The organism is Bacteroides clarus (assembly GCF_015555825.1).
Classification (GTDB): domain Bacteria; phylum Bacteroidota; class Bacteroidia; order Bacteroidales; family Bacteroidaceae; genus Bacteroides; species Bacteroides clarus.
The window spans coordinates 57,436-115,106 of the sequence record NZ_JADNLF010000012.1 but is presented as its reverse complement, the minus strand read 5'-3'; the positions used below and the strand labels follow the sequence as shown (position 1 = coordinate 115,106).

The 57,671-nt window shown below is 47.2% G+C and carries 44 protein-coding genes, 3 tRNA genes and 1 pseudogene (1 of these 48 running past the window's edge); 19 read left to right on the top strand and 29 right to left on the bottom strand.

Annotated elements, in window-relative coordinates; genetic code table 11:
• Positions 1 to 3 precede the first annotated feature (3 nt).
• Positions 4 to 708, bottom strand: a complete 705-nt coding sequence (locus tag I2F54_RS13410; protein WP_129618127.1) for a NigD1/NigD2 family lipoprotein — start codon at positions 706 to 708, stop codon at positions 4 to 6.
• Between the two features lie 175 nt (positions 709 to 883).
• Here I2F54_RS13410 and I2F54_RS13405 point away from each other — a divergent pair, with 175 nt between their 5' ends.
• Both I2F54_RS13405 and I2F54_RS13400 read left to right on the top strand, forming a co-directional pair.
• On the top strand, positions 884 to 1,432 hold the full coding sequence (locus I2F54_RS13405) for an RNA polymerase sigma factor (protein WP_009120788.1): 549 nt from the start codon (positions 884 to 886) through the stop codon (positions 1,430 to 1,432).
• Positions 1,433 to 2,758, top strand: a complete 1,326-nt coding sequence (locus I2F54_RS13400; RefSeq protein ID WP_195501441.1) for a porin family protein — start codon at positions 1,433 to 1,435, stop codon at positions 2,756 to 2,758.
• 128 nt (positions 2,759 to 2,886) lie between these two features.
• Here I2F54_RS13400 and pflA read toward each other — a convergent pair whose 3' ends face one another.
• Positions 2,887 to 3,612: a pyruvate formate-lyase-activating protein gene (gene pflA / locus I2F54_RS13395; protein ID WP_195501440.1), complete on the bottom strand. Its 726-nt coding sequence runs from the start codon at positions 3,610 to 3,612 to the stop codon at positions 2,887 to 2,889.
• A 126-nt stretch (positions 3,613 to 3,738) separates the two neighbouring features.
• On the bottom strand, positions 3,739 to 5,967 hold the full coding sequence (gene pflB / locus I2F54_RS13390) for a formate C-acetyltransferase (RefSeq protein ID WP_022219639.1): 2,229 nt from the start codon (positions 5,965 to 5,967) through the stop codon (positions 3,739 to 3,741).
• A 469-nt stretch (positions 5,968 to 6,436) separates the two neighbouring features.
• Here pflB and I2F54_RS13385 point away from each other — a divergent pair.
• Positions 6,437 to 6,521, top strand: a tRNA-Ser gene (locus tag I2F54_RS13385).
• A gap of 153 nt (positions 6,522 to 6,674) precedes the next feature.
• On the opposite strand, the gene I2F54_RS13380 is transcribed toward I2F54_RS13385, so the two are convergent.
• Positions 6,675 to 8,315: a B12-binding domain-containing radical SAM protein gene (locus tag I2F54_RS13380; RefSeq protein WP_195501439.1), complete on the bottom strand. Its 1,641-nt coding sequence runs from the start codon at positions 8,313 to 8,315 to the stop codon at positions 6,675 to 6,677.
• A 106-nt stretch (positions 8,316 to 8,421) separates the two neighbouring features.
• On the opposite strand from I2F54_RS13380, the gene I2F54_RS13375 reads away from it, so the two are divergent.
• Together I2F54_RS13375 and I2F54_RS13370 are read left to right on the top strand one after the other, a co-directional pair.
• The gene (locus tag I2F54_RS13375) at positions 8,422 to 10,140 is read left to right on the top strand and encodes a helix-turn-helix domain-containing protein (RefSeq protein WP_195501438.1); all 1,719 of its coding nucleotides are present in this window, start codon (positions 8,422 to 8,424) and stop codon (positions 10,138 to 10,140) included.
• 120 nt (positions 10,141 to 10,260) lie between these two features.
• Positions 10,261 to 10,597 (top strand): annotated as a pseudogene (locus I2F54_RS13370) (ATP-binding protein); the annotation flags it as partial.
• A gap of 267 nt (positions 10,598 to 10,864) precedes the next feature.
• Here the strand turns inward: I2F54_RS13370 and I2F54_RS13365 are convergent.
• The 5 genes from I2F54_RS13365 to rho all read right to left on the bottom strand — a co-directional run bounded on the left by I2F54_RS13365 (position 10,865) and on the right by rho (position 16,812).
• Positions 10,865 to 10,938, bottom strand: a tRNA-His gene (locus I2F54_RS13365).
• 90 nt (positions 10,939 to 11,028) lie between these two features.
• A complete protein-coding gene (locus I2F54_RS13360) occupies positions 11,029 to 12,171 on the bottom strand; it encodes a CapA family protein (RefSeq protein ID WP_195501463.1) in 1,143 nt (380 codons plus the stop codon).
• An 8-nt stretch (positions 12,172 to 12,179) separates the two neighbouring features.
• The gene (gene folD / locus I2F54_RS13355) at positions 12,180 to 13,061 is read right to left on the bottom strand and encodes a bifunctional methylenetetrahydrofolate dehydrogenase/methenyltetrahydrofolate cyclohydrolase FolD (protein WP_009121550.1); all 882 of its coding nucleotides are present in this window, start codon (positions 13,059 to 13,061) and stop codon (positions 12,180 to 12,182) included.
• Between the two features lie 136 nt (positions 13,062 to 13,197).
• Positions 13,198 to 14,520, bottom strand: coding sequence for a signal recognition particle protein (gene ffh, locus I2F54_RS13350; RefSeq protein WP_009121551.1), 1,323 nt, complete (start codon positions 14,518 to 14,520; stop codon positions 13,198 to 13,200).
• A gap of 306 nt (positions 14,521 to 14,826) precedes the next feature.
• Positions 14,827 to 16,812, bottom strand: a complete 1,986-nt coding sequence (gene rho, locus I2F54_RS13345) for a transcription termination factor Rho (RefSeq protein WP_195501437.1) — start codon at positions 16,810 to 16,812, stop codon at positions 14,827 to 14,829.
• 236 nt (positions 16,813 to 17,048) lie between these two features.
• Between rho and I2F54_RS13340 the strand changes: the two genes are divergently transcribed.
• Positions 17,049 to 17,882: a 4Fe-4S binding protein gene (locus tag I2F54_RS13340; RefSeq protein WP_118047666.1), complete on the top strand. Its 834-nt coding sequence runs from the start codon at positions 17,049 to 17,051 to the stop codon at positions 17,880 to 17,882.
• A gap of 38 nt (positions 17,883 to 17,920) precedes the next feature.
• Here I2F54_RS13340 and tilS read toward each other — a convergent pair whose 3' ends face one another.
• A complete protein-coding gene (gene tilS / locus I2F54_RS13335; RefSeq protein WP_195501436.1) occupies positions 17,921 to 19,192 on the bottom strand; it encodes a tRNA lysidine(34) synthetase TilS in 1,272 nt (423 codons plus the stop codon).
• A gap of 156 nt (positions 19,193 to 19,348) precedes the next feature.
• On the opposite strand from tilS, the gene feoB reads away from it, so the two are divergent.
• The 3 genes from feoB to I2F54_RS13325 all read left to right on the top strand — a co-directional run bounded on the left by feoB (position 19,349) and on the right by I2F54_RS13325 (position 22,155).
• Positions 19,349 to 21,820: a ferrous iron transport protein B gene (gene feoB / locus I2F54_RS13330; RefSeq protein WP_195501462.1), complete on the top strand. Its 2,472-nt coding sequence runs from the start codon at positions 19,349 to 19,351 to the stop codon at positions 21,818 to 21,820.
• Positions 21,817 to 22,032, top strand: a complete 216-nt coding sequence (locus I2F54_RS16225) for a hypothetical protein (protein ID WP_009121556.1) — start codon at positions 21,817 to 21,819, stop codon at positions 22,030 to 22,032. The genes feoB and I2F54_RS16225 overlap by 4 nt, the downstream gene beginning before the upstream one ends.
• Positions 22,033 to 22,083: 51 nt before the next feature.
• A tRNA-Cys gene (locus tag I2F54_RS13325) sits at positions 22,084 to 22,155 on the top strand.
• Positions 22,156 to 22,261: 106 nt separating this feature from the next.
• Here the strand turns inward: I2F54_RS13325 and I2F54_RS13320 are convergent.
• The 3 genes from I2F54_RS13320 to I2F54_RS13310 are packed head-to-tail and all read right to left on the bottom strand — an operon-like array spanning position 22,262 to position 25,878.
• The gene (locus I2F54_RS13320) at positions 22,262 to 23,446 is read right to left on the bottom strand and encodes a porin (protein WP_195501461.1); all 1,185 of its coding nucleotides are present in this window, start codon (positions 23,444 to 23,446) and stop codon (positions 22,262 to 22,264) included.
• Positions 23,447 to 23,461: 15 nt separating this feature from the next.
• Positions 23,462 to 24,523 carry an L-asparaginase 2 gene (gene ansB, locus I2F54_RS13315; protein ID WP_009121558.1) on the bottom strand — a complete coding sequence of 354 codons (1,062 nt, stop codon included), beginning with the start codon at positions 24,521 to 24,523 and terminating at the stop codon, positions 23,462 to 23,464.
• Between the two features lie 44 nt (positions 24,524 to 24,567).
• Entirely contained in the window at positions 24,568 to 25,878 is a 1,311-nt protein-coding gene (locus I2F54_RS13310) for an anaerobic C4-dicarboxylate transporter family protein (RefSeq protein WP_009121559.1), read from the bottom strand.
• A gap of 338 nt (positions 25,879 to 26,216) precedes the next feature.
• On the opposite strand from I2F54_RS13310, the gene aspA reads away from it, so the two are divergent.
• Complete coding sequence (gene aspA / locus I2F54_RS13305) at positions 26,217 to 27,650, top strand: aspartate ammonia-lyase (RefSeq protein WP_009121560.1); 1,434 nt, start codon at positions 26,217 to 26,219, stop codon at positions 27,648 to 27,650.
• A 144-nt stretch (positions 27,651 to 27,794) separates the two neighbouring features.
• Complete coding sequence (locus I2F54_RS13300) at positions 27,795 to 28,328, top strand: TlpA family protein disulfide reductase (protein ID WP_009121561.1); 534 nt, start codon at positions 27,795 to 27,797, stop codon at positions 28,326 to 28,328.
• Between the two features lie 20 nt (positions 28,329 to 28,348).
• Here I2F54_RS13300 and I2F54_RS13295 read toward each other — a convergent pair whose 3' ends face one another.
• From I2F54_RS13295 to I2F54_RS13225, 15 genes are all read right to left on the bottom strand, one after another.
• On the bottom strand, positions 28,349 to 30,220 hold the full coding sequence (locus I2F54_RS13295) for an outer membrane insertion protein (RefSeq protein WP_195501435.1): 1,872 nt from the start codon (positions 30,218 to 30,220) through the stop codon (positions 28,349 to 28,351).
• A gap of 23 nt (positions 30,221 to 30,243) precedes the next feature.
• The gene (locus tag I2F54_RS13290) at positions 30,244 to 32,487 is read right to left on the bottom strand and encodes a hypothetical protein (RefSeq protein ID WP_195501460.1); all 2,244 of its coding nucleotides are present in this window, start codon (positions 32,485 to 32,487) and stop codon (positions 30,244 to 30,246) included.
• Positions 32,488 to 32,562: 75 nt separating this feature from the next.
• On the bottom strand, positions 32,563 to 33,138 hold the full coding sequence (locus I2F54_RS13285) for a DUF3575 domain-containing protein (protein WP_022219651.1): 576 nt from the start codon (positions 33,136 to 33,138) through the stop codon (positions 32,563 to 32,565).
• A 44-nt stretch (positions 33,139 to 33,182) separates the two neighbouring features.
• Positions 33,183 to 34,199: a fimbrillin family protein gene (locus I2F54_RS13280; RefSeq protein ID WP_195501434.1), complete on the bottom strand. Its 1,017-nt coding sequence runs from the start codon at positions 34,197 to 34,199 to the stop codon at positions 33,183 to 33,185.
• A gap of 38 nt (positions 34,200 to 34,237) precedes the next feature.
• A complete protein-coding gene (locus I2F54_RS13275) occupies positions 34,238 to 35,629 on the bottom strand; it encodes a fimbrillin family protein (RefSeq protein ID WP_229097193.1) in 1,392 nt (463 codons plus the stop codon).
• A gap of 211 nt (positions 35,630 to 35,840) precedes the next feature.
• Positions 35,841 to 37,211, bottom strand: coding sequence for a fimbrillin family protein (locus I2F54_RS13270; protein ID WP_229097192.1), 1,371 nt, complete (start codon positions 37,209 to 37,211; stop codon positions 35,841 to 35,843).
• Between the two features lie 57 nt (positions 37,212 to 37,268).
• Positions 37,269 to 38,699 carry a hypothetical protein gene (locus I2F54_RS13265; RefSeq protein WP_229097191.1) on the bottom strand — a complete coding sequence of 477 codons (1,431 nt, stop codon included), beginning with the start codon at positions 38,697 to 38,699 and terminating at the stop codon, positions 37,269 to 37,271.
• 2 nt (positions 38,700 to 38,701) lie between these two features.
• The gene (locus I2F54_RS13260) at positions 38,702 to 39,943 is read right to left on the bottom strand and encodes a hypothetical protein (RefSeq protein WP_148360379.1); all 1,242 of its coding nucleotides are present in this window, start codon (positions 39,941 to 39,943) and stop codon (positions 38,702 to 38,704) included.
• Positions 39,940 to 41,271 carry a DUF3575 domain-containing protein gene (locus I2F54_RS13255; RefSeq protein ID WP_009121571.1) on the bottom strand — a complete coding sequence of 444 codons (1,332 nt, stop codon included), beginning with the start codon at positions 41,269 to 41,271 and terminating at the stop codon, positions 39,940 to 39,942. Before I2F54_RS13255 ends, I2F54_RS13260 begins: the two co-directional genes overlap by 4 nt.
• Positions 41,272 to 41,515: 244 nt before the next feature.
• Positions 41,516 to 41,704 carry a hypothetical protein gene (locus I2F54_RS13250; protein ID WP_009121572.1) on the bottom strand — a complete coding sequence of 63 codons (189 nt, stop codon included), beginning with the start codon at positions 41,702 to 41,704 and terminating at the stop codon, positions 41,516 to 41,518.
• Between the two features lie 48 nt (positions 41,705 to 41,752).
• Positions 41,753 to 42,130, bottom strand: a complete 378-nt coding sequence (locus tag I2F54_RS13245) for a VOC family protein (RefSeq protein WP_022219658.1) — start codon at positions 42,128 to 42,130, stop codon at positions 41,753 to 41,755.
• A 32-nt stretch (positions 42,131 to 42,162) separates the two neighbouring features.
• A complete protein-coding gene (locus I2F54_RS13240; protein ID WP_118047425.1) occupies positions 42,163 to 43,266 on the bottom strand; it encodes a DUF4468 domain-containing protein in 1,104 nt (367 codons plus the stop codon).
• Between the two features lie 11 nt (positions 43,267 to 43,277).
• Positions 43,278 to 44,009: an MBL fold metallo-hydrolase gene (locus I2F54_RS13235; RefSeq protein WP_129618138.1), complete on the bottom strand. Its 732-nt coding sequence runs from the start codon at positions 44,007 to 44,009 to the stop codon at positions 43,278 to 43,280.
• An 80-nt stretch (positions 44,010 to 44,089) separates the two neighbouring features.
• On the bottom strand, positions 44,090 to 44,794 hold the full coding sequence (locus tag I2F54_RS13230; RefSeq protein ID WP_195501431.1) for a pirin family protein: 705 nt from the start codon (positions 44,792 to 44,794) through the stop codon (positions 44,090 to 44,092).
• 91 nt (positions 44,795 to 44,885) lie between these two features.
• Positions 44,886 to 45,887, bottom strand: coding sequence for a 2-hydroxyacid dehydrogenase (locus tag I2F54_RS13225; RefSeq protein WP_195501430.1), 1,002 nt, complete (start codon positions 45,885 to 45,887; stop codon positions 44,886 to 44,888).
• Positions 45,888 to 46,079: 192 nt separating this feature from the next.
• On the opposite strand from I2F54_RS13225, the gene I2F54_RS13220 reads away from it, so the two are divergent.
• Positions 46,080 to 47,195: a PDDEXK nuclease domain-containing protein gene (locus I2F54_RS13220; RefSeq protein WP_195501429.1), complete on the top strand. Its 1,116-nt coding sequence runs from the start codon at positions 46,080 to 46,082 to the stop codon at positions 47,193 to 47,195.
• 416 nt (positions 47,196 to 47,611) lie between these two features.
• A complete protein-coding gene (locus I2F54_RS13215) occupies positions 47,612 to 48,946 on the top strand; it encodes an OmpP1/FadL family transporter (RefSeq protein ID WP_022219663.1) in 1,335 nt (444 codons plus the stop codon).
• Between the two features lie 100 nt (positions 48,947 to 49,046).
• On the opposite strand, the gene I2F54_RS13210 is transcribed toward I2F54_RS13215, so the two are convergent.
• On the bottom strand, positions 49,047 to 50,330 hold the full coding sequence (locus I2F54_RS13210; protein ID WP_009121580.1) for a DcaP family trimeric outer membrane transporter: 1,284 nt from the start codon (positions 50,328 to 50,330) through the stop codon (positions 49,047 to 49,049).
• A 176-nt stretch (positions 50,331 to 50,506) separates the two neighbouring features.
• Between I2F54_RS13210 and I2F54_RS13205 the strand changes: the two genes are divergently transcribed.
• From I2F54_RS13205 to I2F54_RS13180, 6 genes are all read left to right on the top strand, one after another.
• A complete protein-coding gene (locus I2F54_RS13205) occupies positions 50,507 to 51,187 on the top strand; it encodes a queuosine precursor transporter (protein WP_009121581.1) in 681 nt (226 codons plus the stop codon).
• A 90-nt stretch (positions 51,188 to 51,277) separates the two neighbouring features.
• Positions 51,278 to 51,934, top strand: a complete 657-nt coding sequence (gene queC, locus I2F54_RS13200) for a 7-cyano-7-deazaguanine synthase QueC (protein WP_022219665.1) — start codon at positions 51,278 to 51,280, stop codon at positions 51,932 to 51,934.
• A 104-nt stretch (positions 51,935 to 52,038) separates the two neighbouring features.
• Positions 52,039 to 52,494: a preQ(1) synthase gene (gene queF / locus I2F54_RS13195; RefSeq protein ID WP_009121583.1), complete on the top strand. Its 456-nt coding sequence runs from the start codon at positions 52,039 to 52,041 to the stop codon at positions 52,492 to 52,494.
• Between the two features lie 235 nt (positions 52,495 to 52,729).
• Positions 52,730 to 55,027: a TonB-dependent receptor gene (locus tag I2F54_RS13190; protein ID WP_229097198.1), complete on the top strand. Its 2,298-nt coding sequence runs from the start codon at positions 52,730 to 52,732 to the stop codon at positions 55,025 to 55,027.
• 52 nt (positions 55,028 to 55,079) lie between these two features.
• The gene (locus I2F54_RS13185; RefSeq protein WP_009121585.1) at positions 55,080 to 56,480 is read left to right on the top strand and encodes a DUF4374 domain-containing protein; all 1,401 of its coding nucleotides are present in this window, start codon (positions 55,080 to 55,082) and stop codon (positions 56,478 to 56,480) included.
• 5 nt (positions 56,481 to 56,485) lie between these two features.
• On the top strand, positions 56,486 to 57,671 hold the 5' portion of the coding sequence (locus tag I2F54_RS13180; protein WP_195501427.1) for a PepSY-associated TM helix domain-containing protein. The gene runs 32 nt beyond the window's last position; the window shows 1,186 of its 1,218 coding nt (coding positions 1-1,186); its start codon is at positions 56,486 to 56,488; its stop codon lies beyond the right edge, outside the window.

Sequence of the window (57,671 nt, the reverse complement as noted above, 5' to 3'; positions counted from 1 at the left end):
GGATTAGTTTTCGTCTTTCTTAAAGTCGACAGTCATATAACGTTCGCCGTCGTACAAACTTTTTACGCGGATATTAAGTCCGGTTTTTCCGGATATCCGGTCGGCTATCTTATCCAGTTTGAAAGAAACAAGTCCTTGTCCCGGCATGAGGGGTTCGTCATCATAGGCGTTTTGGCGGAATTCCAGCGTGACATAACCTTCTTTATCGTTTTTGCCGTCGGATGTTTCGTTGACTATCAGGTTCAGCATATGTTTTTTGTCGTTACTGTTGCTGTGATATAGCTGGTACTGAATATTCAGATAATTGCCCGTAATCCACATATTGGTTATGTTGATGCGGTCGTCACCGATGCTGTCGGCTTTTTCGGCGGGCATGAAGTAGATGTCTTTGGTGAGAATATTCTCTACATGATTGATTTTGGCATTGTAATCGTAGCCATCCACCTTTTCGTCCAGCAAGTTGAAATATACAAAAGCGCGTTGTCCTTCCACCAACGTATAGTTATTGACTTGGGCGGTATCGCCGGGAAACATTCTGGTTCCTTCATCGAGCGCGAAATAATAGTCTTTTCCGTCGATGATACGTACAGTGCCGATAGTGAGGGATGAACGCTCATCATCGTCCCAATCGTCCAGACAGGATTGCAATACGGGCATGGCAATGAGCAGTAGCAGAAATGCGGCTAATGTCGTTCTTAACTTTTTCATAAGTAGAGGTTTTGTTATTGGTTCTGTTTTAGATTTCGTATTCAGAAAATGCCGGGATTGTGCAAATACTGCTTATAAGATTGTTAAAGAAGATGAAGAATGAATTTCTTATCTGCCGGATGCAGTATTTTTGCGCCTGTTGCATTTATAAGGTAAACACGTGTTAAAAGAGAGAATGGAAGAACAGGTATTGGCAGAACGCTGCAGGCAAGGCGACAACCTTGCCCGCAAAGAACTGTATGAACAGTATGCAGGGCGGATGCTCGGCGTATGTTTGCGTTATGCCGGTGACCGGGAAACCGCACAGGACTTGATGCATGACGGTTTCTTGAAGCTGTTCGATTCTTTCGATAAGTTCACTTGGCGGGGAGAGGGTTCTTTGCGGGCTTGGATGGAGCGTGTAATGGTGAATACGGTGTTACAGTATTTGCGGAAGAATGATGTGATGAACCAGTCTGCTGCCTTGGATGATGTGCCGGAAACGTATGAAGAACCGGATGCCTCGGCTGTGGATACAATTCCTCAAAAAGTATTGATGCAGTTTATCAGCGAACTTCCTGCCGGCTATCGTACCGTATTCAACCTGTTTATTTTTGAAGATAAATCTCACAAGGAGATCGCCCGACTGCTGGGCATCAATGAAAAATCCTCGGCTTCGCAGTTGGTACGCGCCAAAGCAGCTTTGGCGGTTAAGGTGAAGGAGTGGATGAAAAAGAACGCATAAATGAAGAAACGTATGGAAGATGAATTGTGGATGCGAAAGATAAAGGAACGGTTGGAGGATTATTCCGAATCGTTACCCGTTTCCGGTTGGGAACGGCTTGAAAAGGATTTGTCCGCTCCGAAGCCGCCGGCAGCCGGAAAACGGAGGATTATTCCTTTCCGCCGCTGGGCTGTAGCTGCGGCTGCGTCATTGCTTATCGTGGTGTCGTCAGTCAGTGTGTGGTTGCTTCAGAGCCCTGTGGGAGAGGAAATGAGGGGTACGGCTGTGCCGGCATTGGCAATTGCTCCGGACAGACTGCCGGAGCAACAGACACCTTCGATACGGACAGAAATAACAGAACCTGACTATCGCGCGCAGAAACAGGTATCGTCAGCGGGTATAAATAGGCGTTCTTTGTTGGCGCAACAACTGGATACAGCAGGTGATGCGGAGCAGACAACGAAGATGCAGCCTTTGGATACGGAACCGGAAATTCAAGAGAGTGTACAGGAACAAACGGTTCCGGTAACGAAAAAAGAAGATGAGGTTGTTACAACCGGAAATAATAGTACGGAGAAACAGCAGGTTGAACGTCGTCGTCCGTCCGGTAGGGATAAACTGCAACTGCCGATTGGAAATACGAAAAAAGAAAAGTCACGCGGTTGGTCGGTCGGACTGGCTGTGGGAAATACGGGCGGACTGATTGCCGGAAACAGTATCGGTGAAAGCGGTTTTGTACAAAGCGATCCGGGGTTCGGCTATTCCGGCGGGAAGGTCGATTTGGCTACGGTGGCTAACGGTATAATGGATGTTCCGGAAGGACAGGAGCTTGTTTTCAAGAATGGTATGCCGTATCTGATGAAAAACTCGGAAGAGATAGTGGATATAGACCATAAGCAGCCCTTGTCTTTCGGTTTCTCAGTGCGTAAAGGACTTGCGAAAGGATTCTCCGTAGAGACTGGTTTGACATATACGTATCTTGCTTCGGATGTGAAGTTTGCCGGAAGCTCGAAGAAGGTCAGCCAGAAATTGCATTATTTAGGTATTCCTTTGCGTGCCAACTGGAATTTTGTAGATAAGAAGTCCTTTATCATGTATGTTTCCGCCGGAGGCGCCATGGAGAAATGTATTTATGGTAAAATAGGCAGTCGGAGCGAAACTGTAAAGCCGTTGCAATTCTCTGTGATGGGAGCTGTGGGTGCACAGTATAATATAAGTAAAAGGGTAGGTATTTATGTAGAACCGGGAGTGTCTTACTTCTTCGATGACGGCTCCGATATTCAGACGATAAGGAAGGAAAATCCCTGTAACTTTACGTTACAAGGGGGAATACGGTTGACTTACTGATTAAATTGAGAATTGAGAATTAAAAATTGAGAAATAGGCTGCGCTATAATAGTAAATAGCAAAATCGGGGTTTATACCGATAAAGAGTTTATAGCGCAGCCTATTTCTCAATTTTTAATTCTCAATTCTCAATTTACCACTACTGTGGGGAAATACTCTTTGAAGAGCTTTTCGGCCCGTTCCAGTTGTGCGGGGGTATTCTCTACTACCTCTTTTAACTGATAATCCCAGCCCATGGCCTCGTATTTATGTACTCCTAAGCGGTGATAGGGAAGTATTTCCACTCGTTGTATGCTTTGGTATTTGCCAAGCTGCTTGCCCATATTACGTATATCTTCCTCAAAATCACTATATCCCGGCACTAAGACATAGCGCAGCCAGAATGGATGTCCTTGTTGTTCCAGCCAGGCGGCAGTGCGCAAGGTTTGTTCGTTGCTGCGCCCGGTTAAAGCACGGTGACGTTCGGGGTTGAACTCTTTGATGTCAAGCAATACCAAATCTGTCAGACTTAACAATTCCTCTACTTTGTCATTCCAGATACCACCGTTGGTGTCAAGGCAGATGTGGATGCCGTTGGCTTTCAAATCTCTGAATAAAGGTATCAATGCCTCGGCCTGCAATGTGGGTTCGCCACCGGAGAAAGTGATTCCCCCTTTCTTTCCAAAGAATGCTTTTTGGCTGATAGCCATTTGTAGAATTTCATTGGCGGGGGTGGGAGTACCGCCTTTTGCGTCTATGGTGTCGGGATTGGCGCAATACAGGCAACGGAAAGGACAGCCTTGAAGGAAAACGACGAGCCGTAATCCCGGACCGTCAAAGGTACCCATTGATTCGTATGAATGAACATTAATCATAATCGTATATTATAAGTAAGAATGTATTAAGAAAAAAGCACGGATTACATGGAGCACCCGGATTGTTTACTTAATCCGTGAAATCCGCGTAATCCGTGCCTGAAGATTATACTCTTAAAGTATTACTTACATTCTTTCGTGGAAACTGCGGCTGATGACTTCCAACTGATGCTCGCGGCTCAACTTCACGAAGTTTACGGCATAACCGGAAACGCGGATGGTGAGTTGCGGATATTTTTCCGGATGTTCCATGGCATCTTCCAGCATTTCACGGTTCAATACGTTCACATTGAGGTGGTGCGCGCCTTTGGTGAAGTAACCGTCCATCATGGTAACCAGGTTGTCGACACGCTCTTCGTCAGTAGGACCTAATGACTTCGGAACGATAGAGAATGTGTTACTGATACCGTCTTGCGAGTCGCGATAACGCAGTTTGGCTACCGAACTCAAAGAAGCGATAGCACCGTTCTTGTCACGTCCGTGCATCGGGTTGGCTCCCGGAGCAAAAGCGACACCTTTGGCGCGTCCGTCAGGAGTAGCGCCGGTCTTCTTGCCATACATCACATTGGAAGTGATAGTCAGCAATGACAGGGTAGGACGGGCATTCTTGTATACGGGCAGCTTCTTCAGCTCTTCGCTGAAATAGTAAACCAAGTCTACGCCGAGATGGTCTACACGGTCGTCATTGTTACCGAAGCAGGGGAAAGAACCTTCGATGTCGAAGCCTTCCGTCAAACCGATGTCGTTACGGCGTGCCGTTACTTTGGCGTATTTGATGGCGGACAGTGAGTCGATAGCGATGGAAAGTCCGGCTACACCATAGGCAAGATTGATGCGCGGGTCGGTATCGACGAATGCCATTTGGGCTTTTTCGTAGTAATACTTGTCGTGCATGTAGTGTATGATGTTCATTGCTTCGTTGTAAACGCGGGCAATCTCCGTCAACACTTTCTTGTAGTTGGCCATTACTTCTTCAAAGTTCAGCGTGTCGTGGGTCAGTACGGGGATACCTTTTACCATTACGGTTCCGGTATTCTCGCAACGTCCGCCGTTGATGGCGAGCAACAATGCTTTGGCGAGGTTGGCACGTGCGCCGAAGAACTGGATTTGCTTACCGATGGCTTGGTAAGATACGCAACAAGCGATACCGTAGTCATCGCAGTTACGTACTTCGCGCATCAGATTATCGTTTTCGTATTGGATAGAGCTGGTATCCACAGATACTTTGGCGCAGAATTCCTTGAAACCTTCCGGTAATTCGGGACTCCACAGAACGGTCATGTTGGGTTCGGGAGACGGGCCGAGGTTGTACAGCGTTTGCAGGAAGCGGAAAGAAGTCTTTGTTACTTTCACGCGACCGTCATTGAAGCGTCCGCCGATAGCTTCGGTAACCCAAGTCGGGTCTCCGGCGAAGATGTCGTTGTAAGACTGCATACGCAAGTGGCGTACCATACGCAGTTTGATGATGAACTGGTCAATCAGCTCCTGAGCAAAAGTTTCGTCAATCTTACCGTGAGCCAAGTCGTATTCGATGAAAATGTCGAGGAATGAAGATACATTACCTAATGACATGGCTGCTCCGTCTTGTTCTTTTACGGCAGCGAGGTACGCCATATATACCCATTGTACAGCTTCCTGAGCAGATGTGGCAGGGTGGCTGAGGTCGAGACCATAGTATTCACCCATGATTTTGATGTCCTTCAAAGCCTTGATTTGTTCTGATACTTCTTCGCGCAGGCGGATACGTGCCTCGGTCATGGGGCCGGTCAGGTTGCGTAAATCTTCCTGCTTGGCCTCGATGAGGCGGTCGATACCGTACAATGCCAAACGACGGTAGTCACCGATGATGCGTCCGCGTGCATAGTTGTCGGGAAGTCCGGTAAGGAAACCCAGAGAGCGGAACGAACGGATTTCTTCGGTATATACGTCGAATACGCCGTCATTGTGAGTCTTACGATAATGTGTAAAGATGTCTTTTACTTTATCATCTACTTCTACGCCATTCTCGCGGCATGCTTTCGCCACGACATTGATGCCGCCAAAAGGTTTGATGGCGCGTCTCAACAGCTCATCTGTCTGCAAACCTACGATAAGTTCGTTTTCCTTATCGATATAGCCTGCCTTGTGTGAAGTGATAGTAGATACTGTAGTATGATCTAATGAGCGAACACCGTTATTGGCTCTTTCTTCTTCCAATGCTTCCAAACAGAGGTTCCAAATACGTTTGGTACGTTCCGTAGGTCCTTGCAGGAAAGATGCATCTCCGGTGTAGGGTGCGATGTTTTTACTAACGAAATCACTAACATTGATTTCTTTGCTCCAAAGCCCGTCAATAAAGGTTTTGTTTAATTCCATAATATTCTTTTTTTGAAAGTGATTAGATATGTTATCCTTTAGAGCGCGCAAAATTACGGAAATATTTCCGTAATTGCACAATAAAATGCATAGTTTTTATGCTGAAGAACATAAAATAATCATTAATAGGTAGAGAATGTCGCTGTGTATGCATTTATTTGTTGCTTGCTGTTAATTGGGGCTGAACTGTTTGCAGGCTATTGTTTTCTTGTGGAAAAACTATTCTTACCACGCCTGTTATCCTTTCATACTACTGCCGTTATCTTTTCTTACAACAGCTGTGGTATGAAAAGATAACGGATGTGGTAAGAATAAAATAGATTGTTGTATCGGTTATTAGTTTGTACTGTACCACCGTAGCAATTTAAGGGAGAGAGTGATATTTATGCCGAGTTTGTTTGCTGTTTAAAAAAGAAGTATTATCTTTGCAGCGCTTTAAGAGAAAAGCACTTCTTGAAAAGGAAGTTTTGGAGAGGTGGCAGAGTGGTCGATTGCGGCGGTCTTGAAAACCGTTGTGCTGCGAGGCACCCGGGGTTCGAATCCCTGTCTCTCCGCTGAAATAGAATATGAATTAAAGAAAAGTCCTGTAAATTAATAATTTACGGGACTTTTTATTTTTGGGTAAATGGCAAAAAACGTAAAGAGGTACACCTATTTTGCCGAATGATGCATTGTTTGTCGGTGCCGATGGCAATATCGGCAGATTGCTAACCGCTTGTTCTTGCTTTGAATACAGGAGTGGTTTTCTGTACTTCAGATTCAAATCCAAACCAATAACCGCATTTTGTATTTTCGTCTTGTGGAAGAAAGCAAAGCCTGAGGCTGTCTTTATAATCTCCATATATCACTTCCCACCTCTCCGGTGGAACTTGATGTTTGGTCTTTACCTTTTCTGCAGGAGCTTTCTTTAATGACATGCCGGCTTCTATCCAGGCAATGCTGGCCTGCATTTGATATTCAGGATAAGCCAACTTACAATATTCATAAAGTATAAGCCCGCGTTTTTCCAAGCTCATGGGTTGGTCTATAAGATTTATCTGTATCAGATGTTCAAGGAACCTCTGCAAGAAAGTTCTGTCATTTAAGATTAACTCCCGGGTTAGTGCCTGCCAGGCGGGAGTGTTGTAAAAACCGTCTAACAGGCGGGATAGCTGGCGGGCTGTCTGCAGTTCGCCTACGCTGATTTCGTTTGTTTCTAAAACTTCGTAGGGTGGGAAAGGGGAATAGCGTATTCCGAGTTCTTCTGCCCGGCGGCGCATTTCCGTACCGGGAAGCAGTTTGAGTGACTCTAATTGTATCTCTCCCGCATTGTACCGGGCCAGGGTATATACATCTTCGAATATCTCATTGAGATGATAGAGGGGAAGTCCGGCTATAAGATCGGCATGCGTTTCCATATTTGGAAGCGAGCAGAGAAATTTCAGCCCTGCCAAAGCATCGGATAATTTACCCATGCGGCGGCTTTGTTCAAGTACTGGTTCACGCAAGCTTTGAATCCCGGCTTCAAGGTGGAGCAGTCCTTGCGGTAACAGTTTTAACTCCTCTTTTAATTCCTCGGAGAGAAGCGCCGGATGTATCTCTAAATGAAAACGTATGTCGGGATATTCTAAAAACAGTTGGAGCAGTTCTTTTGCACGACGTGCATTGTAATTGAATGTACGGTCGAGTACGCGTACATTTTTAATACCATGCTCATGGATGATTAGGAGCCGTTGGCGGATGCTGTCAATAGAGAGAGTGCGAATCGGTTTCTCGCCGCCGCTGACGCAAAAGGCGCATGTGTTGAAACATCCGCGTGTAGTTTCAAGTTGTACAAACGGCTTGCTCCAATTGAAGAAACAGCTTTTTTCGGGTGGAATAAGTCCGGAGAAGTTTAAGACACGGGCTATTCCATTGTCTTTATATTGTTTATCGGCATCCAGATAACACAGACCGGGAATATCCTTCCACTGTTCCGGATGATTCCAGCAGGCCAACCACTGCGGAAACGCCTCTTCGCCTTCTCCTCTGAATACACAGTTTACAAAAGGGTTCTTACGCAGAAAGAATTCATTATCTCCAAGAAACTCCGGACCGCCTAATATAAGACAGGTTTCGGGCAGTAAAGCTTTCAGCCTTGATACGATATGCAGTAATTGTTCGTGGTTGAAAAGCCAGGTGGTTGCGGCAAGAATGTCGGGCTTGTGCCGATAAGCTTCGTCCACAACGGTCCCTGTGTTTTCATTAATTGTGGCGGAAACGATTGCCCATTCAATCGAGGAATCATCCGCTATTTGTGCATGCAGTGCGGGAAGCGCCAATGAGGAATGGGCGTAAGAACTATTTAAGTCTATCCAGAGAATTTTCATATTTGATTTAGTTTCATCCTTGCAAAGATAGGTGATTTTACTGTTAGGATAAATAAAAAAGTATATATTTGCGGACTATTAATGAATCCGGATAGGCTCAGAAACTATGAAAAATTTCCTTTATATCTGCTTTTTATTCTTGGTGGACAATGTTTTCCTGATGGCTCAGGAGAAAGAAAATAATGAGCAATCTTCACCTTATACAGAGCAGTATATCACGGATATATATATGACTGAACCCGACCGTGCATTGCAATTGCTGGATGAAGCCGAAGAAAAGCGGGCAATGCTGCCTGCCCGGATCAACGACCTGCGGAGCATGGTCTACCGTAATAAGTACCAGTGCAAATTGGCTTTTCGTTATGCAAGACGGGCTTATGTACAGGATTCCGTGGCGAATAATACCCCCGAACATCTACTAAAGATGACGATTGAGTTGGCGGACTTGGCAAGTCTGTTGAGCGAATATGAAGTAAGTAATCGGTATGTCGTTGAGGGCATTCGGTTGGCCAGGAATATGAATGATGAACAGGCGGAAGCTAAATTGCTATTCTGTATGGGAGAGAACAAACGCCGTTTGTCTTTTAAGAAAGAGGCGTATGAAACATTCGATGAGGCTATCCGGCTCTTGAGCGATGCTGACGATGCGTACGGTTTGCGTATGCTTTCTTACTTTTGCGGGGTTAAAATGAGCTTTCTGATAGATGATAATTTGATAGATGATGCCTTGGCGGTAGGCTTGTATCGTCAGGAGTTACTGGATAAAATGGAAAGGACGGAAGGCATGCAGGAAGCTTATCTGGATTTGCAGAAATCATATTTATATTCAAAGTTGGCTTATCTGTATTATCGTTCGGACGATAAGAAAAAGGCGGAGAAGTGCTTTGCAAAATATAAATCCACACAAGCCGCTTCAACTCCCGAAGGTAAATATAATGCTACTCCCTATCTGCTTGTCACAGGACAGTATCGGGAGATACTGGATAATTGTCGTGACTTGAAAGAGCTTTTCAGGGAACAGGATACCATCAATCATCAGTACCGTGGTATTTTGTCCAAAGAAATAATGGCTTATACCAGTTTGGGAGAGTACAAGCAGGCCGCTGAGTTAAGCGCCCTTTTTATTGCTGTGACTGACAGTATACATCAGCGTGAAAAGACGAATGCCGCATTGGAGCTTGACACCTTATACGATGTCGATGAGAAAGAAGCGCATATTGTGGAGCAGGCTTCCCAATTAAGAATAAGGACTGTCTCTTTGATTTTTATCTGTATCTTGGTGCTGCTGGCTTTGTTTTTCCTATGGAAAGTGTGGTTGCAGAATCGGAATATCAAGGATAAGAACAGGGCATTGATGAAGTATATCAATGAGGAACTTTCCGCGCAGAAGAAGAAACAGCAGTCATCGGGAGATACCGAGCCGCTTCTTCCACATCATGAACTGGATACGGAATCTTCCGATGCCGGCCAGGAGTATGAAATCAATAAACTGGTCTTTCAGAAATTGGATTCTCTGATAAGGAAAGATGAGCTTTATCTTTCCGCCGATTTGTCAAGAGAAGATTTGGTGAGAATGGCGCACATGAATAATACCCGTTTTGCCAAAATGATAAAAGAAAATACGGGAACCAATCTGAATGGCTATATCAATGAGCTGCGTTTAAATCATGCCATACAGTTGTTGAAAGAGCATCCCGAGTATACTCTACGTGCCATAGCAGAGGCTTCCGGCATTAACAGCATGCCGACTTTTCACAATCTGTTTAAGAGTAAAACGGGTATGACGCCTTCTGAATTTAAAAAGGTTCAAATGGAGATGGAATAATAAACCGTTGTTATACAGTATTGTAGGACTTTTCTTTATAAACTTTAGGACAATTTTTTATAGTAGGGGTTATTGAAGTAGGATACTTCATAGGGAAATGCTTTCCTTTGCGGTGCAAAACAAGTATTGGATAATCTTTTGTCTAATGCCATGAAATGTACAAGCAAAGGATATAATAGATATATCTTATGAGATAAATAAACAGGAGTTGAAATTGAGTGTAACTGACACAGGGTGTGGAATACCTAAAGATAAACTTTCTACGATCTTTGACCGATTTGAAAAGCTCGACTCTTTTGCACAGGGGACTGGTTTGGGGTTATCGATATGCAAGTCTATTGTAGAGAGTATGGGTGGAATCATAGGCGTTGATTCTGAAATCGGTGTAGGAAGCAAGTCTTGGGTACATCTGCCCTGTTGTCCGCAACTTATTGAGGGATGCCGAAAGGTGTCCTGAGTTCTGTTTATTCTGGGGTCCCGTAAGTCGTTGAGATTTGCGGGACTTTTTTTATTCTTTATAGTATGGAAGCAGAATAGCGAGAGGGATAAAAAATCATTGTGGTATTTGAGTAAATCCGTCCCGCAGGATGAAGAAAAACGTCTTGCGGGACGGATTAATTCATCTCGTGAGATGGGTTGGTTTGTCTTATGGGACGGATTAATTTGTTCCGTGAGAGAAAAAAGAAAATCCTTAATAATTTATGGATTATTAAGGATTTCTTTGGGTGACTGAAGGGACTCGAACCCTCGACATTCAGAACCACAATCTGACGCTCTAACCAACTGAACTACAGTCACCATGTTGTTGCATTTCTTAAATGCGGTGCAAAGATAGGGATAATCTTTGATATTACAAATATTTCGATGAATATTTTCAATAAAAAACAGCTATTTGTTATTCTCATAAATTCCTATATTGTGCCGGGACAGGAGCTTTCGGGAGTTTTTCATAAAGATATTCAAGCGGTTACGGGCTGATTTCGGTAAGCTGTCCACCGGTGCATGGGAGGGATATAAAATGTAATTTTTTTCTCCGGTGAGAGCAGGGCGGCCGGTCCACACTAAGGTGTATCCACACCGGACGACACGGGCGAACGGAAAAGAAAGGGCAAAAGGTTCGAGCGACGGTGAATAGCTTAAATTGTTTTGTAATGGATGGATGGGCGCGGGGAGAGGATATTTCTCAAGTTGCAGCGTAAAAATGAGGCCGCCGTCTGTATTGGCAGCGCTCATGTTGGAAATGAAGTTTCCTAAGGAATAGACGATGACATGTTGTTGATTGCCGTTCGTGCGTAATTCCATAGGCTGGATTACGTGCGGATGCGAACCGATGATATGGGTTACTCCCTGTTCCAGTAACCAGCCGGCAAGTTCGCGTTGCTCGCGGTTGGGGAGTGATTGATATTCTTCTCCCCAATGCATACAGGCTATAATGGCGTCCGGGCGTACGGCCCGGGCGCTATGGATGTCCTTTAGAATTGTTTCTTTGTCGATGTAATTGACGATGTTGGGTGCGGATGGCTTGATTCCATTGGTACCGTAAGTATAGTTGAGTATGGCTATACAGAAACCTTTTTTCCGGATGAAAAGAGGATAGCGTTGTTTACGTTCGGCGGCGTTCCGGTAAGTGCCTGCATAGGGTATGGAAAGGGATTCGATTTGTGTGATGGTTCGTTCCAATCCTGTCTTGCCGCGATCCAGACAATGATTGTTTGCTGTGAGAAGAACATCAAATCCGGCATCCTTGATAGCTTGCAGATATTCGTCGGGCGCACTGAAAGCGGGATAGCCTCGATAGGGTTTTCCACCGAGAGTTACTTCGAGATTGCCTATCGCAATATCGGCACGAGAGATTTCTTCCTTTACGAGAGAGAAATAAGAGGAGTAATCATATGTTCCGTCGGAAGTACGGGCGGCATCTATTTGCGCCCGGTGTTGCATTAAGTCTCCTACAAATAATAGCGTAATCCTTTCCTGTGAGGAAAGGGCTACGCTATATAGTAGAAAGATAAGGGTGATGAGTGTTTTCATCATCCTTATTATTGATAAATAGCTTTCTTGCCTGCCAGAAGTGTGTTCTTCATTAAAGAGACAATGGTCATCGGGCCTACGCCACCGGGTACGGGGGTGATGAATGAGCATTTTGGAGCGACTTCATCGAACTTGACGTCACCGGTCAGCTTGAAGCCGGATTTCTTGGTTGCGTCCGGTACGCGGGTGGTACCTACGTCGATAACGACTGCGCCTTCCTTTACCATTTCCGCTTTTACGAAGTTGGGTTGTCCCAAAGCTGCGATAATGATATCGGCTTCCTGGCACTCTTTTACCAGGTCTTTACTGCGGCTGTGGCAAACGGTCACCGTGGCGTCGCCCGGATAAGCTTTTTGCATCATAAGGGCAGCCATGGGCTTGCCTACGATGTTGCTGCGTCCCAGTACAACGCATTTCTTTCCGGAGGTTTCTATTTCGTATCTTTTCAGTAATTCGAGAATACCATTGGGAGTTGCGGAAACGTAGCAAGGCAGTCCTATGGACATGCGCCCTACATTGATGGGATGAAAGCCGTCCACATCTTTGCGGTAGTCGATGGTTTCAATCACTTTTTGTTCCGAGATATGTTTGGGCAAAGGCAGCTGGACGATAAAACCGTCTACATCCGCATCCTCATTCAGTTCGCGCACTTTCGCCAGTAACTCTTCTTCCGTTACGTCCGCCTCATAACGAATTAGCGAGGATTTGAATCCGCATACTTCACAAGCTTTTACTTTGGCTGCTACATAGGTTTCGCTGCCACCGTCGTGTCCCACAAGGATAGCTGCCAAGTGAGGGCGCTTTCCGCCGCGTGCCACTATATCAGCTACTTCTGCTGCAATTTCCTGCTTAACCTGTTCGGAAATTGCTTTTCCGTCAATTAGTGTCATATTCAATATATCGTATTAGTTATTATTTGCATGGCATTATTCGCAAAAGTAGAGCAAATAACCGAATAAAGCAAAAATCCCGCTGATTTCATTTAATATATGAAATCAGCGGGAGGTATATGCGGGGAGTTTCTTCTTATCTTTTCAGCTTCGGCATCATCTTACCCATTTTGCTGCCGGTCACCATTTTCATCATTTTACGGGTCTGGTCGAACTGTTTCAGCAGACGGTTTACTTCTTGAATGTTCGTTCCGCTACCTTTGGCGATGCGTTGGCGACGCGAACCGTTCAGAATGGCAGGATTACTGCGTTCTTCCGGAGTCATGGAGTAGATAATCGCTTCTATACTCTTAAAAGCATTGTCATCAATGTCGATATCCTTGATGGCCTTGCCGACTCCCGGTATCATGGAAGCAAGCTCTTTCAAGTTACCCATTTTCTTGATTTGCGCAATCTGACTCAGGAAGTCGTTGAAGTCGAACTGATTCTTCGCGATTTTCTTTTGCAGACGTTTGGCTTCTTCTTCGTCATATTGCTCTTGCGCACGCTCTACCAGTGACACGATGTCACCCATACCGAGAATACGGTCGGCCATACGGGCAGGGTGGAACTGATCGATAGCGTCCAGCTTTTCACCGGTTCCGACAAACTTGATAGGTTTGTTTACTACGGAACGGATGGAAAGGGCGGCACCGCCGCGGGTATCACCGTCCAGCTTGGTCAATACCACGCCGTTGAAGTCCAAACGTTCGTTGAATTCTTTGGCTGTGTTTACGGCATCCTGTCCGGTCATGGAGTCTACCACAAACAAGATTTCGTTCGGGTTAATGGCGGCTTTGATTGCAGCGATCTCGTTCATCATTTCCTCGTCTACGGCCAGACGACCGGCTGTATCGACGATTACGAGGTCATACCCTTTTGCTTTGGCTTCCTGTATGGCGTTTTGGGCTATGGCTACCGGGTCTTTGCTGTCCGGTTCGGAGTACATGGGTACTTCGATTTGTTCTGCCAGTACGCGCAACTGTTCGATAGCGGCGGGACGGTAAACGTCACAGGCTACCAATAAAGGTTTCCGGTTCTTTTTGGTTTTCAGCATGCGTGCCAACTTTCCGGAGAAAGTTGTCTTACCGGAACCTTGCAGACCGGACATCAAAATAACAGCCGGCTTGGAATCGATATTGATTTCCGCAGTTTCGCCACCCATGAGTTGCGTCAACTCATCGTGTACGATTTTTACCATTAACTGGCTGGGCTTTACGGCTGTCAGCACGTTTTGTCCTAAAGCTTTCTCCTTAACGGTATCGGTAAAACTCTTGGCAACTTTATAGTTTACGTCGGCATCCAAAAGTGCTTTACGCACGTCTTTCAGCGTTTCTGCCACATTTATCTCGGTGATTTTACCTTCACCCTTCAAAATTTTAAACGACCTCTCAAGTCTCTCGCTTAAATTATCGAACATATTATCTAATTACAATTACTAAATTACAAATTACTCTTATTGAGGCGCAAAAGTACAAAAAATACCTGTAACAGCCTTCTTTTAAGGGCAGAATATTATTACGGCTTGGCGGTAGATTGTTCTGAAGCGTAAAATATATCCGTTTCAAACAATAGGAAGATTAAAATAATGTTGATTCTTTATACTTTTACTTTTTTATTCTTTTCATTATAATAGCATTAAAAAAGAGCGGAATAGATTGTACTATTCCGCTCTTTTTTAGAGTTTGCTTTTATGTCTTATAGGTTTTCTCTTTCGTATAAGAGTTTAACCGTTCATACTCATCAGGAATTCGTCGTTGTCTTTGGTCTTTTCCAAACGGTCTTTTACGAAGTCCATTGCCTCTATCGGATTCATGTCGGCAAGATACTTGCGAAGAATCCACATGCGATCCAGCGTTTGCTTATCTTGCAGCAAGTCGTCGCGACGAGTGCTGGAAGCGACAATATTGACAGCCGGGAAGATACGCTTGTTGGAGAGGTTGCGGTCGAGTTGTAACTCCATATTACCCGTACCCTTGAACTCTTCAAAGATAACCTCATCCATTTTAGAGCCGGTATCAATCAGCGCCGTCGCAAGGATGGTCAGCGAACCGCCGCCTTCAATGTTACGGGCGGCACCGAAGAAACGTTTCGGTTTATGCAGTGCATTAGCGTCCACACCACCGGACAGCACTTTGCCCGAAGCCGGGGAGACAGTGTTGTAGGCACGTGCCAAACGTGTTATAGAGTCAAGGAAGATAACGACGTCATGTCCGCATTCTACCATTCTTTTGGCTTTCTCCAATACGATACCTGCGATTTTTACGTGGCGCTCTGCCGGTTCGTCGAAAGTAGAAGCGATAACTTCTGCGTTTACGGTACGGGCCATGTCGGTAACCTCTTCCGGGCGTTCGTCAATCAACAGCATAATCATGTACACTTCCGGATGATTGGCTGCAATAGCGTTGGCGATATCCTTCATTAAGATAGTCTTACCTGTTTTGGGCTGCGCTACGATTAATGCGCGCTGACCTTTACCGATAGGAGCGAAGAGATCTACTACGCGTGCCGACATGGAGTCGGAATACCCGCCTTTGCAAAGCTTGAATTTTTCGTCCGGGAAAAGCGGGGTAAGATGTTCGAACGGCACACGGTCGCGTACAAAAGCCGGGTCGCGTCCGTTAATCTTGGATACTTTTACCAGCGGGAAGTATTTCTCGCCTTCCTTAGGCGGACGGATAACACCTTCCACTACATCACCGGTCTTCAAGCCGAACAGCTTGATTTGTGATTGTGAAACGTAAATATCGTCAGGGGAAGAAAGGTAATTATAATCGGATGAACGCAGAAAACCATAGCCGTCCTGCATGATTTCCAATACACCGGTCCCTGTGAGTATATCGTCGAATTCGTATGCCTTTTCACGCTCTGCTGCCGGCTTACGCTCGGGGGCGACATAGTTTTCGGTATTGTTCTGTTGTTGTACAGGACGTTGCTGCTGTTGTGCAGGACGCTGGTTGTTATTATTGTTACGATTGTTGTTGTATGGTGTATTATTGTCGCGGAGACGAAGACGGGGGCGTTGTTGCGGTTGCTCTGCTGCAGGAACGGGAGTTTCCGCTTTGGTGGCTTCAAATTTGCCGATGAGCTCCGACGGTAATTCTATTTTTTCGGTTGGCAAATCCTCGATGGGAATGAAGTCGTCTTCCACTTCCGGTAAGATAGGGCTTTCATCCGGTGTAGGTTGGGGAGCTGCGACGGCTTTCTTGGGTTCTGCTTTTTTCGGTTCTGCAGTTTCTGCTTTTGTTTCTGCCGGAGCTACTTTTTTAGGTGCTTCCGCTACGGGAGCGGCCTCTTGTTTTACTTTGCGAGGGCGTCCCGGTTTGCGTTTGGGAGCTTCAGCCTCTGCTGCGGGAGCTGTGGCAACAGCCGGTTCTTTAGCTGCCTCTGCCGCTTGTACGGGAGTTTGTACGGCAGGTGTCTCTTCGGCTTTGCCTTTTGTAAGATCACCGTTTTTATTGGCTGTGAACACCTTGTCGGCTCCTTCTTTCTTGACCGTTACGCGAGAACGTTTTTGCTTGTCCCCTTTACGTTCTTCTTTTAATTTGTCGGCTGCTACTTTCTTGGTTGCTCCTGCAATAGCTTGTTCGTCAAGTATCTTGTAAACGAGTTCTTCTTTTTTGAGAGAGTCTGTTTTTTTGATACCCAACTCTTGGGCAATAGCTTGCAATTCCGACAAATTCTTGTCGTTTAATTGAATAATATTATACATACAGTATATGTGTGAATGGTTTTTACTTATTTGGTAAGTCTACCTTGTAAATTATGATTTAATAGGGATATTTATTATTGAACCGGAAATCTGACTAACAATCCTCACCTCAGTAAGGAGTTACAGAATGTTTCAACGGTGCAAAGGTAATAATTATTTTTGGTTTCATAAATAAATCGTCTTTTTTTTAATTTTAAAAGTTTATCTTTGCTTCATTATTATCAAGAAATAGATTTATGAATATATACGCAGTCCATTTGATTACTTTCTCACCTACCCATACCTCTAAACAAGTAGGCGAGGCAATTGTTCGCGGTACAAGCATTTCCGAAATCACAAAAACAGACTTGACGTTGCGTCCGGTGGGTAAGCTTGAAATTCCCGAAAACACCTTGACAGTGATTACAGTTCCTGTATATGGCGGAAAAGTGGCGCCTTTGGCATTGGAGCGGATGAAAGACATTCATACTTCCGGCGCTCCGGCGGTGCTGGTGGTCGTATATGGTAATCGTGCCTATGAAAAAGCATTGGCAGAACTGGACGCATTTGCATCGGAAAGGGGATTTAAAGTGATTGCCGGCGCTACGTTTGTAGGCGAACATTCGTATAGTACGGAGCAAAATCCCATAGCTGTGGGGCGGCCGGATGCGGATGATTTGCGGTTTGCGGAAACTTTCGGCGCTAAAATAAGGACTAAAATAGAAGCGGCTGCCGATATGGATAAGTTATACGCTGTCGATGTGAGCCGTATTCAACGTCCCCGTCAGGCGTTTTTCCCGTTATTCCGTTTTTTGCGGAAGGTGGTGAAGCTGCGTAAAAGCGGTGTGCCTATGCCTCGTATTCCGGCAGTCGATGCGGAGCTTTGCAATCACTGCGGGTATTGTGCGGCACATTGTCCGGCAGGTGCTATTGCGAAAGGTGATGAGTGCAATACTGATGCGGAAAAGTGTATTCGTTGCTGCGCTTGTGTAAAGGGCTGTCCGCAAAAAGCCCGTACTTTCGATACGCCGTTTGCAGCTTTGCTTGCCGACTGTTTTAAAAGACAGAAAGAAGACAGGATTATCTTGTAGCTTCAGGCGGATTGTATTTGTTTTCTTAAGCGTGCGGATTAAGCAGTCACTTTTATGATTAACGCTTTCCGGGTGTTTTCGTCTATCCGGAATCTGTTGTCTGTTCTTTCGCCTACCAGCCAGATAATGTCGTTGCCGCAACATAATACCCATTGCTGCTCTTTGCGGAGGAGGGAGAATTTGCGGTCGGTCATGTAGTCGCTTATTTTTTTTCTGCCTTTCATACCGAACGGGATAAAATAGTCTCCTTTCTGCCAAAGCCGCAGAGATAGGGGAAACATGAGTTTATCCGCATCGAAGCAGGCGACTGTTTTGTCTCGGGGAATGATGAAGTCCGGGGTAAGAATACGCTCTTCCATGGTTAAAGTGGGTTGTGTGGCTTGCTGACAGGTTTCAATCAGCAGATATTCACGGTCTTTCACTACACGCCAATGCCCTGAGGTAAAAACTTTTCCCGGTTGTCCTTCCAACGCCCGGCATATATCTTCAACTTGAGTTGCATTGAAGCCGAGCGGATATAAGATTTCAAACAATAATGTTTTTGGGGCGGGTTCATGCATCAGGGTACCGATGTGTATTCCCTTTGCTGTCCGTACCCGTTGTATTCCTTCTTCTATTCCTTTTTTATATATGGCGGACGCTTCGTTCAGATGTTCGGCGGTGTTGAGAATACTTTCTTTGACGGACGGATTGATTTCCTGCATCATCGGCAGCAGGTTTAGGCGTATTTTATTGCGGGTATATTCGTCTTGCAGATTGGTGCTGTCCGTTACGTAATCTTGTCCTATACGGTTCAGGTAGTTGATGATTTCGTTACGGTCCAGGCAGAGTAAGGGGCGTACGATGTGTCCGTTCTTGGAGCGTATTCCCCGTAGTCCGTTGATACCTGTGCCACGGATTAAATTCAGCAGAAGGGTTTCCACACTGTCGTCCTGATGGTGAGCTACGGCGATAACGTTGGCATTGCTTTTTGTCCGTATTTTCTCGAACCATTCGTAACGCAGCTCCCTTGCCGCCATTTCGATGGAGATGTGTCGTTCTTCGGCGGTACGTAAAGTATCGAAGTGGATGGTGTGTAGCGGAACTTGGCGCTTCGCGCATAATTGGCGGACAAATGTTTCATCTCTGTCGGATTCTTCACCGCGAAGGTGGAAATTGCAATGAGCAGCTTCGCATTCATAACCCAACGTTTGCAGTAAGCACAATAGAGCAACGGAGTCTGCACCGCCGCTTAGGGCGACGAGTATTTTGTCCGCAGGCATGAAAAGCTTTTTCTGGCTGATATATCGTGCTACTCTTTCCTTTTCCATAGGGGCAAATATACATGTTTCTTCTTGAATTTTATTATTTCTGTGCAGAAACGTTGTTTTCCTTTATGTCTCTTATTTAAAAACATTCTAAATTATTTGTGCTGTATGAACTTATCTTTTATCTTTGCGGCAAAAATAAAGAAAGGCAGAAAGACTATGCGTTTATCCGAATTAAAAACCGGTGAAAAAGGTGTAATCGTTAAAGTGCTGGGACACGGCGGTTTTCGTAAGCGAATTGTAGAAATGGGTTTTATCAAGGGAAAAACCGTAGAGGTGTTGCTGAATGCTCCTCTGAAAGATCCTATTAAGTATAAGGTAATGGGATACGAAATTTCCTTGCGGCGCCAGGAAGCCGAGATGATTGAAATCGTCGGTGAAAAGGAAATGTGCCGGGAAGCCGTGCAACTCGATTATCACAAAGGGCTGAGCGAAGATATGCGTTTGGGAGAAGAAGAACTGAAACGCATTGCTTTGGGAAAGCGTCGTACCATCAATGTGGCTTTGGTAGGAAATCCCAACTGCGGTAAAACATCTCTTTTCAATATAGCCTCGGGCTCGCATGAGCACGTGGGAAATTACAGCGGTGTCACCGTAGATGCCAAAGAAGGTTATTTCGATTTCCAGGGCTATCACTTCCGCATCGTGGACTTGCCGGGCACTTATTCGCTTTCTGCTTATTCTCCCGAAGAAATTTATGTCCGCCACCACATTATCAACGAAACTCCGGACATCATTATCAATGTAGTGGACTCTTCCAATTTGGAGCGTAACCTGTATCTCACTACCCAGCTGATTGACATGAATGTACGTATGGTTATTGCGCTCAATATGTACGATGAGCTGGAAGCGAGCGGAAATACGTTGGATTATGTAAAACTCGGCCAGCTGTTCGGAGTGCCGATGCTGCCTACTATCAGCCGTACCGGAAAAGGGATTGAACAACTGTTCCATGTTATCATCGATATTTATGAAGGAGGTGACTTCCTGGATAAGAAAGGCAAGGTGCGTGCCGAAATTTTGAATGACCTGCGTAACTGGCATAAAGAATATGTACCCGACCATGACTTTGGTACTCATAAAGAGGAAAAGGAGCATCCGGTGGGCTTTTATCGCCACATCCACATTAATCACGGACCGGAACTGGAGCGGAGTATTGAGGAGGTGAAACGGGTTATCAGTGTCAACGAGAACATACGCTATAAATACTCTACCCGTTTTCTGGCTATCAAACTGCTGGAAAATGATGATGACTTAGAGGATACGGTAGAGGAATTTCCTAATGGAAAAGAGATTCTTGAAGTCCGCAATCGTGAGGAGCAACGCCTGCGCAATGCGATAAACGAGGATAGCGAGCAAGCTATTACAGATGCCAAATATAGTTTTATCTCCGGTGCGCTGCGTGAAACTTATGTGGACAATCATGAGGATACGGCACGTACGACACGCGTGATAGACTCCATCGTGACACATCGTGTATGGGGATACCCTATCTTTTTCCTGTTCTTGTATCTGATGTTTGAAGGAACATTCATACTGGGAGATTATCCCATGCAAGGTATTGAATGGCTGGTTGGGGCATTGGGAGATTTGGTGCGTGATAATATGTCTGAAGGTCCGTTGAAAGATTTGTTGGTCGATGGTATTATCGGCGGTGTAGGCGGGGTGATTGTCTTCTTGCCTAATATCTTGATTCTATATTTCTTTATATCATTAATGGAGGATTCCGGATATATGGCGCGTGCGGCTTTCATTATGGATAAGATAATGCATAAAATGGGGCTGCATGGCAAATCTTTTATTCCTCTGATTATGGGATTCGGTTGTAATGTGCCGGCTATTATGGCCTCGCGTACCATCGAAAACCGAAAGAGCCGGTTGGTAACCATGCTCATTAATCCGCTGATGTCGTGCAGCGCACGCCTGCCTATTTATTTACTGTTGGTAGGGGCGTTTTTTCCGAACAATGCCAGTTTGGTGTTGTTAGCAATCTATGCCATCGGAATTTTGCTGGCGGTAGTTATGGCGCGGCTTTTCTGCCGTTTTCTGGTGAAAGGAGACGATACGCCGTTTGTAATGGAACTTCCTCCTTACCGTATACCGACATCCAAGTCCATTTTCCGTCATACATGGGAAAAAGGCGCGCAGTATCTGCGCAAAATGGGCGGTATTATTATGGTGGCTTCAGTTGTGATATGGGCATTGGGGTATTATCCTAATCATGATGCGTATCAGGATGTGGCGGAACAGCAGGAAAATTCTTATATCGGCAGGATAGGTAAGGCTGTGGAGCCTGTGATAGAGCCGTTGGGCTTTGACTGGAAGTTAGGTATCGGTATTCTTTCCGGAGTAGGAGCCAAGGAATTGGTGGTGAGTACGCTGGGAGTGCTATATGCAGATGATGCCGAAGCTGATGCCGTAAGCTTGGGCGAACGTATTCCGATTACGCCGTTGGTAGCCTTTGGCTATATGGTGTTTGTGTTGATATATTTTCCATGTATTGCTACGTTGGCGGCCATTAAGGGAGAGTCGGGCAGTTGGAAGTGGGCTTTGTTTACGGCAGTGTACACTACTGCACTCGCATGGGTAGTGTCCTTTGCCATTTATCAGATAGGAGGATTATTTGGATGAATAATTGGCAGAATTGGGCGGTAGCTCTCATCTTGTTGTTGTGCATTGTCCGTATAGGGCAGAGTGTTTATCTTTTTTTTCGTAAAGTGAAGGAAAAACGTAATCCTTGTGAGAATTGTGCAACTGGCTGTGAATTAAAGCGGTTGTACGAGAAGAAACGTTCCGAGTGCAGTGATGAGAGAAAAGAAATAAAGAAAAATTGTTGCGGATAGTTGGTAGTTCCAAAAAATGTACTACCTTTGCATCCGCAAACGAGAAAGATTGGTTCCTTGGATGAGTGGCTTAGTCAGCGGTCTGCAAAACCGTGTACGGCGGTTCGAATCCGCCAGGAACCTCAAAGAAGACTCCGAAATATCCGAATGTGATATTTCGGAGTTTTTCTTATAATATAAAATAGCCGGCATAAAGTTATGCCGGCTATTTTATATTATAAGAAGATATTTAGAACATCGGTAACTGATAGATGAATCCTACCGATACCCTGTTGGTGGAATAATTCTCTTGTCCAAGCGCTTTGGCGCGAGCTGTGAAATCATAGGAGCGTCCTACGTAAGTAAGGAAGAAGTGTAAGTTTGTATCCATGGGATAGAACTCCACACCGGCAAAGTAGCCCCATGCAGTACGGTATTTGCCTTTCTCTAAATCTCCTTGTTGCTTGGTAAGAGATGCTGTTTCGTACATTCCTTTTACAAAAGCATTCCATTTGGGCAGGAAGCGATAGTTCAACTTGGTTACCATTGAAAAATACCCGGCATCGGAAGCGTTGTGACCTTCCATGCTGCCTGTAATTCCCGTCATGATTCCTTTACGGTCAATACTTTCTCTTGAATACATGAAGTCGAGAAACATATTGAACTTATTCAAGTTTAATTCATTACCGAATGCGTAATAATACATATTCCTGTCTTTAGCCTCATTCATAACGGAAGCAGACCAGCGTGTTTTGAATACGTCATTGAAATTACCGTTCCAGTTCAGGGTATACACAAGCGGAAGTTTGCCCGATTCTATTGTAGGGAGCTCTCCATCTTCGGTTTCAACTCCGTATGTTTTGTTGAAAGAACCATTACGGCTGTCCAGGATTTGCAGGTTCAACTGCTGGTTGGAGTTAATGTCATATCCGATATTCAAACCGGTCATGAAGTTGCTCATGTTCTCAATCATATCGCTATACTCGTATATTTCGATAGGATTCAGGTCGAACTCGATACCGCCGTATGCGGCACATTGTTTACCGGCAAAGATAGAAAAACCTTTTCCGAGTTTCACGCCGATTCCGGCAATGTCGATGGAGGTAGGAAGATTGTCGATGTTTCCGCTGCTGTCATTCGAACGGTTCAGACGTTGTCTGTACCGATATGAAAGCCAGTTGTTGATGTTTCCTTTGGCTTCAATGCGAAGTTGCCTCATTTTGAAAGCTCCTTCTTCAAAGCCGTCGCGGAAGTTTGCATCGAAACTGCCTTGCATATTGAGGAATAAATTGAACTTATCCTGTTTTTTCTTTACGTTGGTAAGTTCTTCAAACAGGGTTTTATTCTCAAGGAACTTCTCACTCTTCTCCGTGTTCTGAGCGTACATGCCTTGTGCGCAACCCGCTATCAGGAGTATAAATGTTAGTTTCTTTATCATGTCCATCTGTTTTTAGTATTCGTTGAAGTATTCTTGAATCTGTTTCCAGTCGTTGGTCTTGGTCAATGCAAGCATTAGCAGAACACGTGATTTCTGAGGATTTAACTCCTGTGATGCGACAAACTGATACTGCGCATCGTTTACTTCCGCATCAAGAGAAGTGGGACCTGTCGGTACTCTTGATGAACGGACAACAAGAATACCCTTCTTGCGTGCATCCATTAATACGGGGAATATATTCTTATGGATGTTTCCATTGCCTACTCCTGCATGAATGATACCCTTATAGCCGTTGCTCAGCATCGGAGTAACCATATCGGCTTCGATATTCGAATAGCTATAAACGATTCCTACTTTGGGAAGTGAGTTCAAATCGGTAACATCAAATACGGAGTGGGTGGTATGCTTCTTTACGGACGACATATTATAGGTAACCTTACCGTTCAAAACATAACCGAGTGCACCTGCGTTGGGAGCTTGGAATGTTTGTACGTCAACGGTATTCATCTTCAATACGCTTGCGGCGCCAAGTACGCTTCCGTTCATTGCCACTAAAACGCCTTTACCTTTGGATTCTTTAGCTCCGGCCACAACGACGGCATTGTATAAATTGAGAGGTCCGTCGGCGCTGATGGCGGTGGATGGGCGCATTGCTCCGACTAAAACGACCGGTTTGTCGCTCTTGACCGTCAGATTGAGGAAATATGCCGTTTCTTCCATTGTATCGGTTCCGTGAGTAATGACGATACCGTCAATATCGGAGCGTTTCAAAAGCTGGTTAATCTTCTTTGCAAGAATCAGCCAAACATCATCGTTCATATCCTGTGAGCCTATCTTGACGATTTGCTCACCTGTTACGTTAGCTATATTCTTCAGTTCGGGTACGGCATCAAGCAAAGTGCCGATAGCCACCTGTCCGGCAGTATAGTTGGTGGCGGTTGCAGACGCTCCGGTTCCGGCGATGGTTCCACCGGTGGCAAGGATATGAATATTAGGCTTTTGTTGAGCGAAAGCCATTGCTGCAGAAAACAGTAGCATAACGGCTACCATACTAAGTCTTGCTAATTTTTTCATAACTTACATTGTTTAAATTAAAAAATAGGTTGAAGTATAATATCTCAGAATATTTGTATGAATAACAATCCCAGCGCTATGGCAACTACCGTAGAGACAATACCGGGCATCATAAAGGAGTGATTAAGTATATACTTGCCGATGCGTGTTGTTCCTGTGCGGTCAAAGTTGATAGCCGCGACTACGGTAGGATAGTTCGGTATGAAGAAATATCCGTTTACGGCAGGGAACATGGCTATCAGCATATACGGCGATATGCCCAAAGCGATGCCCAGCGGTACTAAAGCGCGTACCGTGGCTGCCTGGCTGTACAACAAGATGGACATAACGAATAAAGCGATACCGAACAACCAGGGCATCTGGCGCACGATTCCTTCAATAGAGGCGGTCAGTTGCGCCATATTGCCATTCAAGAAAGTATCGCCCATCCAGGCAATACCGAAAATAGCGATTACGGCCTGCATTCCGGCGGGAAAAACAGAACCCTGTGTCGCTTTTATTCCATCGGTTTTGGTAACCAACAGAATAAGGGCGGCTGCCGTAAGCATGATGATTTCGATAATGGCGGACATGCCTAAAGTGACTGTTTTTCCATCAATCAGGAAAGAAGGGCGCATACCCTCAAACGAACCGAAAAGAACAATGAATGCGGTAGCAAGGATGAATATAAGTACCGAAATCATGGCGTGGCGTTTGTTTTTTACGTCATCAATCTTCACCTTTCTGCCATCGAAGTATCCCTCTGCCATGCGTTTTTGATACTCAGGGTCGTCAATCAGTTCTTTTCCCACACGCATGGAGCACAATGCTCCGACCAGCACGCCGAGAATCGTCGCAGGAATCGTTATTTTGAGTATATCGAATAAAGTGATGTCGAATCCGGCGAGCAGGCCAAGCAGTGCCACCGTGGCTGCCGAAATAGGACTTGCCGTGATGGCTTGCTGTGAAGCGATAACCGCAATACCCAACGGACGCTCGGGTCTGATTTTGGTTTCTGTCGCAACTTCGGCTATGACGGGAAGGACAGAGTAAGCAACGTGTCCTGTTCCTGCTACGAAAGTAAATAAATAAGTTACGATGGGACTGAGGATAGTAACCTGTGACGGATTTTTGCGTAGCAGCTTTTCCGCCAATTTTACCATATAGTCAAGTCCGCCGGCCGCTTGCATACAGGAAGCCGCGGAAATAACGGCGGCAATCATCAACATTACGTCGATTGGTGGCGCGGTAGGTTGTAAGCCGAATACAAAAGTCAATATACCTAAGCCTACACCACCCATTACTCCAAGACCTATGCCACCTAAACGCGCACCTATGATAATAGCGGTCAGTACAAATAATAATTGTAAGATCATATACTTGTTATTTAAAAATTAAATAAAGGCTGTTCCATTACTTTAATATTGGCTAATTTCTGAAAATATCTTTTATATAACAAGAAAAGGGGGTAAATGTGTTGCCTGTATTACTTTATATTTTCTAAATAAAACATATATTAACTAAATATAGATAAACTTCTGATTTATTCTTATGGTTTACAATTTGTCATATTAAGTATAGAATTATGTGTAATATTTACTTGTGATTAAAGTTTGTTAACTTAATAATAAGGCATAGTGTTTACAAAACATTTTATGCTATCTTTGGTTATTCTTTGGTAACCGCTTATAGAAATGGTTAATAAATATATATTATGAAAGAAGAACTATCAAAAAAAACTCGCACAGAAAGTGATTTGATCGGCAGCCGTGAAATACCGGAAACTGCCATGTATGGAGTACAAACCCTCAGAGGTATCGAAAACTTTCGTATCAGTAAATTTCATCTGAATGAATACCCTTTGTTCATCAATGCTCTTGCTATCACTAAAATGGGAGCGGCTGTTGCCAACTTCGAGCTTGGCTTACTTACCGAACAACAGGCGGATGCTATTCTTGAAGCTTGTAAGGAAATACTTGAAGGCAAGCATCATGAACAGTTCCCGGTAGATATGATTCAGGGCGGAGCCGGAACCACTACCAACATGAACGCCAATGAGGTAATCGCCAATCGCGCTCTTGAAATCTTGGGACATAAACGCGGTGAATATCAATATTGTTCGCCGAACGACCACGTCAATCGCTCACAGTCTACCAATGACGCTTATCCTACCGCCATACATATAGGAATGTACTATACACATCTCAAGCTGGTGAAACACTTTGAGGAGTTAATCGATGCGTTCCAGCGCAAGGCGGAAGAGTTCAGGCATATCATTAAAATGGGACGTACGCAGTTGGAAGACGCTGTACCTATGACACTCGGACAAACATTCAATGGCTTTGCCAGTATCTTACGCGATGAGATAAAGAACCTGAACTTTGCGGCAGAAGAATTCCTCACTGTCAATATGGGAGCTACCGCCATCGGTACGGGCATTACGGCAGAGCCGGAATATGCGGAGCGGTGTGTAAAGGCTTTGCGGAAGATTACCGGATGGGAAGTTAAGCTATCCGCTGATTTGGTGGGGGCTACTTCGGATACTTCTTGTCTTGTAGGCTATTCTTCGGCGATGCGGAGAGTGGCGGTGAAGATGAACAAGATATGCAACGACCTTCGTCTGCTCGCATCCGGGCCGCGTTGCGGACTGGGAGAAATCAATCTTCCTGCCATGCAGCCGGGTTCCTCTATAATGCCGGGCAAGGTAAACCCCGTTATCCCCGAAGTGATGAATCAGATAGACTACAAAGTAATAGGCAATGACCTTTGTGTAGCCATGAGCGGTGAAGCCGCGCAGATGGAACTGAATGCGATGGAGCCTGTTATGGCGCAATGTTGCTTTGAGTCGGCCGATTTGCTGATGAACGGATTCGATACCTTGCGTACTCTCTGTATCGACGGAATCACCGCTAACGAGGAAGTATGCCGCAGCTATGTACACGATAGTATCGGTGTGGTGACCGCGCTGAATCCGGTTATCGGTTATAAGAACTCTACCAAGATAGCCAAAGAAGCCCTCGAAACGGGAAAAGGCGTTTATGAACTGGTTCTGGAGCACAACATACTTTCCAAAGAGGATTTGGATACCATCCTGAAGCCGGAAAACATGATTAAGCCTGTGAAGTTGGATATCAAACCTAATATTTAAAGGATGGCGCTCCGGAGCATAAGGTTCCGGAGCAGCCTGCGTTAAATATTCGCAAAGAGTTTATGCTCTATTTGTTTTCTTATGGCTAATTAGCTTCTTTTGCGGCAGGAAATTTGTTTATGAATACTTAAAAAAGCGAAGAAGATGAAGCAACTCAGATTATGGCTGCTCGGCCTGTTTGCATTATGCGGCATAGCGGCTGTGGCACAGGAAGCAAAAGCGGACAGTACCGGTTATATTGTGAAAGTGGGGCAGACGGCTCCCGATTTTACCGTAACGCTGACGGACGGCAAAACCGTTAAACTTTCCGATTTCCGTGGCAAGGTGGTGATGTTGCAATTCACTGCCAGTTGGTGCGGCGTATGCCGTAAAGAAATGCCTTTTATCGAAAAAGATATATGGCAGAAGCATAAGTCCGATCCGGACTTCATGTTAATGGGGATCGACCGTGACGAACCGTTGAATAAAGTCATCGCTTTTGGCAAGTCCACGGGTGTTACCTATCCCTTGGGACTGGATCCGGGCGCTGATATTTTTGCCAAATATGCGTTGCGTCAGGCTGGTATCACCCGTAATGTGCTGATTGATAAAGAAGGGCGCATCGTGATGCTTACCCGTCTTTACAATCCTGAGGAGTTCTCCTCTCTGGTCAGGAAGATTGATGAACTTCTGAAATAGCTTTCTTCCGGCTTCCGGTTTTAGAAAGAAAAGCTTGTGCCGGCATTTAGCGACATCATGATGTCGCTTCCCTGCACGTTATCCTGCATCAACAGTTCCTTTCCGTAAATGCGGATTTTGGGTTCGAGGAATACTTTGAAGCGGCGGCTCACTCGATAAGAGGTGTGCAGTCCCGCTTCTCCACCGATAAAGAAACGGCTTTCATGCTGCATCCGTACGGATGCCACTACTCCGGCAAATAGCTGTATGTCGTATTTGCGTTCAGGGTCGTATCCCGTCATCAGGTTGGTAAGATTCAGCATATAGTCAAGGCTTCCGCTTGCCATATCATATTTCACGGTTTTCCCTTTCAGGTCTGTGGAAAGAGGCGTGTAGTCCGCTCCTAAACGGAGCGACGATAGCGGAGTAAAGATGCGTCCCGCGTTTATCATGGCCTGATAGCCAAAGTAGCGTTTCAGTTCATACCGCTTCATCTGTATGGGGGTGGAGAAACCTATTGCGCCGCTCACGAAGAAGGAAGGTCGAAACAGTTCCCGGTTCAAAGAGCGTGCCATACGGTTCTCCTCGTCGGCACGCCGTATCTCGATACCTACATTGATGCTGTACAGATTGTCTGTGAACTTTTTGGCCACATATCTTCCTTCTTCTTTTTCGCTGGTCTTTAATGAATACGATGCCAGGCTGGTACGTGGTTCCACAAACAAAGAGACATCCCCAAAGAGCCTGTATTTAAGTTGCACCCCGCCCGTAAAGCCCGTATACCCGCCTTTCGCGGGGCGATAACCGTTCTCCTTCAAGATATATCCCAACTCACCGCCGGCCAGTACATTGACGGAAAACTTGGGATTCACCTGCCGGCCGTTAAAGAAATACGTGGCGTCCAGCATACCTTCCAGACGTCCCCCCGCATATGCGGACATCTCATAGAATTCTTCACCGGCGGAACTTGCCGAAGAAGCGGTTACTTTTTTGTGCCAGGTATCGGAGGATTTGAATGCCGATAGCCGCAAGCCGAATGCGGGTATCAGCCATTTGCCGGCGGACAGGCTGATGTGCGGCCCGACGGAGTTCACCAATCCTATTTCGCTTGTCAGGCGGGAAGCCTGTAACTGTCCGCCTGCGGCAACGCTGACAAAGGTATTGTCCAAAAAGCGGTTTCCTTCCAATATGCGTATTTTGCCGAAAGGCTTCCATGCTTTCAGGCGGTAGTTCATGCCCACTGTCGCGCCGTAGGTCATATCGTATTTATGCCAGTTCTTTTGAAAAGAGTGGTCTATGCCGTCACTCATAATGGTGAAGCGCGGTTCCAGATAAAAGTCCACATGCGCGGTAGGGTGCAGCTTCAACTGAAAACCTAAGTGCAGGTCGGCCACATGCTCCGTCCTGCCGGCCAGCGAGGACAGTTGATAACCGACTCCCGCTACGGTCAGGAACTCGAAGATACGTCCGGGATTATAGCCGTTGACGTAGGACGATACGTTTAACAGATAGTCCGCTTGCAACCCGAAGCGCATTAAGGTTTCGTTATCTATTTTGCGGGAAAAGTTGCCGGCGAGCAGTGAAGCCCGCAGGGCATGCGCGGGAGAGAACTGCCAGCTGGCGGCAATACCGCCCGCAGGGCCTGTATTGAAATCCGTGTTTCCGCGCGGAATCATTTTATCCATACCGCCGAATAAGGAGATATACACATTGTTCTTCCATAACGTATCGAAAGGAACGGCGTCCGGATGCTGGTAACGTTTTTGGAACATCTGCCGGGTAGCGTCGAATCCTGCGCTGACCGTATCTTTAGGATGCGCTGTTCGGGGAGAATTGTCGCTGCCTTGCTGCTGGGCAAAGGCGGCGGGTATCGTTATGCTCAATACAATCAATATTATCGGTAGCTTCTTCATGGTTTTCAGCTCTCTATATCCGTTTAATAAAGTTTCCAGTCACCCTGGTCGTAATATTCCATAAACTCTTTACTGATTTCGCCGTCATTAACGGCTATTTTGTAGTATTTCTCATCCAGTTTGACGATTTCTTCCAGTTTCTTGCAGGCTTCATCAAAATCCAGGGCGTTATCGTAGCTCCATTCATACAGTTTCTTTTCCCGGATGTAAATCACCAGCTTCATGTACTTTGTCATGGCCGTTTCGGGCAGCGCGTCCAATGCTTTCTCCGCTTCTTTATTGTAATTGTCCGTTTCCATGGCCATGCACATTACGATATTATTGAGCGGTGACGACTCTTTCACTGCTTTGAATACCTTTTTGCGTTCCTCACCCTCTTTCACGGTGGCTGCGCCCCGGTAGTCGTAGTAGCCGCCCAGACAGTTGGCAAACGCCTTTATCATCTGGAAACGCTCGGTGTCGGGAAGCTTGTCGGCAAGGATGCTGGCCTCTTCAAAGTTATAGGCGCGTATGTACATCGCGAGCTGGTTGGCGACGATTGTTTCGGGGTTTACTTCGGTCTTCGTTATGCTGATGCCGTCGTTGAACGAATCCACCATGTTCACTTTTCGTTTGAGGTCAATCAGGGGTTTCAGTATCTCTACATCGAAAGTGTCCCTGCGCAACAGCGCTATGGCAAGGTTGTTGGCCGCCAGAATCCACGGCTTTTCTTTCCCTTTCGCGTCGTATGCCATTGTCTCCCTGTAAGCGCGCCGATAGAGCTTTTCCGCTTCTTTCGGCTCTTTTATCATTTGGAACAAATGCCAGTACTCGTAGCGTGTGAATGACTTCTTGCCGTCGGCATATTGCGGGTCGTGCAAGTATTTGTCCAATATTTCGTCCGGGTTCAGCTCACGGAATATTTCATGTTTGTATTCGTACTGCACGGTACGTAGCTTGGGCAGCCGCTCTTTGATGACGGTGGAGTAATAGGGCAGGCGTGATACGGCGGCAAATTGCGCATCGGGGTTCTTGTATTTCCCGGTGATTTCCCTTATCTCCCGCGCTTCCGCGGTGAGGCTGTCCCGCTCCAGCAAGCAGGCTACCTCATTCCAGGTGGCGACACGCGTTTCCGTGGGATGCTTATACACCCGGCTCCATTTGGCGGCAGGTATTACCGAAGTGATTTTTTGGAGAGCGAAAGCCGTTCGTTGTTTGGCGAGCGCCAGATTGCCGGCATAGCGTCCTTCGGGAGACGATACGCCGGTAATCTTAAATTCTTTCAGCGTGGTGCCCTCGCCGTTGACGATGCCCATCAGGTCTTCCTGCAATTTATTCATCTGCACCACGTTGGCAGAGTCCGCCGGATCCAGTTCGGCCTTGCCTACGAGGAATGTCAGCGAGATATTGCCCGCCGTATTCCGGCGTTCGCGTCGGGGCGTTTCTTTGTATTTATCGGGGTCTAATTCGAAATCGGGGAATGAGAACTCCAGAAACTGCAAAGGGCGTTTTATTTTGCAGGTAGTCATTTTCCATTCCGCTTCGTAAGTGGAGTGGGTATAATCGGCTATAATAACTTTGGACAATACGCTGTAAATGCGTCTGGGGTCGGGCACGGGCACTGAGTCGTTGATGTCCAGATTGAAGCGCGTGGCATCCAGCTGGCGACGGGTATTGATGAAGGGCGCCAGTTTGTCGTTCTTTATGTCGTAGGCCATGCGGCGGTCTTGCGTCAGTCCGTATTCGGGGCCATCCATGACGGTGGGGTCCATGTAGCTCACCACCTCTTCGGTGGTACAGTCCATGATGTAAGGCTGCATGATGAGCCGGCGGTTGGGAGCGCCGTAATTGCTGGGAATGGCTACCGAGTTGTTTACAATCAGCTTGTTTCCCACTATTTTCCCGGCTACGGGGCGGGGCTGCGGATTCGGGTTCTCAGCCACGACTTCCACTTCCTCAAGGGCGATGCCGCCGTCGATGTTGGCATTAATCTCCTGCTTGTAGTTTACCTCGCGCAGTTCGTTTTTCATTTGTACGTTAAAGATAAGCGCGCCGTTTTCCGCCACGCGTATTTCGTAGTACCCGTCGGCGCCTGCCACGGCGTCGGCATCGAAGAGCAGTGTCCCGCCACCGCCGGTTTCGAGCGTTTTCAGAGCATCGCGTGCGGAGGCTACGGTGTTGAAAGCGAAGATACGCACGGTTTCGCCCATGGGGAAAGGCCTCGGTTTCTTTTCGCCTTCGGGCAGGTTCAGCACTTTGCCGGACACGATGGAGATTTGCTGCGCCATGATTGATGCGGAAAATGAAACCATAGCAAGACAAACGGCTGATGTTATGATGAAATGTTTCATGGCGGTTGTTCTTTATTTGAAGATATAGGACACAGAGACACCTATCTTGATAGGCAATAGTTTGTAACCGTTGGCGTTGGCTTGTGCCGTTCCGTCGGTGTAGTCTGCTATGTTGTCGTTTTTGTAGTATTGTTTTTGCTTGAAGTATACGGCGCCGAATCCGCCGTAAAACTCTACGTTGAGGCGTCTGCTCAGATTCAGCGCGTAGCCGAACGTGATTCCGGCGCCGGCGGCATCACCCTGATAGATACGCTCTCCCCATGTGATGTCGTAGGAAACGCCGAGGGCGGCTATTCCTACAAACTCCCGTGTCATGGGGCGTCCGTTGAACCAGTAACGGTATTCGGGCAGAAGTCCTATCATTTTGGCTTTGTTGCCGTAGATGTTGATTGCGCCGAAAGCCGAGATGTCGATACTGCTCCGTTCGCCTACAACGAATTCGCAGCCGATGTTGGGAGCCATGGCGGCAAGCATCAGTCCGTTGGTTTTTACCGCCAGTTGCTGGGCATGCAGGGCAGGAGCGCTGCACAGTATCAGCAGAAAGAAGATACTGCTTGGAAGAAGTGTATGGTGATGGGTTTTCGGCATATCGGTGTTTATCGTTTGGGTTATTGATGGTTGTAAGTTCCGTGTTATTGAAAGGTGTGTTCCGTACCCTTGTCCCAATCGTTTACGGAAGCTTTGGCGGCCATGCTTTGCGTATATATAATGTTGAGCGTAGTGGTTTTGCCTGCTTCCAGTACAATTGACGGGGGAGTGTTTGCATCGGCATCGGCTTCGTCGAACACAACGATGTCCTTCACGGTTCCGTCGGGTTCCTTTATGCTGAACGCCAACCGGCGGAGCGCTCCGGTAGAGCCGTGCTTGTATGGCAGCAACAGGTAATCCTTTTGAAGGACGGACGTTCCGGGTATAAGGGCGGGTGGGGTTGCTTCGTCCTGGTAATCGGAGATGACGGATGTCCCTGCGTCCGGACTGTCGGACGTGATATCGCCTGTCTGCAAATCCATGGTTCCCTTTTGTCCCTCACGGGTGATGAAGCCGATGCTTTGCAATACGGGATATGATTCGGCGGTATATTCGGGGCGATTGGTGGATATGTTGAGGCATAGCCGTGCCAGGGCATGTTTCAAGGAGACGGGAATGCCTGCCGCGGTTGCCGCCGCTTTCTTGCTGCCTTTTATTTCGCCGGTGTAAAGGTAGTCCGTCGCTTCATTCGCTTCCAGAGCAGCGGTGACGGGAATGGATACTTTGCCATGCCCGTCTGTGGCGGCTTCCGTGGTATAAGGATAGTAACCGTACAGGTAGAGCGTATCTTTCCGGGCGGGGTAGTACACTTTCGTTCCTTCCGGCTGCAAATTCAGTTGCCCGTCCTCTGCATACAGGTATGGAAGATTCTGTAAGTATGGGGTGCTGAAATTACTGTCTCTCATGAGGAACATGCCTATTTTATCTCCTGTATTCAGGGCGGTGCCTTCAATGACATTCCGGCTGACAGTAGCCTCTACGGTGCATACCGATGCTTTCAGCCGCACTTCCACAGCCCTCTCCTCGCCGGGAAGAGGGACTGTGGCAGTATCGGCGTCGCATCCTGCCAGTAGCAGGAGTGCGAGACTGAAGAGGTACGATATGTTTTTCTTTTTACTCATTACACAGTTTTTGTTTTTCGTGCGGGTACGTTCCGCTTTTACTCGATGGGTACGTCTACGGGATCACCGCCCGGTTTCCATGTGGCCAAAGTGGCGGTGGCGTTGATTTGCTGGGTGGCGTAGATGCCGATACGCACGTTGTAGTAATAGCCGGCATAGAATAATTTGTCGGTTTTATTCAAATCGGCAGAGGGAGTGGGGGCATTGACGGGGATGTCGTGCACAATCAGGTCTTGGGGCACTCCGCCGGCGTCAGGAGCCATGATGGTAACGTCCATCAGGAATTGTTCCATATCCGGTTTCACCATCAGATAGCCTTGCACCAACGGGGCTGGGCTTGATACGCCGCCAAGCGTGTATTGTCCGTTCTCGTATTTCTGGACGTAAATGTCTTTGGGAACTTCGGCTGTTCCGTCGGCATTCTCGTTTGTGAAAGCGATATTTCCGTTGCCGTCGTCGGTGGCTTCCCTCATCAGCAGGGAACCGTTGTCGGTAAAGGTCAGCTTGCCGGTCAGAATGTTGAGGGTGGCGGTTCTACCGTGGTATTTGATGGTGATGTTTTTCACTTTCATGTTTTGAACGGCGGTTCTGTCCGCTTCGGACTGGTCGCTTGCGGGAATCACGGAGAAACGCAGTTGTGCCAGCCGGTGCTCGAAGTTGATGTTGGGTATCCACGGGTAGTCCGACTTATCGTGGGGTGTTTTATTCAGCTCAAAGTGATACTTTAACTGGCGGATGTACCGGGCATTGTAGCCGGTCAGCTCGGTATCGTTTGTTACGCCGTCTTTCAGGTAGATGGAGCCGGGAGCTATCGGGGCGGCAGCGGCGTTTTTCCAGATGATGTCTTGCGAGCCGTCGAATTTGGTAAAACTTATTTCCGGTTTTGCGGCACTGATGGTTTGGTCGGCTTGATAGGGGGCGTAGCCGTAGAAAGTATAGTCGTATTTCTTCTGCATCGGATAGTAGTAGACACCGTTTGCGGCATTATCTTTATATAATGTAATCTTCTGCGCCTTGTCGTTTTCCAAGCCATCCGGCTTTTCGTCCGTACCGCCTTGTTGAGGCCAGGCGGTTACAGCTGCCTGTACGTTGTTCAACAGAATGCCGTAATTGTCCGTGTCGCCCCATGCGGCTGTTCGGTTGGCATCGGTAATGACGGTGTTGTTTGTAGCGTCATTGGTAGCAAGGGCGAAGATTCCTAATTGGGTGGTAGCTCCGTCGGTGTCATCGTACAGTTTGTCCAGCGGAGCGCGTGTTACGCCTACGCTGGCTCCTATGCGGGATTCTATTCCCCCTAATTGAATGATGAGGCGTCCGTCCGGCGACTCGAAGTCGCTGTCGGTAACAGGTTGCTCTATTACGATATCCTCGTTTTGCGAGCAGGCTGTCATGCAAAGGGCGGCCGCCAGAATCCATAAGTTCTTTTTCATGATTGTAGTGAGTAATTGGTTAAACATATCGTTCTTCTCTGATGTTCCCCGGATGGTATTTCTCGTACCATGCTTGGGTATTCGTTATACCAACGGGTGGTACTTCCCGTACCACGCTTTGGTATTGCAAGTACCAACGGTTGGTATTTAGTGTACCACCCGTTGGTAGTTGGATTGTGTCAAGGGATGTCTCCGTTAGAGGGGTAGGCTCTTATTTTCCGTCCTCAATGTCGGCATCAATGTCACCACCATTTTCCCATGCGGTCAGGACAGCGGTAACTTCAATCTTTTCGAAGCCGTAGATGGTAATGTATACGTTATAAGAAGCGCCGGGCTTGAATTCTTTTGTGTCGGCTGAAATTTTAGCTTCTTCAATGGTTAACTTGTTATCCGCTTTTTCAACTTCTTTGTATGAAATCGTATTACCGTTTGTTTCATCTTGAGTATCTTCTACATATTGCTTGAGGTCTATGGATAATTCAATATCTCCATTTGGGAAAAACATTACGGGTTCACCGACTTGAGTTCCTTTGGCATCAGGATCAGTTGATGCATCCGGAATATTTGAATCACCATAAGGATACTTAGGTACTACCGGAGTTATCAAACCTTTTGTGGGATCCAGCTTATTGTTATTGGCAGCATCTTTGCTGCATACTACAAAGTCAGCAGCACCGGCTCCGTTTCTTGTAGAAACAGGAGTGGTAAGATCCATATCAATAACATTCGCCATATCCTTTAGAGTGATTTTAGTAACTTGCATACCAAGAGTTTTAGCGGCAGCATCGTTACTTTTACGTTCTGTCCAGCCTCCTTGGTATTCATATCCTGCTGCACTTTGGCTACCAGCTCTTACAAAGAATTTCAGGCGTGCCAATTGGTGCTCGAATTTCAAGACAGGAACAATACCTTTACGGGCTGTACGAGCACCGAATTGGTAGTTCATTAGTTCAGACCATTCAGCGGTTAGCGTAGTGGCTATATCTTTATAGAAGCTTCCATCTGTTTGGGCGTCATTTGCAGTCATGTCTATGGTTTTAGCTGCCAATAAATCTTGAGTACCATTGATCGTAACACCTGTTACTTTCTTCTCTGTTGCTGTAATATTTGGAGTGGCATTTTCTGCATCATCAATATGGTAACCATAGAATGTATATTGACCGTTGGTAGGGTAATATTTATATTGAATTACACCGTTGTCTGTATCTTCTGTATAGCTTTTATAGATTCTGATGCTACCTTTATCTTGGGCATCAGCTTTGGGTGCTCTGAACTGAAGAACGTCATTGTCAAGAATCTTGGTTTTTGCTCCATCGGCTCCTTCTTCAGCTTCTAAACCTGTAGCTCTATCTACCATGTAGATGTACAGTTTTTGGCTGTTCCATGTGTTTTGGTCACCCGCTACATCGCCTACAGAACCTGTACCTCTGGTACTGACGGTAGCAGTGGGTACGTCTACGCCCAGTGCAATTACTGCCTTGTCATTGTTCTCTTCCGGATTACCATTACCCGGATCATTGTCCTTTGAACAGCTGCTCATTACTGCAAGAGCCATTGCTGCATAGAAAAATTGCTTTTTCATAATCATTTAAAATTTAATTAATAAAAGAAAATATATAAATCTCTGTTTGTCTCACTTTTATTCTTCTCCTATCTCTATATCCCCGCCGTTCACCCACGAGGCAGCCTGTACGTTCAGTTTTATATCCTGCGGCCCGTATATGTAGGCGCTGATGCTGTATTCGCGTCCGCCCATAAATCCACTGGAGAGGTAGGCGCCGTTCTCGTCTTTGTTGTACACCGCATCCTTTAAATCATAGCTGAAAGTCGTGGCGTAGGGTTCGCTTGCAGTGTCGTTGGGATAATACACCGTGCTGATTAGGAGTTTGGCATTGTTGCCCGGCGGTAGCAGGAATATGCCGCCGTCTGTCGCCGGGCGCTGGTTTACTTCCTTGTTTGCGTCTTCTTCTTTCACCTGCATAGGGTAGAGGGAGTTCCCGTCGGCGTCGGTCCAGGGAATTTCTTTCCCATCGGCGTCGCGTGCAGGTATTTTGCCCCGTTCTCCGTCTGCCGGGAAGTAGACGCCTATGTTTGCGGGGTCTGATGCCGCTACCGTGAAAACGCCCTTGTTGACGCATTCTATCCAGACACCCGTAATGTAAACGATGTCTTCCGTGCTTTTACTCGCGGGGTAGAATTTCAGCTTGACGTACGACAGTTGATGCTTCATGCGGATGATAGGCCAGATATTTCGGCGTGCCGTGTAGGTGCCGTAGTAACAACTGCGCATCAGTTGACGTTCGTCAGCGCCAAGCTGTTTCAGCCGGTCAGCCTGCTCGCTGTAATCGGCGGCGATTTTCCGGCCGTTCTCCACATCCTCTATCAGCGTTTTCAGGTCGGAAGCCGCGGCGCACATCAGGTCTTGCGAACCGTCTACCGTGACATCGAAGCAGATACGGTCTGCTTCACGCTTTACTTCGCCCGTTTTTGCATTGTCGTAGTAATAGGCGAAGAAGTTGAAAGCGTCGAATTCTTCCTGCAAGTTATAATAGGGAATGTAGCCGGAGCTTTTCCAATTGATGAACGAGCCGTTTCCGGCATAGGCTGCCCGTTTGCCGTGCAGCTTGCATTGTTCGGCGGTAAGTCCCAGCGTGGCGCACTCTTCGGCGGAGATTTCGTCCAGGCTGCCGTCGATAAGGCAATAACGGCGGTCGGCATCCTCCGCCCGCCGATGGGCATAGGTCATGCCGTTGGGGTTGTCGCGCCGGAAAGCGTATACAAAGAATGTTCCGTCGGATATGCGTTGGCCGAAATTCGTTTCGTCCGTGGGGTTCAGCACTCCCGAACCGCGCGTCAGTACATTATATATAGGGTCGCTGAAGGCTACCATGACGGGCAGTTGTGTCCGGTCGCCCTCGTTGTCCTGATGATTCGGGTCGTAAAGCGATTCGTCACCGGTGTACAGATTACCGCAACTGGCAACAAGCAGCAACATACACCATAGGGGCAGGACAAGCATATGCCGGCGTTTCCGCTTATGTATCTTATTACTATATGTCAGGCGTTTCATGGTTATATCTCTATTATTATGTCGTCATCCGGATTGGAAGGGTCGTGAGGCTGCCATCCCATACCGGTGTCGTTGGGTACTATCTTATCGGCCTTTATCACCAAAGGAGTTGTTATCTCGATGTTCACGTCTTCTTTGCTGTAACGCAGGTAGGTCTTGCCGTCGCGCACTTCGATAAGCTGTGCCGCGGTCAGCTCGTCATAAGGATTGATGGCGCCGTAGATGTAACGGCTGTTCTTGACGGGATTGCCGTCCGCATCCAGTACCGGTGCTCCGGCGGCGTCCAACTGGGGAGTGGACACCTGCAAGGCCACTTGTAAGATGCCCGGCCCGTTGAGATGCCCTTTGGCCGCGCTGGGGATGATGCCGAGGGTATGGAAATGGACTGCGCATCGGTAAGTGCCTTCGCCGGTTTGCGTAAATTCGTCCGGTTGCACCTGATGTACCGTCCGGTATAGGCGGGTGGTGTCCAAACAGGCGTCGGAGATGTTGAAGCGTCCGCAAGTTCCGGACAGTTCGATGATGGGCGCGGAGAGGTCTTCCTTTTTGATATTTCCCTCGGTGCGGATGTTGAAGATGATATTGATGCGCTGGCTGATACGTTGCATATCGAATTCCATAACGGTGGGTTGCCCGGTTTGGATGTTTATATTCTTTTGTACCGCATAGAAGATGGGGGACTTTACCTCCTTGAGGTACTCGTCGTCGGGATTGAAGTCGGGCAGGTCGTTGCCCTCTACGATACCGGGCTTCTCGTCGCCCATGCTGCTGATTTGCAGATACAGGTCTTTTACGCTTATCCGGTTGTCGTGGATGTAATTGTCCAGATTGTCTATGCTGATGATGGGAGTGGGCTTCGTTTCATCCGTTTGTACGGGGGTGTCTGCATACTGCTCGTTGATAACGAATATGTTGTACTCGCCGCCGCGCAGGTAAAAAGAGGAAGCGGCGGTTACGGCTGTTCCGCTGTCGGAAGAGCTTTGTTGCAGGGTGATATTATTGTCTGTTGCAGGGTCTGCGGATGTGTCTACGATGCCGTGGGTACGCCAGGTGTTTATGATGCGGCTTGCCACGATGTGCATCTCTGCCGGAATCTCATCTTTGCTGATGTCGCCCCAGTTGAGGCGTACCCGCATGTCGGTGATATGCGGGTGTTCCGCTTCCGGACAGAGGTCTACCGAGGTGCAGGCGGACATGCAGCACAGCAGGCTGAGGACAAGATATGTCAGTGTCTTGTTCTTCATCCTTCATCCTCCTTCCTTGCAGCTTCACCGGAGGCATCTCCTTTTTCCTCTTTGACGGCCGCGGCTTCCGGCTTTCCGTCCTTTTTCTTCTTTTTCCCGGAGTCTTTCTTGTTTTTCCTCTCTTTCTTCTCTTGGGCGGACTGCTTTGCCTCTCTGGCGGCGCGTTTGCCGAGCTTGGTGGAATCTTGCGTTTCGGCTTTCCGCTTCAATTGTTCTTCACGTACTTTCAGCGCCTTGCGCAGGGTCTTTTCCTGTTCGGAAGTAAGCGTGTCGCTCAGTTGTATGCCCAGGGAGTCGGCCACCTGTTTGCGCAGCTTGTCGGTGGCTTCTTTTGCGGCAAGTTCTTTGCGCTCTTGCTGCATCAGCTTCCATTGTTTCAGTTCTTCCTTACCGAGCAGGCTGTCCGGACGGCTGAAACCCTGTTTCCGTATCGCGTTGTTGATGGAGTCGATACGCTCGCGCATCTTATTTATCTTTTCATTGAGCGCCTGACGGGCGAAGTCGCGCAACTGTACACGGCGGTAGACCGATTCTTTGTACTTGCTGCCCGCCGACATGAACCGGTAGACGAAAGCTACGCGCAAATCCGTTATCAGGGGGAACGGTACGATGTGCCCGCCCTTGCATTTCTCCGCTATGCGAGGGTAGCAGCCGCTCTCCGCATCATGGGTGTAAACATCGTACGAGGTATAAAGCAGTCCGGCGGAACCGCCTAATTCCAGGTCGATGTAATTATTGCGGTAACCGTAGAGCGGAGCGGTATAGCCCACGCTGATGCCGGCTCCGTAAGCGTTACCCTGCCTGCCTTCCTTGCCGATTTTGAAGTTGTAGCTGGCGGCGTTGACGTATACGCCCCAGTAGTAAGCGCGTTCCTGGCGGGGATTCTTGCGTTGCGTGGTGAATACGGTTTCCTTGAGGCGTGTCATCAGATTGGCGTCTTTGGTGATGCCGCCTCTTTTACGGGTACGAAAATACTGCCGCCACTCTACCCGTGCGTCGAATACATTGAAAATAAGGGATGGGGTGTACTTTTGCGAGGTATTCCAATTCCACTTTATATTGGCGCCTATGGTGTGTTTGTTTCGGATAGTGTTGCCTAAGTCGAATTCCACGCCAATATTGGGGACGGTCAATAACCAGTCGACAGCATTCGTCTTGATACCCCAGCGGTCTTTGAAAGATATCAATTCTGCTTTCGCATCGTCTTTCTTGCCGCGTTGTACCTGAGCATGGGTGCTATTCAAAGTTATTGATATAAGAAAACACACTACAATCCTTCTGGATAAAAAAAAGTAGCGCTTTTTTTTATGCTCTTGTGATAAAATCACTTTCTTTTTAAAATGTTATTTGTTTGTTTGCGGCATCAAAAATATATACTAAGAACGTAAAAACAAAGTTTTTTGTTAACTTTCTTTCATTAACGGGGGCTTTTCCGGTGCGATATGCCTAAAAACCGTTTGGATTGCATAATTTTATAATGTTTTTCCGTGATGCGGGTGAGTATGATATAAAGAAAAGAAGGTGTAAATTCTGTTTGAGAGAACTTACACCTTCTTACCTGAAAAATTATTTTTACTTTCCTTTATGCCTGTTCGCGCGTTTCTTGCGAATTTCGGCTTTCATTTTCGCCGCACCGGAACCATGCAGTCCGGTGATATAGGTTTTCTTTTTGGCTTTGGTCTTGACCTTGTTGTCTTCTTTAGGCTTGTCTTTCTTGCCTTTGAAAACAATACCGCCCATCATTGCTTCTTCTATACTCACGTTGTTGATGTATTAAGTATTAATGTAAAATCGGGGTATATCGCATACTTACCTGGCCGGTAGTATCTCAATCCAGTAATCGTCAGGGTCATTGATGAAATATAACCCCATCGCGGTATTCTCGAAACACACCCAGCCGTTTTCTTTGTGGTATTGGCGGATCGCCTCGTAGTCTCCGGCTACGCGGAAACAAAGGTGGCTTTCATTCTCGCCCAGCTCGTAGGCTTGGGGATGTTCTTTCAGGCAGGTCAGTTCCAAAAGGAAGCCTGTGCTGCCGTCGGTGAGGTAAACCAGCGTGAAAGAGCCGTCCGACGACTCTTTCCGGTGATGTTCTTTCAGTCCCAACGCTTTTTCGTAGAAAGCGATACTGCGTTCCAGATTGGTGACGTTTATATTAAAATGGTCAAATTTGCTTTTTATTTCCACTGCTGTTACTTATTTAGGTTTACATTATCGGTTCATTTGATTTTCGCTTTCAGGATTTCGCCTATGTATGTGCGCGGCATGCCTTCTATCGGAGCTTGTGACGGAACTTTCTTGCATTCCAGAATAACGGAAGGCTCTGTCTGCCCGTTGGGGTAGAAGCGTACGGTATAGTTCCCGGCCGCTTCCATCTGTTCGTAAGGCTGTTCCGGTGACAGGATGGTGAAGATTACCGGCTTGTCGCCTGCTATCTTGCCTAACGAGCCGCCGGCATTGGCGGTCATCATGGTCATGTTGAAAGGTTCCTCGCCAATCACGATAACCAGTTTGCCGTTTCCGGTTTGGATGGCGTTGGCGGGTATGGCGTTCGGCGCAACTTCCTTATAGGCGTTCGGCGCAACCTGCGCATTCGTTTGAGGTGCGGTCACCGTAACCGGTACCGTAGCGGTTTGGGGAGTCTCTACCGTTACCTGCGTCTTGGGAGTAATCACCGTTGTGCCGGAGTTGACGAGTGCTTTTGTCTCTTTCTGTTTCTGTTCCTCTTTCTTTTCCTCTGCCGGAGCTTTGGCAACAGTGGCGCTTAGAGCCTCGGTCACGCCCACGCAAAGGTCATCTACAAAATCCACCGTCTTTCTGCGCCATTTGGCAAGGCCGCGCACCAGTTTGGTTTTGGACTTGTTCAGTGCGTACTTATCGGTAATCCACTCTTCGGCGGTATATTTTTCTTTCCCTTCGCGGTAGTTGAAACGTATCTTCTCCACCTCAAAGATGCATTTCTCCGGCTGGCAGGTAACGGTGAGCTGGTAAAGTATTTTGGTTCTGTCCAGTGACAATGCCGTGGAGCTGAACACAATCCATTCGTCGCCCATGCCCACAATCTGCCCTTTCTCCTTGTCGGAAAAAACCACGCGGCTGTTATTCTCATTCTTCGCCAAACGCGCGTCCATCCACTTCAGCAGACGGGAATAGATTGTATCTTGAGACATGCCGGGAATGCTGAAATCTTTGGTAAATACCACTTTGCCGTCCACTTCCGGAACGGCGCCGGCCAGATATTTGCTGTCGTCCCTTTGCGCGTGCAGCAAGGCGGGCATGCAAAGGCAGAACAGTGCAACAAGAACTTGTGTCAAATTTTTCATAATGCTATGTTTTATTTAGTAATGTCAAAACTCTCACCCCGGCGGGAGATTGTAAGGAAACGGCAACCTTCGCTTTCGGCAAAAGTACGGAATGCGTTGCCGCCCTGATAATCTTCACTGAAGTGCATAGGTGCAAATATAGTGGTTTTTATTCGTTCCACGAATTGTTCCGCACCGCGCATATAATCTTTTCCGATGCGGCTGTCCACCGGAAACATGGCTACATCTACCTGAGGAGCCTTTTGTCGCAGGTTTTTCACTTCTGCAAGAAAGTCACCTTCGGCTTTGCGTATTTCCTGGGGAGTGGATTCTTCACTCCAATGCCAGTTGTTCAAATCGCCGGCATGGAACAGGCGGACGCCCTGTAAGTCTATCAGGAAGGAGATGCCTACATCGGTGGAGCCGAAGGCTTCGATACGGATATGCCCGTCCTCGCAGACGTCGCCTTTATTGATATAGGTGGCGTCTTCCGCCGTTGCACGCCGGTGTTTCAGAATATCTTTGGAGAAGATATACCGGATATCGGGGCGTTCTTCCTTCCATGAAAGAACTTCGCGGTTGAAGTGGTCGGGGTGGAAATGCGAGGAGAGTACGTAGAGTATCCCCGGTTTCTTTAACAGACGGTCGTGTACGATTCCCCGGTTCGGCTCCTCTTCCGAGGAGTCTTTGTAGTAATCGATAATGACCGTCACTCCGTCCGCTTCAATCGCGAAGCCGCTATGGTAGATATAATCAAGTTTCATTGTACGGATTCAATTATAGCGCAATATTACAAAAAACGCTACACAAACTTCCGGTTTAGCTGTTATTTTATGCAAAAGTCTTACATGGGGACTTCAATCAGCAGGATATGCGAATCTTTCAGAGTTTCCAACTCAAAGCTGCCGGTTTCGTATACTCCCATACCGTCGCGACGGGACAGTATCGTGCCGTCTACCTTTATTTCGCCTTCTATGAGGAAGATGTACACTCCGGCGTGCGACTGGTGCAGGTGATAGCCCAGCTTCTTTCCGGCCTCGACTTCTCCGATGGAGAACCATGTCTGTTGCAGCAGCTTGGCGGGAGCATTCCCGTCGGGAGATACGATGAGCGCAAGCTCGTTCTTGTGCAGATAGGGGCGGATGTCATAATCTTGATAGGCGGGCGGGGTATTCAGTTTTTCGGGCATTACCCAGATTTGGAGAAATTCCACCGGTTCGGTATCGCTTCCGTTCATTTCGCTGTGGTAGATACCTGTACCGGCACTCATGGTCTGAATATCGCCTGTGGTGATGGTACGGCTGTTTTGCTTGCTGTCGCCATGTTTCAGCTTACCTTTCAGGGGGATGGAGATAATCTCCATATTCTTATGCGGGTGGGTGCCAAAGCCTTTGCCCGGAGCTATCCGGTCGTCGTTCAGTACACGCAGGGCGCCGAAGTTCATGCGACGGGGATTGTAATACTCGTCAAAACTGAATGTATGGTGGCTGTCGAGCCAGTCATATAAAGAATGTCCACGGCTTTCGGCTTTGTCTATTACTTTTTTCATAATCTTTCTTTTTAGTGATTTATCTGTATGTAACAAGCAATCGTGCCGGAAAGTTTGAGCCGTGGATGATTAATGTTCCATAAATGGCTTTTTACAGTTTTACTTCGTTCTCCAGTTTCTTGTGTTCCATGAAGTCCTTTATATTCATCAGGGTAGTGGATGCGATATTGGCAAGGGCTTCACGGGTGAAAAATGCCTGGTGGGAAGTTACGATTACATTATTGAATGACAGCAGGCGCGCCAGCGTATCGTCATCGATAATCTTGTCCGACTGGTCTTCGTAGAAATATTCGCTTTCTTCCTCGTACACGTCCAGTCCGGCAGAGCCGATTCTCTTGTTTTTCAGCCCTTCTATCAAGGCGTTGGTGTGGATAAGCTGTCCTCGGCCGGTATTGATAATCATTACGCCGTCTTTCATTTTACTGATAGAGTAGTCATTAATCAGGTATTTGGTCTGCTCTGTGAGCGGGCAGTGCAGGGAGATGATATCCGAATTGTGATACAATTCATCCAGTGTGGTATATACTACCTGATGCTCACGGGCGAAATTGTAGTCGGGATACAGGTCGTAGGCAAGGATATTCATGCCGAAACCGCGCAGGATGGTGATTAACTTTTTGGCGATCTTGCCTGTGCCGATGATGCCGGCCGTTTTGCCATACATATCGAATCCCAAAAGACCGTGCAGGGAGAAGTTGCCGTCACGCGTACGCCAGGTGGCACGGGGTATTTTCCGGTTAAGGGAGAGCATGAGGGCAACGGTGTATTCCGCCACCGCATAAGGGGAGTAGGCGGGAACACGTACGACGGTAATACCGTTTTCCGCCGCTGCTTTCAGGTCTACATTATTATATCCGGCGCAGCGCAGGGCAAGGAGCTTCACTCCGTTTGCCGCCATTTGCCGGATGACTTCCGCGTCGGCCGTATCGTTTACAAAGATACACACCGCGTCCACACTTTGTGTCAGTATCACGTTATTCAGGTTGAGATGCCCCTTATAATAACGGAGTTCAAAACCGTATTCACTGTTTTTTTCATTGAATGAAGCCTCATCGTAAGGCTTGCTGCCGAAGAATGCAATAGTATATGCCATGAGTTTTTAAGTTTTTAGAATATTTCGCTTATTACCGATATAAATAACACATATAAAGATAATAAGGTTCAGGACAGGTTCATCACAGTTCGATGAAAAGATAACCTATATAGAAATACATTCAAATAACCGTAAGGTTTTGATGTACAGTTAAATCAAAAGAGTAACTTTGCAAATAAACAAAAGAAGACTATGGCTGAAAATACAGAAATGAAAGGGAATGATAACTTGGCGGATAACTTTCGTGGTTATGCGGCATTGCTTCGCAAAATCAAGCAAAGGGTACTGATTGCACAGCAACGGGTGATTTATGCAGCCAATGAGGAAATGCTTCGGATGTATTGGGACGTTGGTGAAATGTTACAGCAAAGTCAAGATGATGAAGGTTGGGGTAAGAAAACTTTGCAGCGGTTGTCTGTGGATTTGAAGAACGATTATTCCGAAATAAAAGGATTTACTGTGCGCAATATGCAATATATGGTGCAGTTCTTCAACGAATATAATCAAGAACTTACGATGGTGAAAGGAACTGCTTCTCCAATTACGAAATCAGTGATTTCGCAATTAGACGAATATAATTTTACTCTTCCCATCAAGTATCTGGATTGGACGCATAATCTTGTTCTGATAAAGCAGGTCAAGGATATTCGCGCACGGTATTGGTATATGGTGCAAAGCATTACCAATCATTGGACGACACGCTATCTGCAAGAAGCCATCAGACTTGATGATTACGGCAAGCATGGAGCGTTGGCAAACAATTTCACTGAAACCCTGCCTGCACCGGAAGCGGACGATGTAAAATCCATGCTCAAAGACCCATATATATTCGATATGCTGACTTTCACCGACCACTACAATGAGCGTGATGTGGAAATCGGTTTGGTGAAGCATGTAGAGAAATTCCTCGTGGAAATGGGAGCCGGTTTTGCCTTTATGGGTCGGCAGTATCACATAGAGGTGTCGGGTGATGATTATTATATCGACATATTGATGTATAATGCGTTTCTGCACAGATATTTGGTGATTGAATTAAAAGATACCGAGTTCATACCGGAGTATATCGGCAAATTGAATTTCTACTGTTCCGCTGTGGATGATATTCTTTGCCGTGAGGGAGATAACCGGACTATCGGACTGCTGCTTTGCAAGAGCAAAGACCGTATCAAGGCTGAATATGCCTTGCGTGATATCCAAAAAACAATCGGAATTTCCGACTATGAGTTGGGACAAGCCTTGCCGAAAGACTTCCGAGGCAGCCTGCCTACGATTGAAGAAATCGAAAAAGAATTAGAAATAAACAGATAATGAATACGATGTGCTTACACATCATTGATTAATAATCGGTTGTAAACACTTCTTTTCCCTTTCGGGAGATTAATGATTTAGCATGCCTTACTTATATCGTTCCGGCATGGGGTAAGTTTTATTCCACCATGGAGAAAGTTTCGTTCCACCATGATGGAACGAAACTTACCCCGTGGTGGAATGATTTAAGATTAGCGGTCTTTTCCTTTCATTATGGAAACGCTGTTCGCTGAATTATGGCAGTGATAAATCAAGGAGTATCTCACCCTATATTGAGTATCTGCTTAAATGTTTCAATAGAAACTATTGATTTTTTCAATTAATTTCTTTACTTGTTATAAATTAAATGCACAAAACAGTTTTTCATGTGCAATATTATTGTACCTTTGCGCCCGAAAACAATAAAAAAGATTTAGATGAGAAAAATTTCATTGATTAGCATTGCGATGCTAATCGTTTCAATTCCAACTTTTGCGGGAGGTCTCCTGACAAATACAAATCAACACCCTGCTTTTCTTCGTATGTTATCCCGTGGTGCAAATACTACCGGTGTGGATGCGGCTTTGTCCAATCCTGCGGGTCTGGCCTTTTTGCCGAAAGACGGATTTTATACGTCCTTGAGTATTCAGAGTGCGTTCCAAACAAGAAATATCGATGCTTCATGCGAGGCTTTGGGCTTGGATAAGTATTACGAGGGTAAGGCGTCGGCGCCTGTTATCCCCAGCGTCTTTGCGGCTTATAAAAAAGGTGATTGGACTATCTCCGGTTTCTTCGGTATCACCGGTGGCGGTGGAAAAGCTTCGTTTGACGACGGTCTTTCCATGTTCGATGCCATGGTAATAGGCGGATTGGGTCAACAAGGCATTCCGGGTAATGCCTATTCGCTGAACAGCTATATGGACGGCAAGCAGTACATTTATTCCGTACAGCTGGGTTTGACTTATAAAATAACGGATTGGCTTTCCGCTTTTGCGGGCGGGCGCATGAACTACTTTACCGGTGGTTATAAGGGTGCGTTGAATGCCAGCGCCGCCGTCAATCTGCCTTTGCCTGCCGGGGGAGCGATACCCGTTGGTACCGAGCTTATCGGCATCGACCTGGATTGCAGCCAGACCGGTTGGGGATTTACTCCGGTTATCGGCTTGGACGCTAAGTTCGGCAAACTGACTATTGGCGCTAAATACGAGTTCAAAGCCAACCTGAACATCGAAAATAATACCAAACTGAACTCATTACGCATGGTAGGCGCTCCCGAAAGCGAGTTGGAAGCTTACAAACATGGTGTAAATACTCCGAACGATATTCCCGCCATGCTTTCGGTAGCCGCTGCTTATGAGTTCCTTCCCGTGCTGCGCGCATCGGTGGAGTACCACTTCTACGATGACAAGAACGCGGGTATGGCCGACGGCAAACAGAAATACCTGACAAAAGGCACGAACGAGTATCTGGCAGGTATAGAATGGGATGTAATCAAAAGACTGACCCTGAGCGGCGGTGTACAGTTCACCGATTACGGCTTGTCCGATAACTACCAGACCGATACCAGCTTCTCCTGCGATTCTTACTCTTTGGGTATAGGCGCAAAATTGCAGCTTTCGGAAAGAGCCGACTTGAATGTGGGCTATATGTGGACCAACTATGAAGATTATACAAAGACCACTCAAAACTACAACGGTTTAGGCTTGCCCGGTACCAACGTGTACAGCCGCACCAACAAAGTTTTCGGTCTGAGCATCGACTATCGCTTCTGATATTTCATAATCCAACCTTTATATATGGAAGAAGGGGATGTCCGTTACGGATACATCCCCTTCTTCGTTTTTATACAGATTAGAAAGAGTCTTGCGCCAATCAGAAAGAATATTGCACCAGCAGGTTCATACGGTTGGCATGATTGGTGGAATCATCGAAATTCGTACGCCATCCGCGCAGGTATTCCGCACCCACCTGCATATTGGGAGTGACATTCCAAAACAGGTTCGCTACGAAATATTGTCCATAGCGGTACGTAGACGGTTCGTTGGCGGGATATCCGTTTTCAGAATAAAGGCGTGACATGCTGTATGTGCTTGAGAGGAACACCTTCGGACTGATATTATATTGCAATCCCGCATACCAGCCCAGCATCGGCAACGCCTGCATCTTCCCCTCTTTGTCGGGATCGGGAACGATGTCCACGTTCAGGTTGCTGATATCATTCAGGTATTGTCCGATGCCTTTTCCGTAGGTGGCCTGTCCGAATACCTGCCATTGCCTGCCTACATTGAAAGTGGCGGATGCCTGTACGCCGAATCCGGTAACGGCATGCGCCTTGTCGCTCAGCGTGCTGGTGTACGTCATGCTGCGGATAAGTCCGCCCACACGCAAGTGGCTTTTGCTGTTCCAGCCGTACTGTGCGTAAGCGGTGAAATCCGGCATACGCTGTTGCGCGATGTCAAGCCCGCTGTCGGTCGTACCGTCTACGGAAGGTACTTCGACGGAAGCGTTGAAACGGAAGTTTTTCAGCCCCTTGTAGGTATATGCCACTTGGGTGGCACGGTAAAAGGTGGCTCCGTTGGGACCCTGGAAGTCGATAGTGGAAGGCAGTGCCCCCAAGTCCATGAAACCGCCATAGGTATAGCCTACCGTTACGTCACGAAAAGACACGTAGGCATTGCGCAGTTGGAAGCCTTTGTTGGAACCGTCCCGGAAGTTACCGGCGGTGTACACGATGAAGTCGCCGAGAATCTTGGTATGCCCCACCAGCTTCAGGAAGATGGTGGAAGTGCTGGCATCCATTTGAAACTGGTTCTTGATTTTGCTTCCACCAGGGATATAGGCGGGGATAAAGTCGATGTTGTCGACGATGCCGCCGAAATCATACTCCGCCGTAGCGCGTACATAGCCACCGATACCCAGGGCGAACTTGCCTTTTCTGTCCGTCAGCAGGAAGCGGGGAGCTTGCGGTTCATGGATGTAAGGCAGTTGCGACTCATTCATGATGCGGATTATCTCATCGCCCGCCTTGTCTATGGTGACCAGTACGACACCTTTGGGAGACTCGTCTTCGATAATCACTTTTTTTTGCGCGTGGGCTGCAACTGCCGACAGTCCTGCGCCGCACAGCAGAAACATTACTTTTAAGATTGTTTTCATTTAAGTTAGGTTTTGGTGAATGTGCTTTGAACAACTTAAATTTAAAATGGTTTTGCGGTCACCGAAAGAAAGCGTATCTTTGCGCCCGATTTAACAAGAGTGAAATCATAAACTGAAATGTATGATGCCGCGAATAGCGGTCGTGTATTCTAGAACACCACGTAAAAAACAGGAATATGAAGCAAAAAGTATCTGTACCCTTTATGCTGCTGGGCATTCTGTTCAATGTCTGTTTGATAGCGGCTAATCTCCTTGAAACAAAAGTCATTCAGGTTTTCGGCATAACCGTTACCGCCGGACTGTTAGTGTTTCCCGTCTCTTATATCATCAACGACTGCATTGCCGAGGTGTGGGGCTTTCGTAAGGCGCGCCTGATTATCTGGAGCGGCTTCGCCATGAACTTCTTTGTGGTGATGCTGGGGCTGATTGCCGTGGCCTTGCCTGCCGCTCCTTTTTGGGAAGGAGCGCCTCATTTCAACTTCGTTTTCGGCATGGCGCCGCGTATTGTCGTTGCAAGCTTGTCGGCATTTCTGGTAGGTTCGTTTCTCAACGCCTATGTGATGAGCCGCATGAAAGTGGCGAGCGGCGGGCGTCATTTTTCGGCACGCGCCATCTGGTCTACGGTGGTGGGCGAGACAGCCGATTCGCTGATATTCTTTCCGGTAGCCTTTGGCGGCATTATCGCATGGCAGGAATTGCTGGTGATGATGTGCATTCAGATAGTACTGAAATCCCTGTATGAGGTAATGATTCTTCCGGTGACAATCCGGGTGGTGAAAGCCATTAAAAGGATAGACGGAAGTGATGTCTATGATGAGGGAATCTCTTATAAAGTGTGGAAAATCACTGAAATCTGACATCAAGTGTGGAAGGGGTTGTGCCTGAAAAAATTATCAAGTGTATTTTGACGCAACTTCCGACTACTGTTCTTATAAATAATAGCAATCATGAATAAAGAAGCAGCATTAGTCGTATTCAGCGGTGGGCAGGATTCGACAACCTGCCTGTTCTGGGCAAAGCGTGAGTTTAAGAAAGTGTACGCGTTGAGCTTCCTGTATGGGCAGAAACACCGGAAGGAAGTGGAGCTGGCGCGGGAAATAGCGCGTAAAGCGGAAGTGGAGTTTGAAGTGATGGATGTTTCTTTCATTGGCCGGTTGGGGCATAATTCGTTGACAGACCCCGGTATGGTGATGGATAAGGAAAAGCCGGCAGACGGTGTTCCGAACACTTTTGTGCCGGGACGTAACTTGTTCTTCCTGAGCATTGCCGCTGTCTATGCACGCGAGAAAGGCATCGATCATATCGTGACGGGTGTGTCGCAAACGGATTTCAGCGGTTATCCCGATTGCCGGGACGCGTTTATCAAGTCGCTCAACGTAACGCTCAACCTTGCCATGGACGGGCAGTTTGTACTGCACACCCCGCTGATGTGGATAGATAAAGCCGAAACGTGGGCATTGGCGGATGAGTTGGGAGTACTCGACCTGATTCGTCACGAAACACTGACTTGCTACAATGGCATACCCGGTGACGGTTGCGGACACTGCCCGGCCTGCAAGCTGCGTAGAGAAGGATTGGAAAAGTATTTGGCGGGTAAGCGATAACCTCTTTTAATCTCTGGAAAATGAATTGAAATCAATTAAGTAAACAGATACGCTCTGAATGATAGATAGCCCTGATATAAACTAAATTTCAACTACTTGATAATATGACCGAATTAAAAGACCAGCTTTCCTTATTGGGAAGAAAAACGGAGTATAAGCAGGATTATGCCCCCGAAGTATTGGAAGCGTTTGACAATAAGCATCCCGGTAATGATTATTGGGTGCGTTTCAACTGTCCGGAGTTCACCAGCCTTTGCCCCATAACGGGACAGCCGGATTTCGCGGAAATCCGTATCAGCTACATCCCCGATGTGAAAATGGTGGAGAGCAAAAGCCTGAAACTCTATCTTTTCAGTTTCCGTAATCATGGCGCTTTCCACGAGGATTGCGTAAATATTATAATGAAAGACCTCATTCGTCTGATGAATCCCAAGTACATTGAGGTTACGGGAATCTTCACCCCGCGCGGCGGCATATCCATTTACCCGTACGCAAACTACGGACGTCCCGGAACGAAATACGAACGAATGGCTGAACACCGCTTGATGAACCGCGAATGAAATAATGGAATATACCTATCAATAGCGATTGCGGGTATGATACTTTCTTAGAATAGCGTTGATGTAATTACCTAAAACAAGTGATTGTGCGGTGTTCTTTTTCTGATGATCTTTGCATCGGTATTAGTAACAACTTAATAATCATTTCAAATTGAAAACAGTTATATCAAACCTACTCCTTTTCTTCCTGTCTGCGTGTGCATTTTCTGCATACGCGCAGAAGCCGGGTAAAACGATGATTTCCGGTAAAATCCTGTCTACGGAGAAAGAAGTCGTGGATTTTGCGACAGTCTACTTGAAAGGGACCGGTTACGGGGGGATAACCAATCACGAAGGTATTTATCATGTGAGTGCGCCTGCGGGTGACTATACGCTGGTAGTGTCGGCTGTCGGCTATAAAACCGTAGAGAAAGCGGTGACGCTGCTCAGAGGGCAAAGGGTGAAACAGAATATCACAATCACTCCCGAAACCCAGCAACTGGATGAAGTAACGGTAGTGTCAACGGGCGTAAGCCGCATCAAGCGGTCGGCATTCAATGCTGTGGCGGTGGATACGAAAGAGCTGCAGAACACCACGAAGAACCTGAGTGACGCACTGACCAAAGCGCCGGGCATGAAATTGCGCGAGTCGGGCGGGGTAGGTTCGGACATGCAGCTCATGCTGGACGGCTTCAGCGGGAAACACGTAAAGGTGTTTATCGACGGTGTTCCGCAGGAAGGTGTCGGAAGCTCGTTCGGGCTGAACAATATCCCGGTGAATTTTGCCGACCGTATCGAAGTGTATAAAGGCGTAGTGCCTGTGGGCTTCGGAACGGATGCTATCGGCGGAGTTATCAATATCGTTACGAACAAGAAACGCCGCCGCTGGTTTCTGGATGCGTCCTACTCTTACGGTTCGTTCAATACGCATAAATCCAACGTAAACTTCGGGCAGACCTTTAAGAACGGTTTTACGTACGAAATCAATGCGTTCCAGAATTATTCGGACAATGACTATCACATCGACGCTCCGGTGGAAGACTTTGAAACGGGCCGGATAGACCGTGACAAGAAAGTACGCGTAAAGCGTTTCAACGATACCTACCATAATGAGGCGATTATCGGCAAGGTGGGCGTTATCGACAAGAAGTGGGCCGACCGTCTGATGTTCGGTTTCACCTATTCCAATATGTACCAGGATATACAGACCGGTGTGCGTCAGGACATAGTGTACGGACAGAAGCACCGCAAGGGACACTCGCTGATGCCCTCGCTGGAGTATAACAAGCGCAACCTGTTTGCGAAAGGGCTGGATGTGGTGCTGACCGTGAACTATAACAAGAACCTGACGACAAACGTGGACACTGCTTCCTATAAGTACAACTGGTACGGAGACAGGAAACCGCTGAACTCTCCCGGCGAGCAGTCTTACCAGCACTCGCGTGCCGATAACAACAACTGGAATGGTACGTTTACGGCCAACTACCGTCTCGGGAAGATGCACATGCTGACGTTCAATCACGTGTTGAATGCTTTCAGCCGTTCCAATACTTCGTTGCTCGCCAAAGAAGAGCAGTCGGATGCCATCGCCAAGGAAACCCGCAAGAACATCTCCGGTCTTTCTTACCGCCTGATGCCGTCCGAAACCTGGAACTTATCCGTATTCGGTAAGTATTACAATCAATTTGTTGCCGGACCGGTGGCTACCAATACCAACCAGGACGACTATGTGCGTACCACCCGCAGCGTAAGTTCCATAGGGTATGGAGCGGCGGGCACTTACTTCATCCTGCCGGGGCTGCAAGCCAAACTGTCCTACGAAAAAGCCTACCGTCTGCCTACTATCGAAGAAATGTTCGGTAACGAAGACTTGGAAATGGGAGACATCGGCATCCGTCCGGAGAACAGCGATAACATCAATCTGAACCTGAGCTATAATAAGACTTTCGGCAAGCATTCCGTATATGTGGAAGGCGGATTGGTGTACCGTAACACCAAAGACTATATCCAGCGCAACATCACCGACCTGAGCGGCGGTAAATCCGCGGCCACTTATATAAACTACGGAAAGGTGCTGACGAAAGGATATAACATCTCCGCCCGTTACGGCTTTGGCAAATGGGTGAGCGTGGGCGGTAACTTTACGCAGATGAACGTACGCGATAATATGAAAACGTCCATATCCGGCAGCGCGGAAAATATAGCCTATAAGGAACGCATGCCCAACCTGCCGTATATCTTTGCCGATTCCGACGTGACATTCTACTGGCGCGACCTCGGGAAAAAGGGAAATGCGCTGACCGTATCCTACGACAATCAGTACTTGCATAGCTTTACCTATTATTCTTCCAAAATCGGTTCGAATAAAGGCGACTATGTGGTTCCCAACCAGTTCTCACACAACCTGAGCCTTTCTTACAGTCTCCACGGCGGACGCTACAACCTGTCGTTCGAGTGCCGGAACTTCACGGATGAGAAACTGTACGATAACTTCAGTCTGCAGAAAGCCGGACGGGCATTTTATGGGAAGGTACGCGTATACTTCGGTAATTAAGCTGATAAATAAATCAATAACGATTAGTATAATATAATAAGGTAAAAACATCATGAAAAAGAATTTCTTTTTAGCCGGACTTTTCGCAACCGCGATGACAGGACTGGCATTGACATCTTGTACGGATACGGAAGTGCCGGGCGGCGGAAACAATAATGAGACCAAAGGCGATTTTGTGGTCGCTGCCTCTGTCACGGCCTCTGGTAATACGACTAACGTCTTGCTGACTTCCAAGACTTTGGACGAAGGCTCTGTTTCTACCGTCAACAACGGACTTGTCAACGACGGCGCTTCCCAATGGGTGTTCTATAAGGATCAGTATCTCTATGGACTGACTTATAATCAGGGTAATGCCGGAACTACCCGTTCTTATATCATGAACTCCGCCAACGAAGTGCAGGCGCGCTCGGGAGAGTTCGCCGTCAAGAGATTCACCACTTACGGCATCTACGACAAGTATATCATCACCGCCTCTACCGGCGATGGCCCTACGGAGTATGCCGATGACAAGCAGTATCTGCCTAAAATGTTCTTACTCTCTTATCTGGATGTAGCGGCCGAAACGTTCAAAACCAATGATACGAAAGTAAAAGCCTATATGTCCGAGAACTTCCTGGGCAACGGTGAGTTCGTGACATTGGCGGGCATTCTGGAACATAACAAAAAGATATACAGCGCAGCCGTTCCCATGGGGTTGAGCCAGTATGGCGCTGCCGTAGACGGCGGTAAGTATATATTGCCGGGTAACGAGACGTTGGTAAAGACCGAAGACGGCGGTTCCAACAGCAGTGCTTACAAGAAAGGTGAGTTGCAGTGGACGCAGTACCCCAACGAGTGTTGGGTGGCAATTTTTGATGATGCCGCCATGACGACAAAGAAGCTCATCAAGACAGACAAAATCAGTTATGCCTGCGGCCGCTTCAAATCCCAGTATTACCAGACTATCTGGGAAGCTGACAACGGTGATATTTACGTATTCTCTCCAAGTTATGCCAAGACCATGAGCGATGTCCGCCAGCGGACAACCTTGCCGGCGGGTGTGGTACGCATCCCTGACGGCCAGGAAGACTTCGACAGCTATTACTGTGACTTGGAGGAGCAAAGCGGCGGAAAATCCTTCCTGCGTTGCTGGCATATTGCGGACGACTATTTCCTGCTGCTGATGTACGACCGTCCTCTGACGGAAACAGGCTTTGAGGCCAAAGAGCTGGCTGTCTTTAAAGCTGGAAGCAAGAAACTTACGTATGTCACCGGCCTTCCGTCGGCAGACTTGATTTCCGGTTTCGGCAACACCCCGTATACGGAAAACGGCTATGCCTATATGGCTGTGACAACTACCGACGGGCATCCGGCTGTTTATAAGATAGACCCGTCCAGCGCTACTGCCACGAAAGGTGTCACGGTAGAGGCTACGCAGATTACAGGTATCGGTAAGCTGAGCCCTCTTAATTAACTGCCATGAAGAAAGCATTTCGTAAAATACATCTGTGGCTGTCTGTCCCTTTCGGGCTGATTATTACGGTTATCTGCCTTTCGGGCGCTGCACTGGTATTTGAAGATGAAGTAACGGAATTGTGCAGGCGCGACCTCTATTATGTGGAAAAGGTAAGCGGCGCTCCGCTTCCTGTGGAATACCTGATAGAGAAAGTCGCCGGGACATTGCCGGACAGTGTTGCCGTTACAGGTGTCTCCATTTCTTCCGATGCGGAACGTGCTTATCAGGTCAATCTGTCGAAACCGCGACGGGCGTCCGTTTATGTAGACCAGTATACCGGTGAGGTAAAGGGCAGGCACGAGCGTGCGCCGTTCTTCCTCACCATGTTTAAGCTGCATCGTTGGCTGCTGGACGGAATGAAACCGGACGGCGGAATATTTTGGGGCAAGATGATTGTAGGGGTCAGTACGCTGATGTTCGTATTCGTGCTCATATCGGGCATTGTCATCTGGTGGCCTCGCACAAAGAAAGCGCTGAAGAACAGCCTGAAGATTGCCGTCGGTAAAGGCCGGCGCCGCTTTTGGTACGATTTGCACGTGGCGGGCGGTATGTATGCGCTTGTATTGCTTTTGGCAATGGCTCTGACCGGACTGACATGGTCTTTCTCGTGGTATCGCGCGGGCTTTTATAAGGTGTTCGGAGTAGAGATGAAACAAAGGGCGGGGCATGGTGCGCTGCAAACGGCTCACGGCACACCGCAAACGGTTCATGGTGCGCTGCAAACGGTTCACGGCACACCGCAAACGGTTCATGGTACACTGCAAACGGCTCACGGTGGCAAGTCCGGGCGTAACTCTTCCGAAGAAGGTCGTAGAAATCGAGAGCATACCTCGCCATATGCTTGCTGGCAGCAAGTGTACGAGGAACTGAAAGCGCGTAATGCCGGCTATAAGCAGATTACAGTTTCCAACGGCTCTGCCAGCGTCTCTTTTGAGCGTTTCGGCAATCAGCGGGCTGCCGACCGTTATGCCTTTAATCCGCAGGACGGCGAAATCACCGAAGTTACCTTATATAAGGATACCGACGCTTCGGGCAAGATGCGGGGTTGGATATATTCCGTACATGTGGGTAGTTGGGGCGGCATTTTCACCCGGATACTGACGTTCATTGCCGCACTATTGGGCGGCACACTTCCGCTGACGGGTTATT

Excerpts from the sequence above, each read along its gene's own strand:
- pflA (WP_195501440.1), bottom strand. The coding sequence starts at position 3,612 with ATGATTAATGTTCATTCATACGAATCAATGGGTACCTTTGACGGTCCG.
- I2F54_RS13225 (WP_195501430.1), bottom strand. The coding sequence starts at position 45,887 with ATGGCATATACTATTGCATTCTTCGGCAGCAAGCCTTACGATGAGGCT.
- I2F54_RS13285 (WP_022219651.1), bottom strand. The coding sequence starts at position 33,138 with ATGCCGAAAACCCATCACCATACACTTCTTCCAAGCAGTATCTTCTTT.
- I2F54_RS13360 (WP_195501463.1), bottom strand. The coding sequence starts at position 12,171 with ATGAAAACACTCATCACCCTTATCTTTCTACTATATAGCGTAGCCCTT.
- I2F54_RS13410 (WP_129618127.1), bottom strand. The coding sequence starts at position 708 with ATGAAAAAGTTAAGAACGACATTAGCCGCATTTCTGCTACTGCTCATT.
- folD (WP_009121550.1), bottom strand. The coding sequence starts at position 13,061 with ATGACACTAATTGACGGAAAAGCAATTTCCGAACAGGTTAAGCAGGAA.
- pflB (WP_022219639.1), bottom strand. The coding sequence starts at position 5,967 with ATGGAATTAAACAAAACCTTTATTGACGGGCTTTGGAGCAAAGAAATC.
- I2F54_RS13310 (WP_009121559.1), bottom strand. The coding sequence starts at position 25,878 with ATGATCTTACAATTATTATTTGTACTGACCGCTATTATCATAGGTGCG.
- queF (WP_009121583.1), top strand. The coding sequence starts at position 52,039 with ATGACCGAATTAAAAGACCAGCTTTCCTTATTGGGAAGAAAAACGGAG.
- I2F54_RS13185 (WP_009121585.1), top strand. The coding sequence starts at position 55,080 with ATGAAAAAGAATTTCTTTTTAGCCGGACTTTTCGCAACCGCGATGACA.
- I2F54_RS13190 (WP_229097198.1), top strand. The coding sequence starts at position 52,730 with ATGATTTCCGGTAAAATCCTGTCTACGGAGAAAGAAGTCGTGGATTTT.
- rho (WP_195501437.1), bottom strand. The coding sequence starts at position 16,812 with ATGTATAATATTATTCAATTAAACGACAAGAATTTGTCGGAATTGCAA.
- I2F54_RS13230 (WP_195501431.1), bottom strand. The coding sequence starts at position 44,794 with ATGAAAAAAGTAATAGACAAAGCCGAAAGCCGTGGACATTCTTTATAT.
- aspA (WP_009121560.1), top strand. The coding sequence starts at position 26,217 with ATGAAAGAAGAACTATCAAAAAAAACTCGCACAGAAAGTGATTTGATC.
- ansB (WP_009121558.1), bottom strand. The coding sequence starts at position 24,523 with ATGAAAAAATTAGCAAGACTTAGTATGGTAGCCGTTATGCTACTGTTT.
- I2F54_RS13290 (WP_195501460.1), bottom strand. The coding sequence starts at position 32,487 with ATGGCGCAGCAAATCTCCATCGTGTCCGGCAAAGTGCTGAACCTGCCC.
- I2F54_RS13340 (WP_118047666.1), top strand. The coding sequence starts at position 17,049 with ATGAATATATACGCAGTCCATTTGATTACTTTCTCACCTACCCATACC.
- ffh (WP_009121551.1), bottom strand. The coding sequence starts at position 14,520 with ATGTTCGATAATTTAAGCGAGAGACTTGAGAGGTCGTTTAAAATTTTG.
- I2F54_RS13235 (WP_129618138.1), bottom strand. The coding sequence starts at position 44,009 with ATGAAACTTGATTATATCTACCATAGCGGCTTCGCGATTGAAGCGGAC.
- I2F54_RS13215 (WP_022219663.1), top strand. The coding sequence starts at position 47,612 with ATGAGAAAAATTTCATTGATTAGCATTGCGATGCTAATCGTTTCAATT.
- I2F54_RS13210 (WP_009121580.1), bottom strand. The coding sequence starts at position 50,330 with ATGAAAACAATCTTAAAAGTAATGTTTCTGCTGTGCGGCGCAGGACTG.
- I2F54_RS13405 (WP_009120788.1), top strand. The coding sequence starts at position 884 with ATGGAAGAACAGGTATTGGCAGAACGCTGCAGGCAAGGCGACAACCTT.
- queC (WP_022219665.1), top strand. The coding sequence starts at position 51,278 with ATGAATAAAGAAGCAGCATTAGTCGTATTCAGCGGTGGGCAGGATTCG.
- I2F54_RS13275 (WP_229097193.1), bottom strand. The coding sequence starts at position 35,629 with ATGAAAAAGAACTTATGGATTCTGGCGGCCGCCCTTTGCATGACAGCC.
- I2F54_RS13240 (WP_118047425.1), bottom strand. The coding sequence starts at position 43,266 with ATGAAAAATTTGACACAAGTTCTTGTTGCACTGTTCTGCCTTTGCATG.
- I2F54_RS13205 (WP_009121581.1), top strand. The coding sequence starts at position 50,507 with ATGAAGCAAAAAGTATCTGTACCCTTTATGCTGCTGGGCATTCTGTTC.
- I2F54_RS16225 (WP_009121556.1), top strand. The coding sequence starts at position 21,817 with ATGAATAATTGGCAGAATTGGGCGGTAGCTCTCATCTTGTTGTTGTGC.
- I2F54_RS13220 (WP_195501429.1), top strand. The coding sequence starts at position 46,080 with ATGGCTGAAAATACAGAAATGAAAGGGAATGATAACTTGGCGGATAAC.
- I2F54_RS13300 (WP_009121561.1), top strand. The coding sequence starts at position 27,795 with ATGAAGCAACTCAGATTATGGCTGCTCGGCCTGTTTGCATTATGCGGC.
- I2F54_RS13265 (WP_229097191.1), bottom strand. The coding sequence starts at position 38,699 with ATGAAACGCCTGACATATAGTAATAAGATACATAAGCGGAAACGCCGG.
- tilS (WP_195501436.1), bottom strand. The coding sequence starts at position 19,192 with ATGGAAAAGGAAAGAGTAGCACGATATATCAGCCAGAAAAAGCTTTTC.
- I2F54_RS13280 (WP_195501434.1), bottom strand. The coding sequence starts at position 34,199 with ATGAGTAAAAAGAAAAACATATCGTACCTCTTCAGTCTCGCACTCCTG.
- I2F54_RS13400 (WP_195501441.1), top strand. The coding sequence starts at position 1,433 with ATGAAGAAACGTATGGAAGATGAATTGTGGATGCGAAAGATAAAGGAA.
- I2F54_RS13295 (WP_195501435.1), bottom strand. The coding sequence starts at position 30,220 with ATGAAGAAGCTACCGATAATATTGATTGTATTGAGCATAACGATACCC.
- I2F54_RS13380 (WP_195501439.1), bottom strand. The coding sequence starts at position 8,315 with ATGAAAATTCTCTGGATAGACTTAAATAGTTCTTACGCCCATTCCTCA.
- I2F54_RS13375 (WP_195501438.1), top strand. The coding sequence starts at position 8,422 with ATGAAAAATTTCCTTTATATCTGCTTTTTATTCTTGGTGGACAATGTT.
- I2F54_RS13270 (WP_229097192.1), bottom strand. The coding sequence starts at position 37,211 with ATGAAAAAGCAATTTTTCTATGCAGCAATGGCTCTTGCAGTAATGAGC.
- I2F54_RS13260 (WP_148360379.1), bottom strand. The coding sequence starts at position 39,943 with ATGAAGAACAAGACACTGACATATCTTGTCCTCAGCCTGCTGTGCTGC.
- feoB (WP_195501462.1), top strand. The coding sequence starts at position 19,349 with ATGCGTTTATCCGAATTAAAAACCGGTGAAAAAGGTGTAATCGTTAAA.